This is a genomic window from Denitratisoma sp., from assembly GCA_032027165.1.
Taxonomy (GTDB): Bacteria; Pseudomonadota; Gammaproteobacteria; order Burkholderiales; family Rhodocyclaceae; genus Desulfobacillus.
Genome location: JAVSMO010000001.1, coordinates 570865 through 624858, shown reverse-complemented (window position 1 = coordinate 624858; position 53994 = coordinate 570865). Strand labels below are relative to the sequence as shown.

Below are 53994 nucleotides of genomic sequence, written 5' to 3'. Positions count from 1 at the left end.
GGCGCAGGCGATGCACGGGTCGAAGGAGTGCACCGTGCGCAGCACCTCGAGCGGACGCTCGGGATCGGCGATCGGGTTGTCGGCGATCGACGCCTCGTACGGCCCCGGCTCGTCCTTGTCGTTCCGCGGGCAGGCGTTCCAGGTCGAGGGCACCACGCACTGGTAGTTCTTGATCTTGCCGTTGTCGATGACGACCCAGTGCGACAGCGCGCCGCGCGGCGCCTCGTGGTAGCCCTGGCCCATGATCTCGCCCTTCGGGAAGACCGGCTTGTTGAAGGTCGTCAGGTCGCCCTTGGCCATGTTGTTGAGCAGCGCGGTCCACTGGTCGGCCAGCATATCCACCTGCACCGCGCAGGACACCGCGCGGGCGGCATGGCGGCCGATGGTGGAGTGCATGGCGTCGAGGCCGACCTTGGTCTTGGCCAGCGCCGAGACGGTGTCGAGCGCCGCCGTGGCGTACTTCTTGGTCGGCTCGTGGCCGGCGGCGAGCATGCACAGCACGCGCGCGAGCGGCCCGACCTGGGCCGGCTTGCCGTAGAAGGTCGGCGACTTCAGCCAGGAGTACTTGCCGTCTTCCTTGAAGTCGGTGTACTGCGGCTTGGTCTCGCCCTTGTAGGGATGCAGCGGCTTGGAGCCCTCGTACCAGGAATGCTTGGCGCTCTCCTCGACGCCCTTGACCCAGAACTCGTCGTTGAAGGTCTTGATGGGCTTGAACGAACCGAGGTCCTTGTTGGCGATGTAGCCGCCGGGCAGGGCGAACTGGGTGCCCTTGGTGTCCATCGGGATGTCCGGCACCGCGAGGTAGTTGGTGACGCCGGCGCCGTACTTGGTCCAGTCGGCGTAGAAGGCACCCACCGCGGCGACGTCGATGAGGTAGACGTTCTTGACGAAGTCCGCCAGCTCGTCGATGTAGCCCTTGATGGCGAGCAGGCGCTCGACGCCCAGCGTCGAGTAGCTGTCGGTGGACAGGGCGTTGGAGACGCCGCCGACGGCGACGTTCTGGATGTGCGGCGTCTTGCTGCCGAGGATGGAGACGATCTTGTTGGCCTTGCGCTGCACGTCGAGCGCCTGCAGGTAGTGCGCCACGGCGAGCAGGTTCACCTCCGGCGGCAGCTTCATCGCCGGGTGGCCCCAGTAGCCGTTGGTGAAGATGCCGAGCTGGCCGCCGTCGACGAAGCCCTTCAGGCGCTCCTTGACGGCGCGCATCTCGAACTTGCCGTTGCCCTGCCAGGTCGAGAGGCTCTCGGCCAGGCGCGAGGTGGCGTCCGGATCGGCCTTCAGCGCCGAGGTGACGTCCACCCAGTCGAGCGCGGAGAGGTGGTAGAAATGCACGATGTGGTCGTGCACCGCGTGCGCCAGGATGATCAAGTTGCGGATGTACTGGGCGTTGAGCGGCACCTCCAGTTGCAGGGCGTTCTCCACCGCGCGCACCGAGGTGATGGCGTGCACCGTGGTGCACACGCCGCAGATGCGCTGGGTGATGGCCCAGGCGTCGCGCGGGTCGCGCCCGAGCAGGATGAGCTCCACGCCGCGCCACATCTGGCCGGAGGACCAGGCCTTCTTGACCTTGCCGCCATCCACCTCGCAGTCGATGCGCAGATGTCCTTCGATTCGGGTGATCGGATCGATCGTTATGCGTTGTCCCATTCTTGACTCCTTTGATTAGCGCGTAACCGGCTGCGCGGCGGGCAGCACGGGGTAGTTTCTGACGATGACGATGTAGGCCAGGATCTCGAAGGCGATCAGGCCGACGGTGACCATGAGCTCGGCGAGCGACGGGAAGTAGTGCCAGCCCTCGCCCGTCATGTAGCCGACGAGGAAGCCATTGATGCGCAGCAGGAAGCCGCCCAGCATCAGCAGCACCGCGGAGATGAACAGCTTCGCCGCGCTGCGGCGCGCGGATTCGGAAGCCAGCAGCGCGAGCGGCACGACGAAGCAGGCCATCTCGACCCAGAACCAGAAGGCCTGCCAGGTGGCGGCAAAGGCCGTGCCGAGCGCGCCGCGCAGGACCAGGTCGGCGACGCGCACGACGACGTAGGCGGCGAGCAGCCCGAACATGACCTTCGACAGCGGCGTCAGCACCGGCGTCTCCAGCTGGCGCTTGAAGCCGGTCGAGGACAGCGTCGCCTCGAAGATCACCACGGCGAAGCCGAGCAGGATGGCCGTCATCAGGTAGATCACCGGCAGCAGCCAGCCGGACTGCCAGAGCGGATGGATCTGCTCGCCGAAGATCACCAGCAGCGAGCCCAGCGAGGACTGGTGCATCGAGGGCAGCAGCACGCCCAGGGCGATGAAGAAGAACAGCACCTTGTTCAGCTTCTGCCTGACGTCCTTCATGCCCCACTTCTCGAGGAAGGCCGGCGAGAACTCGATCCACATCACCACGATGTAGGCCGAAATGCACACCGCCACTTCGAACATCACCGAGTTCACCTGGGCGTAGCCGGGCCAGAAGATGTGCCAGAAGTTCCACCAGCGGCCGAGGTCGAAGATCACCGAGGCGCCGGCCAGGGTGTAGCCGAACAGGCTGGCCAGCAGGGCCGGCCGCACCAGCGGGTGGTACTGCCCCTTGTTGAAGATGTAGACCAGCAGCGCCATGGCGTAGCCGCCGCAGGCGAAGGCCGAGCCGACCACCACGTCGTAGGCGATCCAGATGCCCCAGGGATAGCCGTCGTTGAGGTTGGTCACCGCGCCGAGGCCGTAGAACAGGCGGTAGAGCAGGATGACGCCGGCGATCGCCGCCAGCACGCCGAGCAGCAGCGTGAAGGGCGTAAGCAGGCTGCCGCCGAGCGGGCGCGGCGCGTGTGCGTGCGAATGATCAGCCATTCTGGCCTCCCTCCCCGTCCTCGGGCTTGACGTTGCGCTTGGCGATGAAAGTCAGTGCCCCCAGCACGGCGATCGGCGCGATGAGGCCGCCGTAGAGCGTGTGCTGCAGGGTCTCGGACGTCGCCGCATCGGAGCGCGGCGGCAGGTCCGGATAGCCCAGCTTCTGGAAGGAGACGCCGGAGAGCATGAGCATCTGCGTGCCGCCGAATTCCTTCTCGCCGTAGATGTGCTGCAGGTACTGGCCCGCCACGCCGGGGTAGCGCTGGGCGCCGTCGTCCTTCCAGCCCTGCCGGCGCTGCGCGCCCTTGCCTTCGGGGGCGCCCTGCAGGGCCTTCTCCTCGGACGCGCGCAGGTGGCCGCGCGGAAACTCGGTTTTCTCGCCGGGCTTCAGGGCCAGGCGCCGCTGCGCCTCCTCGCGCAGGACCGAGACCTTGCCGTAGAGCGTGGCGCCGGTCGGGCAGACCTCGGCACAGGCGGCGTACTTGCCGTCCTTGTGGCGGTGGATGCACAGCTGGCACTTGCTGATCTGCGGCGTCGGCGAATCGTAGGTGAAGCGCGGCACGCCGAAAGGGCAGGCGGCGACGCAGTAGCGGCAGCCGATGCAGGCATCCTTGTCGTAGGTCACCACCCCGGTCTTCGCGTCCTTCTGCATGGCCGAGACCGGGCAGGCCGAGACGCACGAAGGATCGACGCAGTGCATGCACGACTTCTTGATGAAGGCGAAGCCGTTTTCTTCGCGGTCCTTCGCTTCCATCTTGCCGTTGCGGTAGGCCTTGATGACGTTGAGCGTCTTGCCGGAGATGTCGAGCGGCGTGTCCCAATACTGGTCCGCCGTCGAGAACTCCATCGGCATGCCGTTGGCCTCCTTGCAGGCGGCCACGCAGGCCTTGCAGCCGACGCAGAGGACGGAATCGAAGAGCAGCCCGACCGCCTCGGGCGGCATGGGACGGGTTTCGCGCGCCTGCGCCGGACAGCTGGCCGCCCCCGCTGCGAGGGCGGTGCCGCCGGCGAGCGACGCCTTGAAGAATGTGCGCCTGTCCATGGTCACTCGCCTTTCCGCTGTGCCTGGGCCTCGTCCTGCTTGCCGAGGTTCTTCGCCAGCATGGCGGCGCCGCCGGCCGCCGCGCCGGCGATGGCCGCCAGGGCCGCGGCCGCGGCGAAACTGGACTTGCCCTGCTGCTCGACCACGCCCGGATAGGAGGCGGGCGGGCTCATGCCCTTCAGCTGCGCGGTCATGTGGATCGGCTTGGTGAAGCCGACGCCCTTCTCCGAGCAGCCGATGCAGGGATGGCCGCAGGCCACCGGCCAGTTCGACTCGCCGACGTCGCCGAAGCCGATGGTCGAGCAGTTGGCATAGGTCTCCGGGCCCTTGCAGCCGAGCTTGTAGAGGCAGTAGCCCTTGCGGTGGCCTTCGTCGCCGAACTCGTGGGCGAAGCGGCCGGCGTCGAAGTGGGCGCGGCGCTCGCAGTGCTCGTGGATGATGCGGCCGTAGGCGAACTTGGGACGGCCGAGGTGATCGATGTCGGGCAGCTTGCCGAAGGTGAGGAAATGCACCACCGTGGCGAGGAAGTTGTAGGGGTTGGGCGGGCAGCCCGGGATGGTCACCACCGGCTTGCCGAGCACGTCGGCCACGCCCGAAGAGCCGGTCGGGTTCGGTTCGGTGGAGGGCATGCCGCCCCAGGAGGCGCAGGATCCGATGGCGATCACCGCGGCGGCGTCGGCCGCGCACTCCTTCAGCATGTCGATGGCCTTGTGGCCGCCGATCTTGCAGTAGATGCCGTCCTTCGCGACGGGGATGGCGCCCTCGACCACCAGGACATATTTGCCCTTGTTGGCCTTCATGGCGGACTTGCGCGCCGCCTCGGCCTGGTGGCCGGCGGCCGCCATCAGGGTCTCGTGATAGTCGAGCGAGATGACGTCGAGGATGAGTTTCTCCAGCGTCGGGTGCTCGGCGCGCAGCAGCGATTCCGAGCAGCCGGTGCATTCCTGGAAGTGCAGCCAGATCACCGAAGGCCGCTTGGCCTTCTCGACGGCCTTGGCGATGGCCGCCTCGGCGCCGGCCGGCAGGCCCAGCGTCGTCGCGGTGGCTGCGCAGAACTGCATGAACTCCCGCCGGTTGATGCCGAGCCGGCTGGCCACCGTGCCGGCGGCTTCCGCTGTTTCTTCGATGTAGGTTTCGCTCATGTCCTGATTCCTCTTGTTAGCCCAGTCCTCACCTCCGGTAGCTGCCGGAGGCCCTCCGCTGCATTCGGGCGCCGGCCGCTGGAAGTCTTGTTGGCAAGCGCTTCGGTTCATGGATTACAAGTTTCATGCCCGCCCGAAGAAGGATTTATATTTACTAATAATCAATGCCATGCATGACTGCGCCGGCACCGGAAGGCTGGCGCGAATACGACACCTGACCGCTCGGCTTGTCTGACCGGAAAGCAACTTGCCACTGCGATTTGCGTGCTTATCTTTATGTTTCAATTATTTACGTTATACAGGTCGGATGGGCGGGAAACGGGCCGCGGTCTCGTCCGGCCTCGCGGCCCGGACGGTATCCACGACGCGACGAGCGGCATGCGAGCGTGAATTAGTGCGCTGGCACGGCCGCCGGGCTTATGACATCCTTGGCCCATGAAATTGAATGGCATGCTCTCGCCCGGCGGCAACGCGGAGGCGCTCGACCCCGAGCGCTTCCAGGCGTGGCTCGCCACCCTGCCCTTCGAGCGGCCCGGCGTCGCCGCGCAGGCGCTGATGAATGAACTGCAGCGCTTTCGCGGCACCAACAGCCGGAGCACGCGGCTCAGGCTGTTCGAGGCCTCGCTGGATACCGTCCGCCGCCTCGTGCGCGAAGTGGAAAAGCTGCTGGCCGCCAGCCCGCTGCCCCTGGAGCAGGAGGTGCAACTGGTGTTTCTCGCCACCAACGCCCTGCTCAAGACGCTCGCCGCCTGCTACGCCGGCATCGCCGACGAGATCAATCAGAAGTGGATCGGCCTCGGCCTGGCCAAGCCCCTGCGCCTGGCCACCCTGCGCGCCATGGAGTTCCAGGCGCAGCGCCTCGACCTCGCCTATCGCGTCTACGCGCGCGGCTCCAAGTCGGCCTGGTCGGAACTGCACCGGCTCTACCGCATCGCCCGCAGCGGCGGCTTTGCCACCCACAAGCCGCCAGGCACCGGCGCCAGCCCCGAGCAGGTTTACGTGAATGCCCTGCTGCTCGACTTCGCCGAGCCGACCAAGCTCGCGCCGGGCGAGCTGGAGCGCGTGCGCTTCTATGTCGAACGCCACGCCAAATTCGTCCAGCTCGAGGAAATCGCCGCCGCAGAAAAGGCCAACGAATCGTTCGATGCCTGCTTCCTCATCAAGCCCAGAGATTCCCGCGCCGGCCGCTCGCTGGTGCGCGTCGGCAACACGCCCGTCGAGTCGGGCGACCTCGTCCTGCGCTGCAGCCGCCTGCTGACCAAGCTGCAGGGGCAGATCGGCGGCATCGAGAAGGGCATCGAGCCGGCCAGGCTCGGCCTGCCGCTGGCGGCGCGCCAGCCGCAGTACGTGGCGCTGATGCGCAACCTGCACCGGCTGTGGAGCGCGCCGCCGATGCGCCGCTTCAGCCGGCAGAAGTTCAAGCCGCGCGTGGACCTCGTCATCGGCTTCGATGCGCTGTGGACCTACCTCGCCGGCCCGGCCAACCGCCGCCGCACCGACGAGCTGCCGGTGAAGATCGACACCAGCGAATGGGCCATCGGCAACGAAAGCCCGGGCGGCTTTTCCCTGCAGTACATCGCCGGCAACGCCGCGCCGGTGCGCGTCGGCGAGGTCGTCGGCCTGCGCCCGCGCGACCAGAGCGTGGTGCATATCTGCCTGACGCGGCGCGTCGTCACCGGCGACCTGCAGAGCCTGGAACTCGGCCTGCAGAACCTGGCGCCGGGCGGCATGCCGACCATGGTCTCCACGGAGAGCATCGACAAGGATGGCCGCAGGCAGGTCAAGGCGGTGCGCGTCATCGTCCTGTCCAAGCTGCCTTCGGCCGGCGACGGTCCCGCCCTCATCGCGCCGGCGCAGACCATCCAGCCCGGCGTCTCGGTCTACCTGCAGCGGCGCAGCGGACCGCTGCGCCTGTGGGTCAGCAAGCCGATCGAGCAATGCCCGGGCTGCGAGGTCTTCGCCCTGATTCCCTTCACCCCTGCGGGTCAGGCACGAACCCAGCCGGGAACGGCTGCGGGTGCGCATAGCGCGGCGCTCGCGGGATGATGCCGCGCGCCACCAGGTTCGCGCGCGAGTCGTAGTAGATCGTCAGCACTTCCGCCGGCGCCTCGCTGGCGCGGCGGAAATCCGTGTACTGCGTCGGATCGTTCAGGCGCTCGCCATGGCCGGTGCCCAGCCGGGCCTCCTCCTGCATTGCCCGTCCCCTGCCCGCCGCATCCGGCGCCTGCTTCGACAGCGCGTCGTACGGCGCCGGCGCGGGCCGCGGCGCCACGTATTCGCGGAACACCGCCACGCCGATGACGCCGACGTTGTCCGGCCGCCCGGTGCGCGCGGCATAGGCATCCGGCAGCGCCGTGAAGTAGAATGCAGCCACGTCGTCGAGGCTCTTGCGCCAGCCGCGGATCTCGGCAGACTGCCACGGGCCCAGCACATAGCCCGATTGCCGCGCCGCCGCCGTTTCGCCGGTGACCGCGTTCACCCCGTCCACAGAGAGCACTGCGAGAAGTCGGCCGCCGCCGCGGTTGGCCAGCCGTATCGCGTAGCGCTCGCCGGGGGTGCCGGCGATGTAAATGCGCCCGTCGTGGCGCCAGGTTTCCAGTTTCCGGCCCGTGGCAGTGCTGACGACTTCCACCTCGGCCAGGCGGCCGGCATCCGCCACCGACGCGCAGCCGGCGAGCCACAGTGCGGCGCAGATTGCAATGAATGAACGCATGACGATCTCCTTGTAATGGGTTGCGTCCACTCAAACGCCGCGCGGCCGGAAGCGGGGTTGCATTGTTCGAAATTTTTTTGCGCACGAATCCGGGGCCGGCGACCGATGACCACCGAAACTGAACAGCTGCAGGAAGTCTTCATCGGCAGGCAGCCGGTCCTCGACCGCCAGCAGGCCACGATGGGCTATGAACTGCTGTTCCGCCCGGGCCCGCAGAATCGCGCCGACATCGACTCCCCGACGCGGGCCACCGCCGACGTGGTGTGCTCGGCGTTTGCCGAACTCGGCCTCTCGGCGGCCCTGACCTCCCAGCAGGCCTTCATCAACGTCGGCGAGGATTTCCTGCTCGACGATGCCGTCGAGCTGCTGCCGCCGCAGCAGGTGGTGCTGGAGATCGAGTCGGTGCACGACTTCAGCGCTCCGCTCCTGCGTCGCTGCCGCGAACTCGGCGGCAAGGGCTACAGCTTCTGCCTGCACTGGTCGGGCGAGGCCGGCGAGGGGCTGGCGCCGCTGCTCGACATGCTGAGCTACGCCAAGATCGACGCCAATCCGGCAATGCCGGCCACCTTCAAGGCACTGTCGACGGCGCTGCGCGGCAGCCGCGTCAGGATGATCGCCGGCCGCGTCGAGACGGCCGAGGACTGGCAGTACTGCGCCAGGCTCGGCTTCGACCTGTTTCAGGGCTACTACTTCGCCCGGCCGGTCGTCATCGAGGGCCGCAAGCTCGACCCCTCGACGCAGGGCCTCATCGCCATCATCAACCTGCTCGGCGGCGAGGACGCCGACCTCGCCGCCGTCGAAGCCGCCTTCAAGGGCGAACCGGCGCTGCTGGCGAACCTGCTGCGGCTCACCAACTCGGTCGGCGTCGGCGGCGCGCTCAGTTCCCGCATCACCTCGGTCCGCAACGCCATCGCGGTGCTCGGCCAGCGCCAGCTGCTGCGCTGGCTGCAGCTGCTGCTCTTCTCGCGCCCGGGCACGCCCATCGGCCGCAATCCGCTGATGCTGCTCGCCGCCCTGCGCGGCCGCCTGATGGAACTCGTGGCGGAAAAACTCCACCCGACGCGCCGGGACCTGCAGGACCTTGCCTTCATCACCGGCCTGATGTCGCTGATACCGGCGGCGCTGGGCCTGCCCATGACGGAGGTCCTCGCCCACATCGCCGTCGCGCCCGACGCGCGGCGGGCGCTCTCCCGCCGCGAAGGCGAACTGGGGCAGCTGCTCGAGCTGATCGAGCGCTACGACGACAACGACATGAACGCCACCGCCGGCCTGCTCGGGCGGCGGGGAAACCTGAACCTGAGCAGCCTCGGCGCCCTGCTCGCCGAAGCCATCGCCTGGGTGCAGCAGCTCACCGCCGGCGGGGAGTGACGCCTCGATGCGGCACCTGCCGGCGCTGGCGGCCCTCCTCCTGCTGGCGCTGCGTGCGGCCGCAGCCCCGCCTGCGATCGCCCTCGACGTCGGCCATTCCCATGCCCGGCCCGGCGCCACGAGCGCGCGCGGCGTTGCCGAATTCGACTTCAATCTGAAGCTCGCGCAGGCCATCGCCGCCGAACTGGAAAAGGCCGGCGTCGCGGTGCGCCTGATCGGCGCCGACGGACTCGCCGACGACCTGCGCGCCCGCGCGCCGCAGGCGGCCGGCACGCAGCTGCTGCTGTCCATCCACCACGACTCCGTCCAGCCGAAATACCTCCGCCGCTGGGAGCACGACGGCGCGACGCGGCCCTACAGCGACCGCTTCCGCGGCCATTCCCTCTTCATCTCCAGCCGCAACCCGCAGGAGGCGCGCAGCCTGCATTGCGCCGCCCGCATCGGCCGCGCCCTGCGACGCGCCGGCTTCGTCCCCACCCGCCACCACGCCGAGCCGATCGAGGGCGAGGCGCGGCCCTGGGCCGACTACACCGCCGGCGCGCACTACTACGACAACCTGGTCGTCCTGAAGACCGCCACGGTGCCGGCCGTGCTGTTCGAGGCCGGCGTCATCGTCCACCGGAAAGAGGAAAAGCTGCTGGCGCAGGACGGCCGCCGCACGCGCATGGCGCGGGCGGTGGCGCGCGGCATCCGCGATTGCCTGCCCTGAATCCTGGAAGCGTGTCTTCCCCCACCCGGCAACTTGTGCTACGGTGATGCAGGATTCCAAAATAAAAAACTGCCAGGGGGAGGTACTTCGATGGAACCATGCTATTCCTGCGGCGAACAGATACGCCTGGGCGACGTCGTCGGCGTCGGATACGTGATGTTCGGCAAGATCGTGTACATGATCGGCCACGGTGTCAGCAGCGATGCCTTCCGGACCGAGGAATGGGATCACCTCGGCGGCGGCTACGTGATCCAGACGCCCGAGGGGGCGCTGTTCCACTGCGCGCACGAGGCGGAAATGGCCCTGCTCGACAGGGCGAACTGACTACCTGACTAGCGCAGGTCTTCCGGCAGCAGGTAATCCGGATAGGCCTTCCTGAATTCCGCCAGGGCCTCGGCGGCCTCCCCTTCCTTTCCCTGCCGCTTCAGGCGGCGAATCTCCTCCAGCCATTGCTCCGGCGTGCGCGGCGCGGCGGCGCCGGCCGCCTCCTTGCGCAGCGGCGCCGACCTGGCGCGCATCTCGGCGGCATCGGCGGCAGGCGCGGCCTGCTGCCGCATTTCCGGCGCCGCTGTCGCCGGGGCGGCGGGCGGCGCCTCGGCGGGCTTCGGCACGGCAACCGGCGCAGGAGCGGCAGGCGGACGCTCCACCTCGCGCGGCGCCGGCGCCTGCTTCAATGCGGTAGCCGGCGGCGGCGCCGGCTTGGCGGCAAGGTCGGCCGCATCGGATTTTTCCGGCACGGCGGCAGCCGGCGCGCGCTGCACTGCCGGCGGCTCGCTCAGCGCCCGCTCCTCCTCCTGCTGCACCATCAGGGTCAGCGTCACCGTCACGACGACCGAGGCGGCGATGCTCATCGGCAGCGTCCAGGATTGCCACCAGGCGCGGCGGCGCGGCGGCGCGGCCGAAACCGCGGCGCGCGAGGCGGCGAGGATGGCCGCATCCAGCGCCGCCGCCGGCTCGGCGCCGCCGGCCTCGCGGTAGAGGCGGGACAGCTGTTCGTCGCGGATGTCGTCGCTCATTTCAGATCCTTCAGTGCGGAGCGCAGCTTGTTCACGGCATAGCGCAGGCGGCTCTTCGCCGTCTCGCGGTTCGTGCCGGTGGCGGCGGCGATCTCCTCCAGCGTCAGCTCGCCCTCCTCGCTGAGCAGGAAGGTCTCGCGCTGCGCGGCGGGCAGCGCCCCGATGTGCCGCACCAGTTCCTGCGCCAGCGCCTTGCGCTCGAACATGGCCTCCGGCTGCGCCGACGCCGCCGCCGGCAGCGCGGCGACCCGGTCGGCATCCTCCGGATCGTCGTCGTAGCTGACGATCTCGGCGCGGCCCTGCGCGCGGTAATGGTCGATCAGCCGGTTGTGGGCGATGCGGAACAGCCAGGTGGAGAACTTTGCCGCCGCCTCGTAGCCCTTGCGCGCATTCACCACCTTGAGCCAGACGTCCTGGAACAGCTCGTCGGCGTGGGCGGCGGCGCCGCACTGGCGCAGCAAATAGCGGTACAGGCGGCTGCGCCAGCGCCGGTAGAGCGCCTCGAACGCGGCGGCGTCGCCGTCGCGGTAGGCCAGCATCAGCGCCTCGTCGCTCATCCCCTCGTACATATCCGCAGTCTATGTGGGTTTAAACGTCGGCGGCAAGATGGCGGGGTTATCATGCGCCTGAGAACAACTTGACGCAGCGCAAAGTATTCGCAATCCCTGCGGCATAGATTGGAACAAACAACCCACCCGAAAGCCATCATGGAAGCCATGGAGTACATCGAGAACCGCACCTTCGACGAGATCCAGGTCGGCGACAGCGCCACCTTGGTGCGCACCCTCAAGCCGGAGGACATCCAGCTCTTCGCCATCATGTCGGGCGACGTCAATCCCGCCCACGTCGACCCCGAGTACGCCAAGAGCAGCATGTTCCAGGAGGTGATCGCCCACGGCATGTGGGGCGGCGCGCTGATCTCCACCGTGCTCGGCACGCAGTTCCCCGGCCCCGGCACCATCTACATCGACCAGACGCTGCACTTCTCGCGCCCGGTCGGCCTCGGCGACACCATCACCGTGACGCTGACGGCGACGCGCAAGTTCGACCACAACCACCACATCCTCTTCGACTGCGTGTGCACCAACCAGGACGGCCAGACGGTGATCCGAGGCACGGCCGAGGTGCTGGCGCCGACCGAGAAGATCAAGCGCGCGCGCATCGAGCTGCCGGAAGTCACCCTCCTCGACCGCGAGGCGCGCTACCAGCACCTGCTCGCCCGCACCAAGGGGCTCGCCGCGATCCCCATGGCCGTGGTGCACCCCTGCGACCGCGAATCCCTGCTCGGCGTGGTCGAGGCCACCCAGGCCGGCCTCATCGTGCCGACCCTGGTCGGCCCGGAAGCGAAGATCCGCGCGGTGGCCGAGCAGCAGGGCGTCGACCTCGCCGGCATCGCCGTCATCGACGTCGAGCACAGCCACGCCGCGGCCGACCGCGCGGTGGCGCTGGTGCGCGAAGGCCGCGCCGAGGCGCTGATGAAGGGCTCGCTGCACACCGACGAGCTGATGGGCGCGGTGGTCGACGCCACCACCGGCCTGCGCACGGCGCGGCGCATCAGCCACGTCTTCCTCGCCGACGTGCCGACCTACCCGAAGCCGCTGCTCATCACCGACGCGGCGATCAACATCGAGCCCGACCTCGAGTGCAAGGCCGACATCGTGAGGAACGCCATCGACCTGGCGATCGTGCTCGGCATCGTCGAGCCGAAGGTGGCCATCCTTGCCGCCGTCGAGACGGTGACGCCGAAGATGCGCAGCACGATCGACGCCGCCGCGCTGTGCAAGATGGCCGACCGCAACCAGATCGCCGGCGGCGTGCTCGACGGCCCGCTCGCCTTCGACAACGCCATCTCCATCGTCGCCGCCAAGACCAAGGGCATCCTCTCCGCCGTGGCCGGCCGCGCCGACATCCTGGTGGTGCCCGACCTCGAGTCCGGCAACATGCTGGCCAAGCAGCTCGAGTACCTGGCCGAGGCCCTGCTCACCGGCGTGGTGGTCGGCGCGCGCGTGCCCATCGTGCTGACCAGCCGCGCCGACACCGCCGAGACCCGCGCCGCCTCCTGCGCCATCGCCCTGCTCATGGCGCATGCGAAACGCAGGCAGGCGCAGGCGAAATGACCGACGCGATACTGACGATCAACGCCGGCTCCTCGAGCATCAAGTTCGCCCTCTTCGAGCGCGACGATCCCGTGCGGCCGCAGGCGGCGCTGCGCGGCGAGCTCGACGGCATCGGCGCGCAGCCGCGGCTGAAGGCCAGGGATGCCGGCGGCGCCGTGCTGGCGGAACTGACTTTCGCCGAGCTCGCCGGCCTGCCCGCCGACGAGCAGCACCGCCGCAGCCTCGACTTCCTGGTGCGCTGGCTCGACGAGCACGACGACGCCTGGCGGGTCGCCGCCGTCGGGCATCGCGTCGTGCACGGCGCCGACCGCTACGCCGCGCCGGTGGTGCTCTCGCCCGCCGACGTCGAGGCGCTGGCCGGCTTCGTCCCGCTGGCGCCGCTGCACCAACCCTACAACGTCGCCGGCATCCGCGCCCTCGCGGCGCTGCTGCCCGGCGTGCCGCAGGTGGCCTGCTTCGACACCGCCTTCCACACGACGCAGCCCGAGCGGGCGCGCCGCTTCGCCCTGCCGCGCCGCCTGTCGGAGGCCGGCGTCAAGCGCTACGGCTTCCACGGCCTCTCCTACGAATACGTCGCCCGCGTGCTGCCGCAGCACCTCGGGGCGAAGGCCGACGGCCGCGTCGTCGTCGCGCACCTCGGCAACGGCGCCTCGATGTGCGCGATGCACGGACGGAAGAGCGTCGCCACGACGATGGGCTTCACCGCCCTCGACGGCCTCATGATGGGCACGCGCTGCGGCGCCATCGACCCCGGCGTGCTGCTGCACCTGATGGAATTCCACCATATGGACGCCGCCGCCCTGACGAAGCTGCTCTACAAGGAATCCGGCCTGCTCGGCGTCTCCGGCATCAGCCAGGACATGCGCGCGCTCCTCGACAGCCCCGCCCCCGAGGCGGCCGAGGCGGTCGACCTCTTCTGCTACCGCATCGGGCGCGAGCTGGGCTCGCTGGCGGCGGCGCTCGGCGGCCTCGACGCGCTGGTGTTCACCGCCGGCATCGGCGAGCACGCCGCGCCGGTGCGCGAGCGGATCTGCCGCCAGGCCGGCTGGCTCGGCGTGCAGCTGGACGACGAAGCCAACGCCCGCCACGACGCGCGCATCGGCGCGAAAGGCAGCCCGGTCGACGTCCTCGTCCTGCCCACCAACGAGGAATGGATGATCGCGCAGCACGCGGCGGCGCTGGTGCAGTGAACATGGCGCACGACCACGCCCATCACCACCACGACCACGCGCACGGCCACGCCGCCTACCTGCCGCTGGCGCTCGGCGTCACGCTGCTCTACGCCGCGGTGGAGGCCGGCGCCGGCTGGTGGGCCGGTTCGCTGGCGCTGCTCTCGGACGCCGGCCACATGCTCACCGATGCGCTGGCCCTGGCGCTGGCGGCGGCCGCCGCCTGGGCGGCGCGGCGCCCGCCGACGCACCGCCTCAGCTTCGGCCTGCAGCGCATCGAGATCCTCGCCGCGCTGGGCAATGCCGGCTTCATGCTGGCGGTGATCCTCGGCATCGCCTGGAGCGCGGTCGACCGCCTGCTGCATCCCGTCCCCGTGCAGGGCATGGTGGTGACGGCCGTCGCCGTCGTCGGCCTGCTGGTCAACGTCGGCGTCGCCTGGCTGCTGGCGCACGGCGAGGAAACCCTGAACACGCGCGCCGCCCTGCTCCACGTGCTGGGCGACCTGCTCGGCTCGGTGGCGGCGCTGGCCTCCGGCCTGGTCATCCAGTTCACCGGCTGGACGCCGGCCGACCCGCTGCTCTCGCTGTTCATCTGCGCGCTGATCCTCTACTCCACCCTGCGCCTGGCGCGCGAGGCGGTGCATGCCCTGCTCGAAGGCGTGCCGCCGGGACTGACTTTGCCGGAAGTCGGCCGCCGCATGGCCGCCGTCGACGGCGTCGTCTCGGTGCACGACCTGCATATATGGTCGCTCTCCTCGCGCCGGGCCGCGCTCTCCGCGCATGTGGTGGTGCGCGACCTGGAAGCCTGGCCGCGCATCCTCGCCGCGCTGACGGAACTGCTCAACGCGGATTTTGAAATCGGGCACGCCACCCTCCAGCCCGAGCTTTTCCAGCCCGCCCTGTACGCCATCGACGAACCGGCAAAACCCCGTTTTCAGGGGTAGAACCGCCCGGAAACCCGCGCCAGTCCTTGTGTGCGGTGCGACATACTATATCTAGTGGGCATTTCTCATTGATTACACAAGAGAATTCAGTAAGGTATTGTTTTTACGTAAATATATTTTTTTAAAAACCTGTTCACATGACCGGATCGAAGCAGTATATTGATCCCCGGTCAGAATCAACCCGAACTACGGAGAAAAAAACAGATGAGCACAACTCTGTCTTCAAACAATCCTGAGACAAAGCTCCGCGACGACAACACCCTACCTGCAGAACAAGAGATTTCCGGCGAAGTCCTGCTCGAGAAATACGCCAAAGGCAACGAACAGAACGTGCATGACGTGCGCGCCCGCGTGGCGCGCGCGCTGGCCGCCATCGAGGCGGAAGACAAACGCGCCCACTGGGAGAAGCTCTTCCTCGAAGCGCAGGAGAACGGTTTCGTGCCGGCCGGCCGCATCAATTCCGCCGCCGGCACCGACCTGCAGGCGACGCTGATCAACTGCTTCGTGCAGCCGGTCGGCGACTCCATCTCCGAGGTCGTCGACGGCCGTCCCGGCATCTACACCGCGCTCTCCCAGGCGGCGGAGACCATGCGCCGCGGCGGCGGCGTCGGCTACGACTTCTCCTCGATCCGCCCGGTCGGCGCCTTCGTCAAGGGCACGCATTCGCGCGCCTCCGGCCCGGTGTCCTACATGCGCGTCTTCGACCGCTCCTGCGAGACGGTGGAATCCGCCGGCGCGCGCCGCGGCGCCCAGATGGGCGTGCTGCGCTGCGACCATCCGGACATCGAGATGTTCATCCATGCCAAGGACCAGGGCGACCTCACCAACTTCAACATCTCCATCGGCGTCACCGACGCCTTCATGCAGGCGGTGGAGAACGACGGCGACGTCGAACTGGCGCACAAGGCCGAGCCCTCCGCCGACTTCAAGGCGGCCGGCGCCTACCAGCGCGAGGACGGCAGCTGGGTCTACCGCAAGGTGCGCGCGCGCGAGCTGTGGGACCAGATCATGCGCTCGACCTACGACCACGCCGAGCCGGGCATCCTGTTCCTCGACCGCATCAACCGCGACAACAACCTGAACTACTGCGAGACCATCGAGGCCACCAACCCCTGCGCCGAGCAGCCGCTGCCGCCCTACGGCTGCTGCTGCCTGGGCTCGATCAACCTCACCCGCTTCGTCAGGCACTCGTTCACCAAGAAGGCCGAGTTCGACTACGCCGGCTTCGGCCGCGTCGTGGAACTCTCCACGCGCATGCTCGACAACGTGCTCGACGCCACCCACTGGCCGCTGCCGCAGCAGCAGCAGGAAGCCAACGCCAAGCGCCGCATCGGCCTCGGCTTCACCGGCCTGGGCGACGCGCTGATCATGCTCGGCCTGCGCTACGACACGCAGGAAGCCCGCGCCAAGGCCACCGAGATCTCGGCCTTCATGCGCGACCGCGCCTACCTCGCCTCGGTCGAACTGGCCAAGGAGCGCGGCGCCTTCCCGCTCTTCAACGCCGACCTGTATCTCTCCGGCGGCAACTTCGCTTCCCGCCTGCCGGCCGAGATCAAGGATCAGATCCGCAAGCACGGCATCCGCAACTCGCACCTGCTGTCGATCGCGCCGACCGGCACCATCTCGCTGGCCTTCGCCGACAACGCCTCGAACGGCATCGAGCCGCCCTTCTCGTGGACCTACACCCGCAAGAAGCGCATGACCGACGGCACGCACAAGCAGTACTCGGTCGAGGACTACGCCTGGCGCCTGTACAAGTACCTCGGCGGCGACATGAACAAGCTGCCGCCCTACTTCGTCACCGCGCTGGAAATCTCCGCGCAGGCGCACGAGGAAATGGTCGCCGCGGTCGCCCCCTACATCGACACCAGCATCTCCAAGACGGTGAACGTGCCGGAGGACTACCCCTACGCCGACTTCGAGCACCTCTACCTGGCGGCCTGGAAGTCCGGCCTCAAGGGGCTCGCCACCTACCGGCCCAACAAGGTACTCGGCGCGGTGCTCTCCGTCGACGGCGGCGCCAGCACCGAGAAGAAGCAGCCGCAGGACGTGAAGATCGGCGACGCCAACCGCCGCCTCGCCATCAAGAGCCTGCCGGCCCCGGTGCTCGCCAGCCTGCGCTGGCCCGGCCGTCCGCGCATGACCGACGGCAACTCGGCGTGGACCTACATGATCGAGACGCCGGCCGGCGAGTTCGCCCTCTTCGTCGGCCACATCGAGCAGAACGCCAAGCCGGTGCCCTTCGAAGTGTGGGTGAACGGCTCCGAGCAGCCGCGCGGCCTCGGCGCCGTCGCCAAGACGCTGTCGATGGACATGCGCGCGCAGGACCGCGCCTGGCTCAAGCTCAAGCTCGACACCCTCGCCCGCACCCGCGGCGAAGAGATGTTCGACATGCCCTTCCCGCCGCACGGCGAGAACAAGCGCATGCCCGGCGTCGTCGCCGCCGTGGCGCAGGTGGTGCGCTACCGCGTCGAGCAGCTCTGCGGCAACCTCGACGAGAAGGTGCCGACCCCGGTGCTCGACTCCATGTTCAGCCTGCAGGAGCCGAAGACCGGCACCGACGGCACGCTGTCGTGGACGGTGGACATCCAGAACCCCGCCTCGGGCGAGGACTTCGTGCTCGGCCTCAAGGAGATCACCCTGCCCGACGGCGTGACGCGGCCCTACTCGATGTGGCTCTCGGGCAACTACCCACGCGCGCTCGACGGCCTCTCGCACATCCTCTCGCTCGACATGCGCGTGATGGACCCGGCCTGGATCGGCATGAAGCTCCGGAAGCTCCTCAACTACCCCGAGCCGCTCGGCGACTTCATGGCCTTCGTGCCCGGCACGCGCAAGCAGCAGAACTGGCCCTCGACCGTGGCCTACATGGCGCGCCTCATCATGCACCGCTACGCCATGCTCGGCATCCTCGACGAGAACGGCTACCCGACGCGCGAGATGGGCATCCTCGAAGCCCCGCGCGAAGCCAGCGCGCCGAAGATCATGCAGGGCGCCCTGTGCAAGGAGTGCGGCAACTACACCGTGATCAAGAAAGACGGCTGCGACTTCTGCAGCGCCTGCGGCGCGGTGGGGGCTTGCGGGTGATGTAGTGATTGATCGCCGAAATGGCAAAAAAACAAAGCCCCATCGGGAGACCGGTGGGGCTTTTTTATTTCGAGGATTTCGCCCCACCCTCAGCCGTGGTGGAATTTTTCCCGTCATTTAGGAAATCCATTTCATATTGGGAGTCTTAAGTTCTTGCTAGCATTTGTCCCGGCCCGCTCCGGCTCCGCGCATCGTTTATGGTCGGCGGCCTGCCTACTCGATATACCGAAATGCCCCCTACTTTATTTTCTGCAGCAGCCGCCAACTTGCTTGCGTCCATCGTCGCAAACTTCTCTGGGAGTTCCAAATGACTACTCAACTTATCCGCGCCTACGAAACCATTGACCAGACCACACTCGAAGACTTTTACATGGCAGTCGCCAAAAGTATCGAAAAGTCTCTAATCCAAGCAGGTGCGACACCCGGGACTGATTACACTTTTCTAGATCTCTACAAACTTGCTCAACCCTTCGTCCTTGAGACATTTAAAAAGGAAGGCGCCCTTTCTGTTCCCGCATCCTGGGCATAACCCTCCTATGCCGCCGTCCACCAACCCGGCAGTCACCCGGACCTGTGGCTTTTTCTGCGGAGATTTTTTCTAGAGGGCGCTATGCAACAATTTAAGAAAACTGCGTGGTGGAGTAGTGCCAATAATTGGGATGGTTGGGTTTCTGGAGTGAATGGCGGAAAGTGGTCGTTTGAGATTGTTGAGATTCCTGACTTTTACCACCCCAACGACACAGTCCCTGTTGCGCGAGGTACAGATTATGAGAGTGAAGATGAGGCATTTAAGGCAATGTCTAGTGTCCTTGGGAAAAGAGGACACTGGGTTGCGTATGAATGAGTAAATTTGAGGGTCGAAAGATGTCAGGCTTGATTAAACTCTTAGCGTAGGCAAACAAAGTCCTGAAGCGTGGTGGCGACCTCATGAATACCGAAAAAATCAAAGTCCGCGTCACCCAATTCCCCGACATCATAGAGGTAACCGTGAAGGCTCCGAAGAATATCGAATTCGATTTGCTCAACAATGCGAAGGATTCCTTGCGTCAGGCCATCGAATTAATCGCAACGAAGGAGATCGGCTCTGATCACGCCCGCCTTAAGCACTCGATTACAGCGTCCGCCCATTGCATTGAGCTTCTGCTAAAGGAGCGTCTTCGCCAAGTCAGTCCTGCATTCGTGTGGGAGAACGTCGATAAGTATCCGAGCCTGGAGGCAAGGACGGTGACAGTCGACACAGCCATCTCAAGACTGAGGTCCATTGGCAACGTTCAGTTCTCGGCAAATGACGAGCGAAACTTGAAGTCCCTGCGAACAACGCGCAACGCCATCGAGCACTATGAGTGGCGGGCGTCAGAAAAGGAGGCCAAGATTATCATTGGGCATGCCTTAAGCTTTGCTATTGACTTTGCCCATGGCGAACTACAGGTTAATCTCTCCGACGAGTTTAAGTCAGAAGGCATTTGGACAATGCTCCTTAATGAACTGTGGGAGTTTGCTAAGGCGCATGGTGCAAGGCTTGAAGCCAGGTTGCGGGCCAAGGGAGATTATCCGACCCGCTGCGACAAGTGCGATGAGCATACGGTGCCAATGCGTGGTGGTAGCTGCGAGCTGTGTGGCCATTGGCAGGCCATTGAAGAATGACGCCAACCCACGGCCGAGAGGAACGCTCCGCCAGCAAGCTTCGCTTGCCGTCTACGCACGCGCCCCACACCTTTAACGCTGGATCTCATCAAAGAGGGGTTGCTGATGTTCTGCAGGCAGTGTGGAACTGAGCTTTCGTCAGATGACAAGTTCTGCTTCAAGTGTGGTACTTCGACCAGCGCGGTTGACTCTGTTAGCTCCCCGACCGTTCGGTCAGCCGGCGAAGCCAGCCTGCTCTCGTTCGGACCGCCAGAGAATCGCTGGTGGCTTCCATTCGTGGGCAGGCGCGCCTTCCCCAAGGGTTTTGAGTGGATGGGGGAACGGAACACGTTGTTCCTGTGCCATAGTCACCTTGTGCTGATCCAAGGAGATGAGAAGCGGAGTGCGGCGCTCGACGTGATCGGGGCAATGGGCCTCGTTGGCGGCTTGGTCGGCGCGGTTCGGGGAATGAAGGACTCTTTCCTCAATAGGAAGTTCGAACTTTCAAGTGAGCAGGCGCAGCGTCTATATGACGATCAGCTCTTGGTCTGGTGCAAGAAGAGCGATGCCCAGATTTGGAGGTACCACGAGAAGCCATGGATGCTAATCCGGTCCACATCCGAACAACTGTACTGCCCTTTCAACTCGAAGGGCGGTGTGCTTCATGCATGCGCGGTTCTTTGGTGCACAGCTGAATACACTGGACACGGTAAAGGCGATATAGAAGGCTTTGGCGTCCGGATTGTGGATGTCGGTCACGACATACCGGAGAAGAAGGTCCCTGAGGTGATGGCCGCTTCGCGTTCTACGTTGCCAGAGTGACGCAGATGAAGCACAAAAGAAAGTAACTAAAGGGGTCGAGGTCGATTAAATTTGCAAGGCGTAAGCAACGTCACAAAGCGAGGTAGCCGTCAGATGAACACTGAAAAAATCAAAGTCCGCGTCACGCAATCCGGCCAGACCATGGACGTCGTCGTTTTCAACAAGCGGGCGACCGGCATCACGGTGGTGATCGGCGAAGGCCAGCACAGCATGAAGTGCGAGCTGTCGCCGACGCGCAATGGGCTGGCCTACGCCGGCAGCGTGATGGGGCGCGAGATCGTCTACGAGCGCAGTCGCGAGCAGGTGCAGGCCGACATCGACCGCCTCAACCCGGCCGTGCGCGAATACCGGCGCTGACGGCGCCGTCCTGCGCAGACTGACTTTTCCTGCACCATTGACCGGGATAGAATCGGCTCTCCGACAGGATAAAACCACGCCATGAAACCCTCCGAGTCCCTGCGCAAGCACCGCGACGCCGTCCTGGCACTGGCCGCCAGCATCGGGGCCGGGAACGTCCGCGTCTTCGGATCGGTCCTGCACGGCCAGGATAAGGACGGAAGCGACCTCGATCTGCTGGTGGACGTCCCCAAGGGCACCACGCTGCTCGACATGGCTCGGCTCCAGTCGGCCATCGAGAAGGAACTGGGCGTGCCGGTGGATGTGCTGACGGCGGGCGATCTTCCCCCTAAATTCCGCCAGGTCGTGCTGCAGGAAGCCAGGCCGCTATGAGCAATCCGATGCGCGATGCGGACTACCTCGACCATATTCAGGACGCCATCGCAAAGGTTTTCCGGTACACGAAGGGCAAGAGCGAAAGCAATTTCCTAGGCGACGAACTCATTCAGGACGGCGTGATCAGGAACCTGGAGATCGTCGGCGAGGCAGTTTCCAAATTGACGCCGGAATTGAAGGCCAGACATGCCGACGTGCCATGGGGCGACATCTCGGGCATGCGGAATCGGCTGATCCACGGCTACGTCACAGTCAACCTGGAAATCGTCTGGAGCACTGTCGTAAAAGTCTTGCCCGAGTTTCAAAGCAAGGTAACCGCCATACAGCGGCAGCTGGGCCAATCAAGCTCGTAGCACGCAACGACGGACAACGCCGTCCCGCGCAGACTGACTTTCAGGTCGGAAAGCTGCCAGCCTTAGCGAGGAGTATGATTTCCCCATGAGCCCGACCGTATTTCGCGCAGGCGGCTATCGTTTCTACTTCTTCTCGCGCGAAGAGCCCAGGATGCACATTCACGTCATGGGCCCGAACGGAGAGGCAAAGTTCTGGATTGAGCCGGTCGTCGAACTGGCGCAGAATTACGGCCTGTCGCAGAGGGAGATCGGCGAAACGCTTCGCCTGGTTCAGGAGCACGAACATGACATCCGCAGCGCTTGGCAAGGACATTTCGGCGGTTGAGGTCACCAACGTCTCGAAGCACGGCTTCTGGCTGCTGCTCGGCGAGAAGGAGGTGTTTCTGCCCTTCGAGCAGTTTCCGTGGTTTCGCGACGCCCCGATCGGCAAGCTGGTGAATGTCCAGCTCCCCACCAGCCACCACCTTTACTGGCCGGACCTCGACGTCGACCTGGCCGTCGAATCCCTCTTCCATCCCGAACAATTTCCACTGGTTAGCCGCCATTAATACGCCGTCCCGCAGCGACTGACTTTTCACCCCGGCAAAGCCCGGCTTTAACCGGGCCCCTTCAGCGCCACAGGAGGCAGACGAATGGCAATCGGCTGGCTGACGATCCTCAAGAGCGTCCCCTGGACCGAGGTCATCCGGAATGCGCCGAAGGTCGCCGAGGGCGCGAGGAAGCTGTGGAATGCGGTGGGCAAGCAGCGCGCGGCGGACGAGGCTGCGGCAGGCGCACAACCGGCCGCCTCGCATGAACCGCTCACCCTGGAGGCGCTGGAAGCGCGCGTCGCCGCATTGGAGGCCGCGGTGTCCGACCTGAACCAGCAGATGCTCGCCTCCTCCGAACTCATCAAGGAACTCGCCGAGCAGAACGCGCAGCTCATCAAGCGCATCGAGGCCAACCGGAAGCGCACGTTCTGGCTGGGCGCGGCTACACTGGCGCTGGCGATTGTCGTATTCTCCGCAGTACCCTTTTGAACGGGAAACCCGATGAAAAAACTGGTCGTGAAGATAAATGCCGAACTCGAAGTGCCCGATGACTGGGAGATCGCCCGGCATCCTTCGGGAATCACCGTCCTCAAGATCGGCGACACCTACGTCGACTTCGACCTGGCGCCCCTGGCGACGACCTCCGGCGACCCCGAAGCCGAATGGTCGGACATCAACGTCGAGGTCGTCGAACAGGTGCTGGATGCCGTCACCGGCCTCGACGCGGACCTGGAATTCATCACGCATCACTGATGCGCCTGGACAAGTGGCTCTGGGCCGCGCGCTTCTTCAAGACCCGCAGCCAGGCGGCCGCGGCGGCGGACGGCGGCAAGGTGAAGCTGAACGGAGCCGCCGCCAAGCCGGCGCGGGAGCTGAAGCCGGGCGACCGTCTGCACATCCGCACCGAGGGCGAGGACTGGGAGGTGGACGTGCTGGGCTTCAACGCCCAGCGCCGCCCCGCCGCCGAGGCCCGGCTGCTCTACCGGGAAACGCCGGAGGGCGCACGCAAGCGCGCCGAGGCGGCGGAACTGCGCCGGCTCTCTCCGCTGCCGCAGGCCGACGCGAAGGGCCGCCCGACCAAGCGCGACCGCCGGCAGCTGAACCGGTTGCGCGGCGGCCTGTAGCCGCAGGGGCGGGCGCAGAGGCACAATATCGCCGTGGCGCAGGGACTGACTTTTGCGGAGGGCATGAGGAACATGAGGACATGAGCAAAGGGACGGCCGATCTCCATCCGACGCTGGCGGGCGCGACGATCACCCTGCGGCCGCTGCGCGCCGACGACCTAGAGCCGCTGCATGCGGCGGCCTCCGACCCGCTGATCTGGGCGCAGCACCCGGACCCGGCGCGCCACCTGCGGCCGGTCTTCGAGAAGAACTTCTTCGCCGGCGCGCTGGCCGGCGGCGCCTACACGGTCGTCGAGAACGCCACGGGCCGGATCATCGGCTCGACGCGCTATTACGACTGGGACCCGGACAAGGGGGAAATCGCCATCGGCTACACCTTCCTCGCCCGCAGCCACTGGGGCGGCGCCACCAACGGCGAAATGAAGCGGCTGATGCTGGACAACGCCTTCCGCCGGGCCAGGGTCGTCCGCTTCGACATCGGCAGGGACAACTGGCGCTCGCGCAAGGCCGTCGAGAAGATCGGCGCGAGCTTCTCGCACGAGGGGCGCAAGGAGTTCAACGGCGTCGCGCTCGACTACGTCTTCTACACCATCGAGGCCTCGCAATGGCCGTGCGCGTAGTCAGGCTCGGCACGCCGCGGGCGAAGGACGAGGGCCTGCGCATCGGCACGGTGCGGCGGCCGCCGCGCGGCGTGCCGAAGTCGGAATTCGCCAGCGGCGACTGGTACGACGTGTGGTTTCCCAACCTGTCGCCGGGCGCGGAGACGGTGAAGTTCGCGCAGTCGGCGCAGACGCCGGCGCAATGGGCGGCCTTCGCGAAGAAGTATCGCGCCGAGATGGCGGCGCCGGATGCGGCGCGTACCCTCGACCTCCTCGCCGCCCTGTCGCACACGGCGAACTTCTCGGTCGGCTGCTATTGCGAGGACGAGGCGCACTGCCACCGCTCGGTGCTGCGCGCACTGCTCGCCGAGCGCGGCGCGAAGTTCGCCTAGAGCCTGTTCAACGCAGCGCCGCCGCGCTGTTGTCTTGCAGCCAGGCGCTGACCAGCGGCCACAGGATCCTCTCCTGGCTGCGCCGGAAAAAGCCGAAATGCCCGATGCGCTCGAGGCCGAACTGCCGCGGGCTGAGTTCGCGGTAGTCGACCGGCGCGCCGGTGTAGGCGCCGTGCAGCAGCCGCGAGCCGGACTCGTGCAGCAGCTCGTCGTCGGTGAAGGTCAATCCCAGCACCGGGTAGCGGGCGCGGGCGTAGGCCTCGCGCGCGCCGGGCTCGCCGCTCAGGATGTAGTCGGGCGTCAGGCACCAGCGCCGCCACTGGTAGAAGGCGCGGCGCGGAATGTCGCCGAGCAGGCCGATGCGGTTGCCCGGGAAGTAGCCGAAGGTCGGGCACAGCGTCGGCCCCAGCACGTACCACAGGAGCGGCGCCGAGCGCCGGACCTTGGGCTGGTTGTGGCGCGCCGCGCCGCTGCCGACCGCGACGTTGACGAGGCCGCTGAGGCGGTCGATCGACGGCAGCAGGGGCGTCGCCTGGCCGCCGAGGCTGTGCCCCAGCGCGAAGAGCGGCGCGCCGTCCAGCGTGTCGGCTGCGTGCCGCACCACCGCATCGTAATCGCGCACGATCCAGTCGGTGATGTCGGCGGTGCAGCGCCGCATCGGACCCCGCCAGGATTCGCCGATGCCGCGGTAGTCGAAGGTCCACACGCGGAAGCCCTGCTGCGCCAGGTAGGCGGCGAAGTCGGCATAGAACGCTTGCGGCACGGCCATCGCCGGGGCGATCACCAGGCCGGCGCGCGGCGGCTGGGACGGCACGGGCGGCTCGTGGCAATACACGGCGAGCGGCGGGCCGTCGTGGGTTTCCAGGTCGAGGCGGGTCGGGGTCATGGTCGGCCTTTCAGGCAGTGCGTTCGGGGTCGACGGCCAGGCTGCGCCAGGCGGCCTGGCTCAGTTCGCGGATGGCGGCGCGCGGCTCGATGTCGATGCGCCCGCCCAGCCACTGCCGCGAATATTCCTGCGCCGGGCCCATCAGCAGCGGCGCGTAGAGCCCGGCCGGCAGGCGGCGCAGCACCCCCTGCTTGAACCAGGGCTTGAGCCGCTCGAACAGGATCTTGAAGTGTTCGGCGGTGCGCTGCCGGATGGCCTCGTCGTAGGCCTGGCCGACCGCCTGGCGCCGCGCGAACAGGAAGCGCGCCAGCTCGGGCTTCTCGGCGATCCAGCCGATGTGCGCCGCGATCAGGCCGTGGATCAGGCGTTCGGCGCTCGGTTTTCCCTCGGCGCCGGCGATCAGCCGCGCCCAGTAGTCGTCGATGCCGTAGGCGAACAGCGCGGCGGCGATGCCCTCCTTGGTGCCGAAATGGTGGTAGATGCTGCCGACCGAGGACTGGCTGCGCTGGCGGATGTCCTCGATCGTCGTCGCCTCGATGCCCTTCTCGGAAAACACCGCGAGCGCGGCCAGCAGGATCGCCGACTTGCGGTCGGGCGAGGTTTCGAGGTCGATGAGGGGCGGGGGTGCCGGCATGGCTAGAACATTATTCTAGAATATTATTCTAGTCAAGCCGCTGGCGTATCATCGCCGTGTCGCACCGACTGACTTTTCTCCCATGAAGCCCACCGACCCCAGCCGCCTCGACCGCGTCGTCCTCGAAGCCCGCCGTGCGGCGGAGCGGCGCGAGCAGGGTTACCGCGAGCAGGCGCTGAAGATCTATCCGTGGATCTGCGGCCGCTGCGCGCGCGAGTTCACCCGCGCCAACCTGCGCGAGCTGACGGTGCACCACCGCGACCACGACCACGACAACAACCCGCCCGACGGCAGCAACTGGGAGCTGCTCTGCCTTTACTGCCACGACAACGAGCACCAGCGGCGTCTGGAAGCGGGCAGCAGCGACGGCAAGGCGGGCGGCAGCATCGCCACCCACTCGCCGTTCGCCGACCTGAAAGCCCTGCTGGAAGGAAAGAAGGAGAAATAGGCCGCTGCGGCCGGGCGATCAGCGCACGTCCTTGCCGTGCGGATCGCGCGGCCGCGGCGGTTCGCGTGTGTCCTTGCCGTGCGGGTCGCGCGACCGCGGCGGTTCGCGCCATTCCTTGCCTCGCGGCGCCCACTGGCCCGGACGCTCGCGCCAGCCCTTGCCCTGCGGCTCCCAGCGGTGCGGCTCCCAGTAGTGGCCCGGACGCGGCGCTTCCCAGCGGCCTGGCACCCAGTGATGGGCACGGCCGCTCCAGCCCCAGTAGCCGCCGATCCAGACGTAGCCCGGATAGGGCGCGACGCCGATGACTTCGACGCGCGGCGGCGGCGGCGCGACCATCACCGGTTCGTAGTAAACATAGCCGTTCGATGCCGGCGCGACGGCGCAGCCGGACAGGGTGAGGGAGGACACCGCTGCTGCGATCAGGGCGATGCGGGTCGATCTGCTGGTGTTCATGTGCGTTCTCCTTTCGGCGCACGCCGGAATCGGCGCAATGCGCATGCCCCATTTAACGCCCATCCGGCGCTGGAGGCGACAGGCGTTTTGTAAAGTTTGTAAGGGATTGTGTCCGGCCGGCGGCGCTAGTGCGCCGGCCAGAACGGCGTGGCGATGCCCTCGCCGAGGTCGGCCTCGACGAAGCGGCGGCGCAGTTCGAGCAGCTGCGCGATGAGCTGCGGTTCGGCGCGCGCATAGGCGTCGGCGTCGGGCACGCGCTTCACCACCACGCCGAGCAGCTCGGTGATGGCGTTGCCGATGGAGTTCTGGCTGATGGTGACGATCAGCTTGCCTTCGTCGTTGCGGTAGATGAGCTGCTTGAAGGCGGGTTGCCAGCGGATGGCGTTGGCGTAGCGCGCGTCCTTGATGCAGCGCTCGCGCACCATCTTCGCCGTCTTCAGGAAATCATTGTCGAAGAGCAGGCGCTCCTCGACCAGCGCCGGGAAATGCAGGTCCGGCAGCATCGGCGCGTTGCGCGTCGACACCTGGCTGAAGAAGGTCCGGTAGAAATCGAGGAAGCCCTGCAGCAGCATGTCGTATTCGTGCCAGAAGCGCACCTCGCCGAGGCCGGCGGCGCCGCCCTTCACCTCCCAGCTCGGCAGGCCCTGCGGATAGCCGGTCAGCGCCAGCCGGCACTCGCCGCGCTCGCACGGCGCCAGCAGCTTCAAATCCAGGCCGGCGAAGAAGGCGCGGTAGGCCTCGCGCATGTGCGCCTGGAACAGCGAGTGCTGGCCGCCGTCGGTAAGGTTGGGATTGTCCGGATCGGCGTGGGCCGCCGCCGCGAGGTCGTCCTTGTCGAAGACGATGAAGTGGTTGTGCAGCATGCGGATCGAGGGCACGCCGGGCGCGGTGAGCGGCCAGGTGGCGTCGAGGCTGGCCTCGCCGGCCAGCACGAGGTGGCGCGCCGGGTCGGGATAGCACTCGAGCATGAACTCGATGGCGATGCGGTTCATGCGGTTCCAGACGTGACGCACCGGCTCCGGCACCTGGGTGCGGCGCACCGGGCGGCCGAGCGGGTCGAGGATGCGCTGCGAGGTGTTGTAGATGATCGAGCCGTCGAAGAGGTTGGAGTGGCCGATCGCCTTGCGGTAGAAGAGCAGCCCCTCCGGGTTGTCGAGCAGGCCGTTGTTGTGCACCAGGTCGGCGAGGTTCTCGGCGGAGTTGAAGAACTCGTTGGGCTTCATGCCCTCGGGCACCTCGAGCGGGATGGGCCGGTAGGGCGTGACGATTTCGCGCGGGGCGGATTGCATGGAAAGTCAGTCTGCGCGGGACGGCGCGTCGACGATGCGGTCGAAGTAGCGGGCGCGGTAGAGCAGGCGCTTGCGCGTCTCGGAATCGCTGAAGGCGGCGCGGTCGTGCAGGACGTTGTTGCAGACCAGGCCCATGCCCGGCTCGAGGCGGCCGCGGAAGACGTACGGGCCGGCGTCGTCGGCGAGGAGGCGTTCCAGCGCGGCGACGGCGGCGCGGGTGAGGTCGTCGGCCTTCCACTCGATGCTGACGGTGCGCGCCGTGTAGCGCATGTGCAGGTGGCCGTCGGGATAGACGGCGAACACCGGCCCCGGCTGCGCGGCGCGGGCGACGGCGCCGTCCTCCAGCCGCGGCGGGATGGTCATGGCGTCCGGCGCCATCAGGGCGCGGATGAAATCGGGGTTCTCGTCGCGCAGCAGGATGTAGGCGATCTCGTGGTCCATCAGGCGGTTCTCGCCGCCGGATTCGGCGCTCTGCACGCAGTGCAGGATGAGGCCGTGGATCTGCCGATCGAGCGCGTTGTAGTAGCCGTCGGTGTGCCACTTGATGCCGCGGTCGGTGTAGGGGATGAACTCGGTCCGCGTGCCGGCCGGCGCCACCGCCAGCGGCGAGATGCCGTCGTCGTCGGCGAGCAGGTTGGCGTCGAGGTTCTCCAGGCCGAGCTGGCGGCCGAGCAGGCGCGGGATGTCCTTGTCGGGATCGTTGCCGGTGCTCGAGGCATACAGCGCCATGTTGGCGACGCCGCAGCGCGCCAGCAGCGCCCCGCGCTCGGCAAAAGTCAGTCGGCGCGGATCGGCGACCTCGACCAGCAGGTCCTCGAGGCGGCGCGGGTGGGCGGCCAGCTTGGCTCCGCGCCAGGCGGCGTAGGCCGTGGCGTTGTCGGGATCGAAATGAGCGGGAACGATCATTCGCCGGACAGGCCTTCGCGCGCGCGGCGGGCGGGCTTCTCCCCGCCGCCGAAGAGACCGTCGAGGGTCTTCCTGATCGCCTGCACGCCTTCCGGCGCCTCGATCTCCATGACCTGGTCGTACACCCAGTTCTTGTCCTTCTCCGGCATGCCCTCGCGCACGCGCGCGGCGTAGGCGCGGCGGAAGCCGAAGTCGGGGCCCTTCTCGTCGCAGCCGTACTCGGCGTAGTCGGCGCCGGCGGCGTTGAAGACCTCGAGGAAGTGCCGGCGGCAGGCGCCCGGCTCGGTCGCGGCCAGCAGCATGTCGGCGTTGTCCTCGATGGCCTCGGCCATGCGCTTCGCCAGCGCGGTGGTGAACTCGCCGCGCGGTTCCGGCCCCAGCTTTTCGAAGGCGACGCGGTCGGCGTAATGCGCATGGAAGGCCATCGTCTCGACGACGTAGTCGAAATACGGCCGGCCGAGGTCGATGTCGAACCTGGCCTCGCGCATGCGCTTGATCGATTCGATCGCCAGCTTCCACGACAGCATGGCGACGACGCTGGCAAGCTCCGCCGGCGCACGCGCCCGCCCGCCGGCGTGAAACCGGCTGCGGATGCGAATGGCCATCAGTGCTCGCCCTTGGTGCGGCGGATGCCGGCGAGGCGGTTGCCCTGCTTCTGCGGGCCGCCGCGCGGGAAGATTTCGTGCAGGTAGTGGTTGCTGCCCTTCTCCGCCCCCCACTTTTCGGTGAAGTGGGCGATCATCGCGCGCACCTGCGGCTGCACGCGGTGCTCGTTGTGGTAATCGCGAATGAACCGGATGATCTGCCAGTGCTCGTCGGTAAGGTCGAGGCCTTCCTCCTTCGCCAGGGCGCGGGCGAAGTCCTCCGACCAGTCGTCGAGGTTGATCAGGTAGCCTTCCGGGTCGACCGGGATCTCCCGGCCTCCGACGGTCATCCAGCGCGCCGTGGTGTCGCGATACGCATCTCCCATCCTGCTTCTCCTTTGGTTGTGGTCGACATTGTCCGGGTCGTCTTGTTCTGCTTTATGGAGGAAGGGCTGCCGTCTCTTTAATAGCCGCCCTTGCCGAAGGGCTTGGGCAGGCCGGCGACCTTCACCGCCTGCTTGGCCGGGCCGTCCTTCGGGAAGAGGTCGTACATCACCTTCGAGTCGGCCTCCGGCATCAGCTCCGCCATGTCCTTCATGAAGTTGCGGAAGTTCGGCGTGTGGCCGTCCTCGCGATATTTGTCGCGCATGTAGTTGATGATCTTCCAGTGATCGTCGGTCAGCGCGATGCCCTCGGCCGCGGCGATGACCTGCACCGCCTCCTCGCTGAAATCCGGTTCCAGCAGGTAGCCGTCGGCATCGACTTCCTTCTCTTCGCCATTGATGGTGTAGCTCATGGTCCTCTCCAGGTTGGTTGAATTATTTCTTGCGCAGGTAGAACTCGAAGGCGCCGCGCGCGATCTCGACGCGGTCGACCAGTTCCAGGGCGGTGTTCCTGACCCAGGCGTCGACGTCGGCCGGGGTGCCGGGGCAGTTGCTCACCAGCATCAGCAATTCGCCGGACTGCATGCCGTCGAGCAGCTTCTTCGCCTCGAGGATGGGCCCGGGGCAGCTCGTGCCGCGCATGTCGAGCGTGACGTTGGCCTTCGGCGCCGCCTTGCGGCCGCTGCCGCGGGTGACCAGGTAGGCGGTGCGGCCGTCGTCCATCTTGTCCTTCACCGCGACCTCGTTGCCGGTCTGGCGCGACCAGGCGAACAGGTCGTCGGAGGTGCCGGGGCAGTCGGAGACCAGCAGCAGGGACTGGCCGGGCTCCATGTCGTCGACGATCTTCTTGGCGCCGATCAGCGGCGCCGGACAGGACAGGCCGCTCATGTCCAGGGTGACTGTGGGTTTGCTCATTTCTCCTCCAGATTGCTCAAGATGTTCGTTTTATTCGTCGGCGCCGACGGCGACCACCGACTTGTGCGGCACGAAGATGCCGCAGCCGAGCTTGCGTCCCTCGCCCAGGCCGCGCGCCTGCACGGCCAGCGACTGCGCCGGCGTCAGGCCGTGCAGCAGCAGGCTGAAGCCGCGCAGCTCGCCGCCGGGCGTGTCCATGACGTGCGCCTTGCCGGAAATCATCCGCTCCGGCAGGCCCGCCGCGCGCAGCTCCGCCGCCGCCAGGCCGAGGAATTCGGCCTCGTCGGCGCTGCCGGTGCTGACGAAATGCGAATGCACCGTGGCGTAGGGCATCAGCTCGCGCACGCGGCCCGGGCCGATCTCCAGGCCGCTGCCCAGCGCCAGCCGGTTGCCGGAGAGGGCCAGCGCCTGCTCGGCGCGTTCCGCCGGGAGCCGCAGCATCAGGCGCGCGCGGCGGCCGAGAAACAGGCTGTCGTCGGCCGTGGCGGTGCCGTGCAGGGGATGCACGCCGGCGAGGGCGTCTTCTTCCAGCCAGTCGAGCGTGTCGGCCAGGGCGCGGTACAGCGCGTAGCCGTAGTCGCGCGGCAGGCACTCGCAACGAACCTCGAAGCTGACGTCAATGACGGTCATGACTGCTTGTCGGCCCAGTCCTGCATGGCTTTTGCCCAGCGGGCGGCCGTCTGAGCGTCTATATCGAATATGGTGAAGCGCTTTTTCTCGCGGATGCGCAGGCGAAGCATGGGCGTGCCGCCGGCCAGGTACTCGACCTGCTGCAGTTCGATCTCCTGCCCCCAGATCGGGGCGGTGAACTTGTCCAGCGTGGTGATTTGTTCCTTGTCGTCCATCGTGTCCCACCTGACGGCTTTGCCTGGTTATGCGGCGGCCCGACGCCGCATCAACAAGGCAAAGGCGTCGGCCATATATAAGTGTTTGGCGAAATATGCCTTTCGCCACCCTCTCCGCCTATCACCGGCATGGCGTGCCGCGGCATACCCCTTTCGGGTAGGTCCGTCCTACCCCCACGGGAGGGGAGCGATACCCTGCGGGAGGTATAGGAGATCGCAGTGCAGCATGCGTAACATCAGCGCCAACTTATAGACAGTCTGACCCCAGCAGCACCGTATATAAACCTTAGCACCGGAGACAAATCATGGCTAAGAAACAGCACGACACGCCCAATCTCGACCAGCTGGAATCGGGCCCCTGGCCCAGCTTCGTCACCGGCCTCAAGCGCCTGGCGAAGGACAAGGATGGCATGACCGACCTGCTCGGCCACCTCGAGCACTCCTACCAGACGCGCAAGGGTTACTGGAAGGGCGGCACGGTCGGCGTCTTCGGCTATGGCGGCGGCGTCATTCCCCGCTTCACCGAGATCAAGGACGACAAGGAGCAGCCGGTCTTCAAGGACGCAGCCGAATTCCACACGCTGCGCATCATGCCGCCGGCCGGCATGCACTATAACACCGACATCCTGCGCAAATTCTGCGACATCTGGGACAAGCACGGCTCCGGCCTGATCGCCTTCCACGGCCAGTCCGGCGACATCATGTTCCAGGGCTGCACCACCGAGAACGTGCAGAAGGCCTTCGACGAGATCAACGAACTGGGCTTCGACCTGGGCGGCGCCGGCCCCGCCGTGCGCACCTCGATGGCCTGCGTCGGCCACGCCCGCTGCGAGCAGTCCTGCTACGACGAGGGCAAGGGCCTGCGCACCATCGTCAATAGCTTCCTCGACGACATCCACCGCCCGGCCCTGCCCTACAAGTTCAAGTTCAAGTTCTCCGGCTGCCCGAACGACTGCATGAACTCCATCCAGCGCTCGGACATGGCCATCATCGGCACCTGGCGCGACAACATCCAGACCGACGAGGCCCTGGCCAAGAAGTGGTTCGCCAAGCACGGCATGAACGAGCTGGTGAACGACGTCGTCGGCATGTGCCCGACGCGCGCCATCCAGCTGAAGGAGATCAAGGCCGTCTCCAAGGACGCCACCGTCTCCAGCGTCGCCGTCAATGACACCCAGGCACTGGAAATCAACAACAAGGACTGCGTGCGCTGCATGCACTGCATCAACGTCATGACCGGCGCCCTCGCCCCGGGCAAGGACCGCGGCGCCACCATCCTGGTCGGCGGCAAGCGCACCCTGAAGATCGGCGACCTGATGGGCACCGTCGTCGTGCCGTTCATGAAGCTGAAGACCGACGAGGATTACGAGAAGCTTCTCGACCTGGCCAAGCGCACCGTCGATTTCTTCGCCGAGAACGCGCTGGAGCACGAGCGCACCGGCGAGATGATTGAGCGCATCGGCCTGGTGAACTTCCTCGAGGGCATCGAGGTCGAGGTCGACCCGAGCATGATCTCGAACCCGCGCACCAACCCCTACGTCCGCATGGACGACTGGGACGAGGAAGTGGCCCGGGTCAAGGCCAAGCAGGCGGCTGCCTGATCGACGAACGAAAACTGACGGAGACACACCATGTCACAACCTCAATTGCGCAAGCCCGTCGAGTGCGGCGTGCCGGACCACATGCAGTACCTGCACCCGACCCTGCGGAAGAACTACGGCAACTGGAAGTACCATGACCGGCCCCGGCCCGGCGTGCTGCACCACGTCTCGCATTCCGGCGAGGAAGTCTGGTCGGTGCGCGCCGGCACGCAGCGCCAGATGGACGTCTACACCATCCGCAAGCTGTGCGACATCGCCGACAAGTACGCCGAAGGCCATGTCCGCTTCACCATCCGCAGCAACATCGAGTTCATGGTCGCCGACGAGAAGAAGGTGGCCCCGCTGATCGCCGAGCTGGAGAAGAGCGGCTTCCCGGTCGGCGGCACCGGCAATTCGGTGTCGATGATCGCCCACACCCAGGGCTGGCTGCACTGCGACATCCCCGGCACCGACGCCTCCGGCGTGGTGAAGTCCCTGATGGACGAGCTCTACGAGGAATTCATCCACGAGGAAATGCCGAACCGCGTGCGCCTGTCCACCTCCTGCTGCGAGATCAACTGCGGCGGCCAGGCCGACCTGGCCATCGTCATCCAGCACACCAAGCCGCCGAAGATCAACCACGACCTCGTCGCCAACGTCTGCGAGCGCCCGTCCGTCGTCGCGCGCTGCCCGGTGGCGGCCATCCGCCCGGCCATGGTAAACGGCAAGCCCTCGCTGGAAGTCGACGAGAAGAAATGCGTCTGCTGCGGCGCCTGCTTCCCGCCCTGCCCGCCCATGCAGATCAACGATCCCGAGCACTCCAAGCTGGCGATCTGGGTCGGCGGCAAGAACTCCAACGCCCGCATCAAGCCGCAGTTCATGAAGATGGTCGCGGCCGGCCTGCCCAACAACGCCCCGCGCTGGCCCGAAGTCGCCGCCGTGGTGAAGAAGATCCTGCGCGTGTACAAGGAAGATGCCCGCCCGTGGGAGCGCATGGCCGACTGGATCGAGCGCATCGGCTGGCCGCGCTTCTTCGAGAAGACCGGCCTGCCCTTCACGAAGTACCTGATCGACGACTGGCGCGGCTCGCGTTCGAACCTGAACGCCTCCACCCATATCCGCTTCTGACCGGGTGAATCCATGAAGATCGGCATCCTGATCAACGAAGGCCCCTACACGCACCAGGCCACGGACAGCGCCTACCTGTTCGCCCGCGCCGCCATCGAGAAGGGACACCAGGTCAGCCGGGTGTTCTTCTACCACGACGGCGTGAACAACTCGACGCGCCTGACCGAGCCGCCGCAGGACGACCGCCACATCGTTAACCGCTGGGCCAAGCTGGCCCAGGATCACGGCATCGACCTGGTGGTGTGCGTGGCCGCCGCCCTGCGCCGCGGCATCAAGGACGAGAACCTGGCGCCCGGCTTCCGCATCTCGGGGCTGGGGCAGCTGATCGAAGCCGGCATCCAGGCCGAACGCCTGGTCACCTTCGGCGATTAAGGCAAGGCTCAGGGAGAAATCGCGATGAGCGAAGGACAAATCAAGAAATTCATGTACGTGAACCGCAAGGCGCCGCACGGCACGATCTACGCGCTGGAGTCGCTGGAGGTGGTGCTGATCGCCGCCGCCTTCGACCAGGACGTCAGCCTGGCCTTCATGGACGACGGCGTGTACCAGCTGAAGAAGGGCTGGAACACCAAGGGCATCGAGGTGAAGAGCTTCCAGCCGACCTACCGCGCGCTGGACGACTACGACATCAACAAGCTCTACGTCGAGAAGGAGGCCCTCGAAGCGCGCGGCCTGACGGAAGAGGACATGTGCGTGCCCGTCGAGGTGCTCTCGCGCGCCGAAATTGGCAAGCTGATGGAAACCCAGGACGTGGTCCTGAGCTTCTGAAGGGGAAAAAGAGATGCTGCACATCGTGAACAAGTCGCCCCTGGACCGCAACTCCCTGGACACCTGCCTCGCCACGGCGCAGCCGGGCGGCGCCCTGCTGCTCATCGAGGACGGCGTCTACGCCGCGACGAACGGCAATGCCGCCGCCGGCAAGCTCAAGCAGGCCATGGGCCAGATGAAGGTCTATGCATTGCAACCCGATCTGGAGGCGCGCGGCATGGCCGATCGCGTCCTGGAAGGCGTCAACCTGGTCGATTACGGCGGCTTCGTCGATCTCGTGACGGAACACGCCACCTGCCAATCCTGGCTGTAAGCGATTTTTGGTTTTTTAAGGAGATACACCATGGCAATCGAAGTGAATGGCAAGACCTACGAGACCGACGAGGAAGGCTACCTGACCGACATCAACGAGTGGAACGAGGATGTCGCCAAGATTCTCGCCGAGCAGGAAAACATCAACATGAGCGAGCAGCACTGGGAAGTCATCAACTTCCTGCGCGAGTACTACAACGAGTTCCAGATCGCCCCGGCCGTGCGCGTGCTGACCAAGGCCATCGGCAAGAAGCTGGGGCCGGAGAAGGGCAACAGCCAGTACCTGTACGAGCTGTTCCCCTACGGCCCGGGCAAGCAGGCGTGCAAGATCGCCGGCCTGCCGAAGCCGACCGGCTGCATCTGATTCGCCGAAACTCGCCAAGAGCCCGTCATTCCCGCGAACGCGGGAATCCAGGTTGAGTTCTGGGTCCCCGCCTGCGCGGGGACGACATGGCATGGCCCACAACGCCCGGACAGCCCCTAGCCCATGAGCGCAGCCACGATCTTCTTCGCCGTCCTCTTCTACGCCGCCACGGCGATCCTCGTCGCCGGCCTGGCGTACAAGATCGCCGACTATTTCCGCACGCCGGCGCCGCTGAAGATCCCCACCACCCCGGCGCCGACCACCACCGGCGGCGTGGTGCTGCGCATGCTGCGCGAGGTGGCGCTGTTCGAGAGCCTGTTCAAGTCCAACCTGTGGATCTGGGCCTTCGGCATCCTCTTCCACGGCGCGCTGCTGCTGGTGCTGATGCGCCACCTGCGCTACTTCACCGAGCCGGTGTGGTTCTGGGTCGGCTGGGTGCAGCCCTTCGGCCTCTACGCCGGCTTCGCCATGGTGGCGGGCCTGCTCGGCCTGTGGGGCCGGCGCTTCGTCGTCGAGCGCATCCGCTACATCTCGACGCCGTCCGACCACCTGATGCTGGCCCTGCTCGCCGGCATCGGCCTCTCGGGCCTGGCCATGAAGTTCCTCATGCACACCGACATCGTCGCCGTGAAGGCCTTCTTCCTCGGCCTGATGCGCTTCGACGTGCAGCCGCTGCCCTCGCATCCGGGCCTCTACATCCACCTGACGCTGGTGGCGCTGCTGATGATCGTTTTCCCATTCAGCAAGCTGCTGCATGCGCCGGGCGTGTTCTTCAGCCCGTCGCGCAACCAGGCCGACGATCCGCGCGAGAAGCGCCACCTGGCGCCCTGGGCCGCCGAACTCGAGAAGAACTGAGACCGCCATGGCCGCTGCAGAATTCACGACCCCCGAACTCAAGGACTACCCCGCCATCCCCGCGCTGCAGCGCGACGCCATGGCGGAGAGCAAGCCCTACGTCGCCAGCGACAAGATCAACACGGCCATCGGCTTCCCCGGCGAGCTGGTGCCTGACTGGGAGGCCAAGGCCATCGGCCGCCTCGGCGAGCTGCTGAAGAAGTACCGCTCGCTCAAGGTCTACCTCGACGCCTGCGTGCATTGCGGCGCCTGCACCGACAAGTGCCACTATTTCCTCGGCACCGGCGACCCGAAGAACATGCCGGTGGCGCGCCAGGACCTGCTGCGCGGCGTCTATCGCCGCCACTTCACCCTGGCCGGCAAGCTGTTCCCGAAGCTGGTCGGCGCCACCGACCTGACGCGCGAAGTGCTCGACGACTGGTACAAGTACTACCACCAGTGTTCCGAGTGCCGCCGCTGCTCGGTGTTCTGCCCCTACGGCATCGACACCGCCGAGATCACCATGGCCGGCCGCGAGATCCTCGATTCGGTGGGCTACGGCCAGAAGTACTCGAACGAGATCATCGGCAAGGTGCACAAGATCGGCAACAACCTCGGCCTGCCCGGCCCGGCGCTGGAAGACACCCTGCAGGGCGTCGAGGAGGACGTCAAGGAAGACACCGGCATCGACGTCAAGTACCCGATGGACGTCAAGGGCGCCGAGGTCCTGCTGATCACGCCCTCGGCCGACTTCTTCGCCGAGCCGCACATCGACAGCCTGATCGGCTACGGCAAGGTCTTCCACGCCGCCGGCATTTCCTGGACGCTGTCCTCGAAGGCCTCGGAAGCCGGCAACTTCGGCATGTTCATCGGCAACTACGACCAGCTGCGGACGATCGCCCTGCGCATCCGCGAGGCGGCCCTCGAATTGGGCGTCAAGCGCATCGTCGTCGGCGAGTGCGGCCACGCCTGGCGCGTCGCCTACAGCTTCTGGAACACCCTGACCGGCATCGGCGCCGGCGCCAACGATCCCTTCGCGGTACAGCTGCAGAGCCAGCTCGACCACCGCTACAAGCAGCCCTCGCACATCTGCGAGGTGACCTGGGACCTGATCCAGCGCGGCGCCCTGAAGTTCGACAAGGAAGCCAACGACCACCGCATCATCACCTTCCACGACTCCTGCAACGTGGCGCGCGCCTCGCGCATGGGCGATGCGCCCGGCGGCCAGTTCGAGATCCCGCGCTCGATCATCCGGGCCGTGGCGAACCACTATTTCGAGATGGCGCCCGGCACCACGCACGAGGCGACCTTCTGCTGCGGCGGCGGCGGCGGCGTGCTCACCGACGAATTGCTCGAGCTGCGCGTCAAGGGCTCGATGCCCCGCATGGGCGCGCTCAAGCAGGTGGTGGACCAGCATGGCGTGAATTTCATGGCGACCATCTGCGCCATCTGCAAGGCGCAGTTCACCAAGGTCCTGCCCTACTACAAGTTCAACCGCGGCATGGTCGGCGGCGTGCACCAGCTCGTCAGCACGGCCATCCGGCTCGGCAGCAACGATTAAGCATTACAAGGAGACAAAGATGTCGGCCACCAACGAGAAATCCGGTACGCAGCAACTGACATTCCGTCGCTACAAGGACGGCGACAGCAAGCACGTGCCCTGGAACAAGCAGATCTTCCAGGCCAGCCACACCTACAAGTGCCCGACCTACATCCAGTCGACGCCGCCCTGCCAGGGCAGCTGCCCCTCCGGCGAGGACATCCGCGGCTACCTGAACATCGTGCGCGGCGTCGAGAAGCCGCCGGTCGGCGCCGACGGCAAGCCTGTGATGCCGGTCTACGAGTACGCCTGGCGCCGCCTGACGGAAGCCAACCCCTTCCCCTCGGTGATGGGACGCGTCTGCCCGGCGCCGTGCGAGACCGGCTGCAACCGCAACGCCCTGGAGGACCACGTCGGCATCAACTCCGTCGAGCACTTCCTCGGCGAGTACGCCATCAAGAACAACCTCAAGTTCGCCGCGCCCGAAACGAAGACCGGCAAGAAGGTGGCGGTCATCGGCGGCGGACCGGCCGGCCTCTCCTGCGCCTACCAGCTGGCGCGCATGGGCCATGAAGTCACCATCTTCGACGAGCACGAGTTCCTCGGCGGCATGATGCGCTACGGCATCCCCGGCTTCCGCACCCCGCGCGACGTCCTCGACGCCGAGATCCAGCGCATCCTCGACCTCGGCGTGAAAGCGAAACTGAAGACCCGCATCGGCACAGACGTCAAGATGGAGGACATCCGCAAGCAGTTCGACGCGGTGTTCCTCGGCCTCGGCGCCCAGGGCGGCCGCGCCCTGCCCTGCGACGGCAACGACGCCCCCAACGTGGTCACCGCGACCTCCTTCCTGCGCGCCTTCAACGACGGCCGCATGAAGTACGTCGGCAAGCGCGTGGTGGTGGTCGGCGGCGGCGACACCTCGATCGACGTCGCCACCGTGGCGCGCCGCCTCGGCGCCATCGACAGCCCGAAGCCGACCGACCGGCCGGAAGACGTCATCGGCGGCCGCGCCGCCCACGACGTCGCCGAGATTTCCGCCCGCCAGGGCGCCGAGGTCGTGCTGACCTCGGTCTTCCCGGTGGACAAGATGCAGGCCAACAAGCACGAGATCGAGCAGGCCAAGGCGGAAGGCATCGACATCCGCGGCGGCTGGGCGCCGGTCGGCGTGGTGCGCGGCGCCGACGGCCGCGCCACGGCGCTGCGCGTGGCGCAGTGCGAGGCCAAGTTCGTCGGCCCGAAGCTCGAGATCAAGATGATCGAAGGCTCCGAACAGGACATCCCGGCCGACCTGATCGTCTCGGCCATCGGCCAGGCGGTCGACTTCACCGGCCTCGAGGAGTTCGACTCCGGCAAGGGCAACGTGGCCGCCGACAAGAACTACCAGGTGCAGGGCAAGCCGGGCGTGTTCACGGGCGGCGACGTCATCCGCCCGCACCTCCTGACCACCGCCATCGGCCACGGCTGGATCGCCGCCGAGGGCATCGACCGCTTCCTGCGCGGCGAGGAGCAGGACAAGCGCGCCAAGATCGACGTGCACTACTGGGACATGCAGCGCAAGCTGCTGGAGAAGGGCAAGCAGCCGCAGCCGGCCACCGAGCCGCTGCGCGGCACCGACGCCTCGAACGTCGCCGTGCACAACTACGACAACCGCTCCGACCGCTACGTCATCACGCACAAGGAGCTGTTCCTCGGCCATTTCGGCTACACGCCGCGCAACATCCGCAACGTCATCACGCTGAACAAGGAGCAGGCCCTCGGCAACTTCCAGGAGCGCCTGGATCCGCTCGACGAGAAGCAGGCGATCGCCGAGGCCAAGCGCTGCATGAGCTGCGGCCAGTGCTTCGAGTGCGACAACTGCGTGGTGTACTGCCCGCAGACCGCCGTCTATCGCGTCAAGAAGACCGAAGCGACCACCGGCCGCTACGTGGCGACCGACTACACGAAGTGCATCGGCTGCCACATCTGCCACGACGTCTGCCCGACCGGCTACATCCAGATGGGACTGGGCGAATGAAAACCCTGGCGATCGCCGTGCTGTGGGGACTGACTTTTGCCGCGGCGCACGCGGCGGAGCCCGGCCGCACGCCGCTGCCGGCCATCGCCATCGAGAAGCCCGGCCAGTGCGTCGAGCCGAAGGACGTCATCCGGCGAGACCACATGAAGCTGCTCAAGCACCAGCGCGACAAGACCATGCACGAGGGCATCCGCACGAAGAAGCACAGCCTCAACGAGTGCATCGCCTGCCACGCCAGCCAGAAGACCGGCAGCGTCACCGGCGAGGGCGGCTTCTGCCAGAGCTGCCACGACTACGCGGCGGTGAAGCTCGACTGCTGGGACTGCCACCAGCCGAAACCCGGCCAGAAGGCCGCCACGGGAGCCCGGCCATGAGCGACAACAACAGCACCAGCCGCCGCGGCTTCCTCGCCACCTCCGCCGCCGCCCTGGCGGGACTGACTTTGGCCCCCGGCATCCGCCTCGTCGAGATCGCCGCCGCCAAGCCGGAGAACGAGCCGGTCACGTCGAAAGTCCGCTGGGGCATGCTCATCGACACCACCCGCTGCCAGACCGGCTGCACGGAGTGCGTTTCCGCCTGCGGCAAGGAAAACGGCCTCGGCGAGGTGACCAAGCCGCGCACCGACGCGCAGTGGATCCGCAAGATCGACCTGAAGGACCTGAAGAGCGGCCGCGCCCTCTCGCTGCCGATGATGTGCCAGCACTGCGCCCACCCGCCCTGCGTGGACGTCTGCCCGACCGGCGCCTCGTTCAAGCGCGCCGACGGCATCGTGCTGGTCGACCGCCACATCTGCATCGGCTGCCGCTACTGCATGATGGCCTGCCCGTACAAGGCGCGCTCCTTCGTGCACGAGCCGCACACCGACCAGAACCCGGAAGTGCCGCGCGGCCAGGGCTGCGTCGAGAGCTGCACCCTGTGCGTGCACCGCGTCGACCGCGGCGGCACGCCGGCCTGCGTCGAGGCCTGCGCCGCCGCCGGCCACAACGCCATGCTGTTCGGCGACCTGAACGACCCCGAGAGCGCGATCTCCAAGCGCGTCCGCGAGGTGAAAACCACCCAGGTGCGCGCCGACCTCAAGCTCGACCTCGGCGTCCGCTACGAAGGGATTTGAAGATGGCGACTGCCTCCTACGTCGAAACCCAAAGCCGCCCCGCCGCCTTCTGGGGCCTGCTGGCCGCGGGCGGCCTGTTCATGCTGGCGGCCTTCGCCGCCTTCCTGCATTTCGAGCACAGCGGCCACGTCGTCACCGGCATGGACAACCAGATCGTCTGGGGCATCCCGCACGTCTTTGCCGTGTTCCTCATCGTCGCCGCCTCCGGCGTGCTCAACGTCGCCTCGATCGGCTCGGTGTTCGGCAAGCCGATGTACAAGGCGCGCGCGCCGCTCTCAGGCCTGCTGGCCCTGGCCATGATGGCCGGCGGCCTCGCCGTGCTGGCGGCCGACCTCGGCCGCCCCGACCGCCTCATCGTGGCGATGACGCACTTCAACTTCAAGTCGATCTTCGCCCTCAACATGATGTTCTACTCGGGCTTCTTCGCCATCGTCGCCGCCTACCTGGTGACGATGATGGACCGCAGCCTGAACGGCTACTCGAAGATCGTCGGCTTCCTCGCCTTCTTCTGGCGCCTGGCGCTGACCACCGCCACCGGCTCGATCTTCGGCTTCCTCATCGCCCGCACCGCCTACGGCTCGGCCCTGATGGCGCCGATGTTCATCATCTACTCCTTCGCCTACGGCCTGGCGGCCTTCCTCATCGTGCAGGGCTCGATGTACGCCTGGAACAAGCTGCAGCTCGACGCGCGCATCCTCGCCCGCATGAAGAACCTGCTCGCCGTCTTCGTCGGCGCGGCGCTCTACTTCACTGCCGTAATGCACCTGACCGGCCTGTACTTCGCCAAGCAGACCGATTACGAACGCTTCCTCCTGTCAGACGGCGGCATCTACACCGCCGTCTTCTGGCTCGGCCAGGTGGTGGTCGGCGGCATCCTGCCGCTGGCGCTGATCTTCGCGCCCGGCGCCACGCAGACGCGCGTTATCGCCGCCTCGGTGCTGGTGGTGCTGGGCGGCCTCGCCCAGATGTTCGTCACCATCGTCGGCGGCCAGGCCTTCCCGCTGGAGATCTTCCCGGGCTACGCCGTCAGCAGCACCTACCAGGACGGCATCGTGAACCCCTATTCGCCGGTGCTCGGCGAGTTCGCCCTCGGCTTCGGCGGCATCGCCCTGGCCTTCCTCATCACCGTCGTCGCGGTGCGCGTGCTGCGCTTCCTGCCGCAGGACGACTTCGCCGCGCTGAAGGCGTCGGACGACTGAGCGCGGCGCGCTCAGTCCGGCTACACTCTGCCGGATGCACCGCTTCCTCATTTCCGCCGCGCACAAGTCCTCCGGCAAGACGACGCTCAGCCTGGGGCTGGCAGCGGCCCTGCGCGGCCGCGGCCTCACCGTGCAGACCTTCAAGAAGGGGCCGGACTACATCGACCCGATCTGGCTCGGGCTCGCCGGCGGCCGCCCCTGCCGCAACCTGGATTTCTACCTGCAGCCCTACGCCGAGATCCTCGACAGCTTCGCCCGCCACGGCGCGCATGCCGACGTCGCCCTCGTCGAGGGCAACAAGGGCCTCTACGACGGACTCGACCTGGCCGGCAGCAACAGCAACGCCGCGCTGGCGGAACTGCTCGGCCTGCCGGTGGTGCTGGTGCTCGACGCGCGCGGCATGACGCGCGGCATCGCCCCGCTGATCCTCGGCTACCAGGCCTTCGACCGCAACATCCGCATCGCCGGCGTCATCCTCAACCGCCTCGGCGGCACGCGCCACGAGGCCAAGCTTCGTTCAGTCATCGAGCACTACACCGACGTGCCGGTGCTCGGCGCCGTGCTGGAGAACCCCGAACTGGCCATCGTCGAGCGCCACCTCGGCCTGATGCCGGCCAACGAGGCCGCCGCCGCCGAGGCGCGCATCGCCGCCATCGCCAAAATCGTTTCGGAGCAGGTGGACATCGACCGCCTGCTGCAGGTGACCGCCACCGACAAGCCGCTCAAGCCCGCCATGGTGGCGGCCGTTCCGGCTGAACAGCCCACCGTGCGCGTGGGCATCGCCCGCGACCCGGCCTTCGGCTTCTACTACGCCGACGACCTCGACGCCCTGAAGCAGGCCGGCGCCGAGCTGGTGTTCTTCAGCCCCATCGCCGACAAGGCCTTGCCCGAGGTGGACGCCCTCTTCCTCGGCGGCGGCTTCCCGGAGTGCTTCATGCGCGAGCTGGAGGCGAACAAGGGCATGCGCGAATCGATACGCGCCGCCATCGAGGCGGGACTCCCCGCCTACGCCGAGTGCGGCGGCCTGATGGTCCTCGCCCGCAGCCTCGCCTGGCGCGGCGAGAAGCGCGAGATGGCCGGGGTGATCGCCGCCGACGTCGTCATGCACGAGAAGCCGGTCGGGCGCGGCTACGTGCGGCTGGCGCCCACCGCCGCCCATCCCTGGCTGCACGAAAACAGCCATCCGGACGAGATCCCGGCGCACGAGTTCCACTACTCCAGCCTGGAGAACCTCGACCCGGCCACCTGCTTCGCCTACGAGGTGAAGCGCGGCCACGGCGCCGACGGCGCCCACGACGGCATCGTCCACAAGAACCTGCTGGCCTCCTACACGCACCTCAGGAGCGCCGGCAGCTGCAACTGGGCCGCCCGCTTCGTCGGCTTCGCCCGGCAGTGTCTGGAAACCGCTTCCCACCCCAACCCCTGAATAGGACAAGACCGACCATGTTTACCCTGACCCCCGCCGCCGCCACCCGCATCCTCGACTCTGCCCAGCAGAGCGACGCCGTCGGCATGGCCCTGCGCGTCGCCGCCAAGCTCGAGGAAGACGGCCAGATCGCCTTCGGCATCGGCTTCGACGACGAGCGCGAGCACGACCTTTCCTACGAATGCGAGGGCCTCACCGTCCTCATCGCCCCGCCCAGCCGCGACCTGCTGGAAGGCATGCTGCTCGACTTCGTCGAGGTCGAGCCGGGCGAGTGGCAGTTCGTCTTCATGCAGACCCAGGCGCCGGGCGGCAGCTGCCCGCCCTCCAGCTGCGGCGGCTGCGGCAGCCGGGGCGGTTGCGGATCAGCAAGCTGAGCCGTAGCGACAGGTATAATGCCGGCCAACCTGCAATGAATGCGGCCGCGCACTGAAGCGGCCACCATCACGTCGAAGCCATGGATTTCCTGCCGATCTTCCTGAACATCAAGGGCGCCCGCTGCCTCGTCGTCGGCGGCGGCACCGTCGCCGCACGCAAGTCCGGCCTGCTGCTCGGCTGCGGCGCCCGCGTCGCCGTCGTCGCCCCGGAACTGGGCGAGGCCCTTGCCGGAGAAAAGGCCGCCGGCCGCATCGAGCACATCGCGGCGCGCTTCGAGGAAACCCACCTCGCCGGCGCGGCGGTGGTGATCGCCGCCACCGACGACCATGCGGTAAACGAAGCCGTCTCGCGCGCTGCGAAGGCGCGCGACCTGCCGGTGAACGTCGTCGACTCGCCCGAGCTGTGCAGCTTCATCTTTCCGTCCATCGTCGACCGCTCGCCGATGATCGTGGCGGTGTCGACCGGCGGCGCCTCGCCGGTGCTGGCGCGCCTGATGCGGGCGAAACTGGAAACCCTGCTGCCGGCCACCTACGGCCGCCTGGCGCAACTGGCCAACGGCCTGCGCGACCGCGTCAAGCAGCATTTCGCCAACCCGGCGCAACGGCGCATCTTCTGGGAGAAAATGCTCGGCGGGACTTTCGCCGACCTGGTGCTGGCCGGCAAGGGCAAGGAAGCGGAGCAGTATTTCGAGCAGCAGCTCGGGGCCACGCAGGACGCGCCGCCGCGCGGCGAGGTCTATCTCGTCGGCGCCGGCCCCGGCAACCCGGATCTCCTCACCTTCCGCGCGCTGAAGCTGATGCAGCAGGCCGACGTGGTGGTGCACGACAACCTGGTCTCGCCCGCCATCGTCGAACTGTGCCGGCGCGACGCCAGCCGCATCTATGTCGGCAAGCAGCGCAACGACCACACCCTGCGCCAGGAGGAGATCAACGCCCTGCTGGTGAAGCTGGCCAAGGAAGGCAAGCGCGTGCTGCGCCTGAAGGGCGGCGACCCCTTCATCTTCGGCCGCGGCGGCGAGGAGATCGAGACGCTCACCGCCAACGGCATCTCCTTCGAGGTGGTGCCCGGCATCACCGCGGCGGCCGGCGTCGCCTCGTACTCAGGCATTCCGCTCACCCACCGCGACTATGCCCACGCCTGCGTCTTCGTCACCGGCCACCTCAAGGACGGCACGATGGACCTCGACTGGACCGGCCTGGCGCGGCCGCAGCAGACCGTCGTCTTCTACATGGGCCTGCACGGCCTGCCGGTGCTGTGCAAGGAACTGGTGGCCCACGGCCTGCCGGACAGCACCCCGGCCGCCATCGTGCAGCAGGGCACCACCAACCGCCAGCGCGTCCTGATCGGCACGCTGGCCAGCCTGCCGCAACTGGCGCAGGACGCCCAGCTCAAGCCGCCGACCCTCATCATCGTCGGCGAGGTGGTCCGGCTGCACGACAAGCTGAAGTGGTTCGACCCCGCCGGCGCGCCCGACGTCGGCAGCTGGAAGAAGGACGACAAGGCCTCCGCCTGACCGGAGGCCGGCCGGGCCCGCCCCGGCCGCTTCGCCTACTCTCCCCCGCCGCCCGGATGAACCGGGCCGCCCGCGCAGGCCGACAGCAGGATGGCCACCGTTACCATGAGCAAGGCAATGGCAAGGGAGCGAAAGGTGTCGGAATGAAGGACTTCGACGAGTTTGTTCTTCATGGCTTCCTCCTTGTCGTGGGTGAGGCGATTTCAGTATAGACCCTGCCGACAAAACAAAAGGCGCGGGAGCCTTCGCCCTCGCGCCTTTCGCACTTCCCTCAAACCCCGGGCATCCCCGCCGCCGCCTGCCCGGCCGCCATGCTTACAGGCGCTGCGCGGATCGGGGGATCCCGGTTAGTTCCTGCCCGCGTTCCCTGAGCCGGGAGGGGCAGGCAATCGCACTTGCTGGAACGAATCGTAGGCGGCCCGGGCAGAAAAGTCCGTGAATTGCGTCACGCAATGGCGGGCTTCCGGAAAATTTTCCCTCACCGCTCCCGCCCGGCCTCGTGCCAGGCCTTCTGCACGGGGGAAAGCAGGTACTCGAGCACGCTGCGCCGGCCGAGGAGGATCTCCGCCGTGGCCTGCATGCCGGCGGCGAGCGGCAGACGTTCGTTGTCCTGTTCAAGCTGCATCGCCTTCAGGGCCACCAGCGCGCGGTAGGTCAGCGGTGCGGTCTTCGCACCCTTCTCCGCCACACCGCCGTTTTGCTGCCCCTGCGTGTTGCCGTCGGCCGCGTCCGCGCTGACGTGCTCCACCGTGCCTTCCACCATGCCGTACTTCTGGAAGGGAAAGGCGGCGAGCTTCACCTTCACCGGCTGGCCCTGGCGCACGAAGCCGATGTCCTGGTTCGACACCCACACCTCGGCACGCAGCAGGTCGTCCTTCGGTACCAGCGTCAGCAGCACCGTTCCCGGCTGCACCACCGTGCCGGCGGTGTGCGTGGCGATGTCCTTCACCACGCCGGCCTGCGAGGCCTTTAGCTCCAATAGTCCTTCGCGATGCGTCTGCTTGGCCCGCTCCTGCTCGAGCTTGTCCACCTGCCCCTGCACCTCGTTGCGCTCGGCGAAGAGCTGGCGGCGGTGGTCGGCGTCGATCTGGGCGAGGCGCTTCTCCGACTGCGCCGTCGAGGCGCGCGCCGACGCGATGACGTGCTCCTGCGTGGCGAACTCCTGTTCCTTCTCGATGCGCTCGCGTTTCTTGTCCGAGGCCATCAGCGGACCGGCGAAGCCATCCTTCGACAGCTTCTCGAAGGCGGCATCCTGGGCGCGATAGTGCGGCAGCGTCTCGGCGAGCTTGGCCCTGACCTGCTGCGCGGCGGCCATCTCGCGGCGCGCCTTCTCCAGCTTCGCCCGCTCTTCGGCCAGGGCCGCCTCCAGCGCGGCGCGGTTGGCCTTGAGCTGCGCCTCGACCTCGCGCACCAGCCCCGCCGGCGCGCCCGCCTCCGGCCTGAACTCCGCCTGTCCCAGTTCGGCATCGATGCGGGCAAGCGTCAGGCGCTTGCGGTAAAAGTCAGCCTCCAGGGCACGGCGATCCGCCGCCGAGAGCTGGGTGTCCATGCGCATCAGCACCTGGCCCTCCGCCACCTGCTGGCCCTCGCGCACCAAAATTTCTTTCACGATGCCGCCTTCTGCCGGCTGCACGATCTTGAGAAAGCTGTGCGGCACCAGCTTGCCCTCGGCCACGGCAACGATATCGAGCTGCCCGACCACGGCCCACACCAGCAGCCCGGCCAGCAGGCCGACAAGGACATGGATCACCCGCCGCCCCAGCGGTGAGGGCGGCGATTCCTGCAGACGGACCAGCGGCGGGGAGAATTCCGCCGGGTCCACCTGCGGCAGCGACAGCTTGCCGATCAGCGGGCTCATCTCCAGGCGATCCTGTCGATGCCTTCCTGCAGGCCGCGGAAGCCGCGCAGAGAGTGCCCGGAGCCGGGATCCAACGTGATCGGGTCGATCCCGCCCCACGCGGGCGCCCGTCCGCCGCCGCCCAGGCCCGTCAGCTCCCGCAGGTCGACGCCCTGCATCGGCCTCTCCCAGGCGGACCTGCCATCACTCTCGCCCAGCAGCCGCGCCAGAGAGCGTTCCATCTCTGCCCAGCGGCGGTAGAAATCGTCTTCCCGGCGAATGCCATTGCCCCGGGCCTCGTCCGAGGCCGGGTCCCGATAGCGGCCGGCCACCCCGAGTTCGAGGCAGGCCGGGCCAACGCGTTCCGCCCTCCCCCAATTCCTGATCCAATCGTCGTACGAACGATCCCGGTCGACGCCGCCAAGCCTGTCCTCATCGCGGCGTCCGCCCGCCGACCCGGGATGCCCCGGCCCAGTGCCCGGTCCGTCGTTCCAGTTGTCGCCGTGCCCGGGCAGCGGCGGATCATCGCCGTTGCCGACGCCTTCGTTGCCCGTCGGAACGTGCGTGCTGTGTCCCAAGGCGATCCTGAAAACATCCGATGCCGTCGAACACTCGCCGTGGCCATCGCTTGCCACGACCCTAACTTCGATGCTGCCTCGCCCGCCGCCGGGAGCGGTGCCGCTGAAAGTCTGCGTAGCGGCATCGAATTTGAGCCAGTTCGGCAGCGGCTTGCCGTTGGCCAGGGTGGCGGTATAGCCCAGCGCATCGTTGCGATCACGGTCGCCGAAGCTGCCGGCCGGGATCTGCCAGGAAAAAGCCGCGCCCCGTGCCAGCTGCACATCCGCAAGCCTTCTCAGGAGGACCGGCTCGTCGTTCGAGCCATGCACGGTTATGGCAAGGTCGCCACTGCTCCGGCCCGTGCCGTCGCTGGCAAGATAGGTGAAACGTTCGACAGCGGTTTCGCCTGCTCCCAGTCTCTGCACTGCCGGCGAGAAATTGTCGAGCCAGTAGGCGTAGTTGCCGTCTGGCATGATGCCAAGCAGGCCATACTCGCCGCGCCGGATGCCGGGATCCGCAACCGAGAGGCCGCCGTCTTCCGGGTCATGGTCGTTGGCGAGCACGTTGCCCCATGCAAGCTGCCTGCGGTCTTCCGTTACCTCGGCGTTGTCCGCGGCGGTCACAGGGGGCAAGTCGTTAGCCATTACTTCCAAAGAAAAGATTTGGTTCGCTTCGGCGCCAGCAACATCCGTCGCGGTAACGCGCACTGAGAAGCTGCCGGCCACCGTAGGCGTACCGCTGAAAGTGCCCGTGGCAGCGTCAAAGCCGAGCCACTCGGGCAGCGTACTGCCATCGGCAAGGCTGGCCGAGTAGGACAGTACGTCACCGTCATCGACGTCGCTGAAAGCCTCTTCCCCGATGGCAAAGGCAAAGGCCTCGCCCTCGATGAACTGCCGGTCGGGAACGATCGAAGCGGCTTCCGGCGCATCGTTGGTATTGACGACTTCGATGCGCAGCGACTCCGCCACGGACGCGCCGTACTCATCGGCGGCACGGACAACGACGTCGAGCGAGCCGACGTCGGAGTTTTCCGGCACGCCGGAGAAGGAGCGCGTGGCCGGGTCGAAGGCGAGCCACGATGGCAGTGCGCGGCCATCGGCCAGCATCGCACCGTATTCGAGCATTCCTCCCTCCGGATCGACAAAGGCACCCGCCGGCACGGCATACGCGAAGACGGCGTCCTCCTGCGCCGTCTGCGCCTCGAGCGGCTGACTGGCCACCGGCGCGGCATTCATCAGCGCGGCCGCCGTGATCGCGGCGCCGTCGGCAAAGCGCAGCTGCCACAGCGCGGCCTGCTGGCGCGGCCAGTCGCGGATGCGCACGGCGTCGCCGGCGCCGTATTCGATGAGCAGATCCTCGCCCTCGCGCCGCCAGGCGAGGTCCGCCGCGGCAATGCCGGCACCGAAGGCGAGAATGCCGCCTTCGTCCGTGCCGCCGTTCGTCTCGTCGATCAGGTCGGCGCCATCGCCGCGGTTGAAGACATACTGGTCCCTTCCGCCGCCGCCCTCCAGCACGTCATCGCCCGCGCCGCCGGCCAGGGTATCGTTGCCTTCGTGGCCGTAGAGACGGTCCAGCTCGCTGGTGCCGGAAAGGACGTCGGCGGCGGCGCTGCCGGCGATGTCGAAGCCGCGGGCCATCAGTTCCGCCCAGCTGAGCTCCTCGCCCCCGGCGAAGCGGAAGCGCTCGATGCCGGCGCCGGCTTCGGCCCGCGCCGGATCGAAGGCGTCTAGATGCAACTCGTCGCCGTTGCCGCCGATGCGGATCAGCAGCGAGCCGAGCCCCAGGCTCAGCATGTCCGGCGTGATGCCGGCGCCGAACTCGACGGTGTCGATGCCCGCCTCGTCCTGCGCCTCGAAGACTCGATCGATGCCGTCGCCGAGGCCGATGCGATAGGTGTCCGAACCGGCGTCGCCGACGAGACGATCGTTCCCCGTTCCGCCGTCCAGCACATCGTCGCCGGCGCCGGCCCGGATGACGTCATCGCCGCCAAGGCCCAGCAGCGCCTCCGCCTGGTCGCTGCCCGCCAGCTCCTCGCTTTCCTCGGTCCCCATGACGACCTGCAGGTTCGGCACAGGCGGCGCCAGGGCGATCATTTCCCTCATCGACAGTTCCATGCCGTCGGCGAAACGGAAGACTTCGACACCCGCGCCGATGGCATCGTCAACATTCGGCACCACGACGCGCAGGAAGACCGCACCGTTCATCGATATATCGAGGGTTCTCCGCGGCGGTTCGGACGGAACGTCCGGCTCGAACGGATCCACGCGCTGCCACGTTCCCCACGAGCAAGCCAGGTCCTGCAGTTCGACGTCCGGCGCGAATTCGACCGTGTCCTGCTCGATGACCCCGTTGGCGTACAGCGGCTCGAGCGCCGCATAGTCGTCGGCGGCTGCGGGAGGCAACACCGTCAGCGGTTCGACGTACGAGGGCTCGAGGCCCCAGTAGTCACCGTCCACGTCCTGTGCGGCATATTCGAGAGCTTCCTCGCGCGTATCGAAAAAGCGGGCGGCTTCCCAGCCCCATTCCAGGAAACCAAGCGCCCAGCGACCGCCGAACTCATGGCGAATCTCCCAATCGTCGATGCCCAGCGCCTCATAGAAGCGGCGCGTGAAATCATCTGAATTCTGGCCGTGGCTCCAGACGATGTCGGTGCCGCCTTCATCCGCCGAGACCAGAAAGCGTGTCGCCCAGCCGCGTCCCTCCAGGTAATCGCTGCCGGCGCCGCCCGCCATCACCTCGCCGCTGAGCAGGATGTCATCGCCCGCACCGCCGTAGAGAAAACCGCCATAGTTCACGAGATCGTTTCCGCCACCCGCGTCCACCACGTCGCCGCCGTCAATCCTGTTGTCGCCGTCGCCGCCCCGCACGATCTGCACGTTTTGCGTCGTCGTCAGGTAGGAGGCGTTCGCATAACTCCAGCGCGGATTCAGCGTCGTATAGTAGGGAATGCCGTGATAGACGTCCGGCTCGGCATCGACGATCCGCCCCATGGCACGCCCCTGGACGTAATCCAGCGTACGGACGGTCGAGCTCCAGCCGACGACCTCCTGAGAGTAGGTTCCCCCGTAGATCGGACCCGATCCACCGTTCGAGGTACTCAGGATTCTCGGTCCGGTCCAGGTCGTCGTCCAGGCCAGTTCCACGTAACGGCTGTCCTGGCGGAAACTTGTCGTCCGGTAGGCCGTACTTGAACCGATGACGCTATCGTTGCTATCGACGACATTCACCCGGTAGACGGCGCTGTACTCGGAAATTCCGGCCGAGCTCACGTAAGTCCAGTCGTTCATGCTCCTGGTCGTAGTGCTCGTAGAAGTAGCGCCCGTACTCCACCACTGGTAAGTCGTGGTGTCGGTCTGGGTGCCTTCGGTAAAACTGGCCTCGGCCGTGCTGAACCGGACCCGTTTGTAGCTACCATCTGCCTGCACCTGGTAGCCCTGCGCCAGCAGCGAGGAGAGAAAGCCGCTGCGCTGGTTCGCCAAGTATTCCTCGCGCTGCAACGCCAGCCAGTTCTCCCTGAGCACGTGCGATGCCTGGATCAAGGCAGCGGTATCGCTCTCGCCGCCCGCGCTGTCGAATACGCGCCATGGCGTGGCCGTCGCGAAGTAATCGACGATGCGGGCATGGCCTGCGTCGCCGCGCACGGCCAACAGCAGGTCGTCGCCGTCCCGCACGGCGTCGATGTCGGCGAAGGCCAGCCCGCCGTCGAGCCGAATAGCGTTCTCGCCCGAATCGACGATGCGGTCGCGTCCCATGCCGAAGCCGACCCGGTAGCTGTCCCGGCCCTCGCCGCCCTGCAGTTCGTCGTTGCCGCCGGCCCCGTCGAGCGTATCCTCGCCGCCGTGACCGAGCAGGACGTCGGCGTAGGGCGTGCCGACGAGCACATTGTCGCCCTCGCCGCCTTCGACCAGCGAGACCAGGGCCGCCATTTCCGCCTCGCCCACCGCACCGTCGTCGAACTCGATGCGCTCGACGCGGTTGCCCGGATCGGCATACCAGCCGGCCATCGTCACGCTGCCCAAGTCGTCGGCAAGCTGCGCAATGAGGTCATCTCCCCGGCGTTCGATCCGCACCTCGGCCTGCGTGATGCCCCCGATGAAGCGCAGCGTGTCGGTCCCGCCGTCCTCGACGATAAGGTCGTCGCCGTCGCCAAGCTCGTAGGTGTACAGGTCGTCGCCTGCGCCCCCGGCCAAGCTATCGTTGCCCGCACCGCCGTGCAAGCTGTCCGCCCCGTCCCAGCCTCCCAGCGTATCGTCGCCGCCGTAGCCCTGCAGCACGTCTTCCCCTTCGCTGCCCAGCGCCTGCACGGCATTGCGGTAGGCGCTATTGAGGAACTGCTGCCTCGTCAGGATTTCGCCATCGGCTGAGACGTAGCTCAGATCGAGCGCGGCAATATCGCCCTGGATGAGTATCCCCTCGTTCTCGCCCTCGAAGCCCAGCGTGGTCCACGTCTGCCCGCCCACATTGCTGAGGGTGGCCTGCAGGGCATAGGAGTCGACATCCGCAGCGAAGGCAATGCGGTCGCCCGCCCCGGCGTCCAGCACGGCGTCTTCGAGATCGACGACGAAGGTGTCGGCGCCCGCGCCGCCTTCCATGACGTCGGCGCCGGCGCCGCCGTCGAGCCAATCGTCGCCATCGCCGCCGCCCAGTCCGTCGTTGCCGGCCCCGCCCAGGAGCGTGTCCGCGCCCGCCTCGCCGTAGAGCAGATCGTCGCCGTCCTCGCCCTCCAGCCGATCGTCGCCCGCGTCGCCGTGCAACTCGTCCTTGTCCGCCCCGCCGTAGAGAAAGTCGTTGCCGCCGTAGCCGCGCAGGTAGTCCTCGCCGGCGCCGCCGTCGAGGACGTCGGTGCCGTGGTATTCGGCGGCGACATCGTCGGCATCCCCCGCCAGCGTGTCGTTGCCCGCACCGCCGAAAAGCATGTCGGCGCCGCCCGCGCCGACCAGCAAGTCATCGCCATCGCCGCCGTCGAGCGTGTCGTCGCCGTGCTTCGCCGCCGGCAACGAGGCGTCGTCGCCCATCAGCGTGTCGTTGCCCTCGCCGCCGGAGAGCACGTCGTTGCCACCCTGGCCGTACAGACTGTCGTTGCCGGCACCGCCGTCGAGTTCGTCGTCGCCGTGGTAGCGGACATCCAGCCGGCTGTGGTCGGCGTCCCCCGCCAGTACGTCATCCCCCTCTCCGCCGAACAACAGGTCCGCGCCGCCGTCGCCCCTCAGGTAGTCGTCGCCCGCGCCGCCTTCCAGCACGTCGCGGCCATGGGCTTCCGGATAGGGGTAGAACCAGAGCATGCCGGACTCCTGCAGCATGTCCCCTCCCAGACCGTCGCCGAAAATCGTGTCCCGCCCCTCTCCGCCGTCGACATAATCCCCCTCCGAGCCGCCCACCAGGAGATCGGCATCGTCGCCGCCCAGGATGGCATCCTCGCCCAGCCCGCCATAAACCACGTCCTCGCCCGCGCCGGCATCGATCGCATCGCCTTCGTCGCCCTCGACGACGCCATGACCGAAGTCCGACCAGACGGCCGTCCACGGATCGACGCCGGCGAGCGGCGGCAGGCTCACGGTGTTGCCGCTGAAGACCAGCCCGCCGAAGCTGCCCATGGCAAAGCGGTAGTGGTCGTCGGGGGTCTTGATGGCGTAGCTGAGGTTGCCTCCGCCCAGGATGTAGTCGCGTCCCTCGCCGCCGGCAATCGCATCCGCCCCGACGCCGCCGTCGAGGAAGTCGTCCCCGTCCCCGCCGTCGAGGAGATCGTCATCCGCCCCGCCCTGCAGCGCATCGTTCCCCGCC

General features: G+C 67.0%; 58 protein-coding genes (1 of these 58 only partly in view). 37 read left to right on the top strand and 21 right to left on the bottom strand.

What is annotated here, in order from left to right:
* The 4 genes in view from ROZ00_03005 to ROZ00_02990 are tightly spaced (at most 15 nt apart) and all read right to left on the bottom strand, a layout consistent with a single transcriptional unit that may run on beyond the window.
* Window positions 1-1647: the 5' portion of a nickel-dependent hydrogenase large subunit gene (locus tag ROZ00_03005; protein ID MDT3735175.1), read on the bottom strand. Its footprint begins 54 nt before the window's first position; only the first 1647 of its 1701 coding nucleotides appear in the window; the start codon lies at window positions 1645-1647; the stop codon falls past the left edge of the window.
* A 15-nt stretch (window positions 1648-1662) separates the two neighbouring features.
* On the bottom strand, window positions 1663-2826 hold the full coding sequence (gene hybB / locus ROZ00_03000) for a Ni/Fe-hydrogenase cytochrome b subunit (protein ID MDT3735174.1): 1164 nt from the start codon (window positions 2824-2826) through the stop codon (window positions 1663-1665).
* Entirely contained in the window at window positions 2819-3868 is a 1050-nt protein-coding gene (gene hybA, locus ROZ00_02995; protein MDT3735173.1) for a hydrogenase 2 operon protein HybA, read from the bottom strand. The genes hybB and hybA overlap by 8 nt, the downstream gene beginning before the upstream one ends.
* A 2-nt stretch (window positions 3869-3870) precedes the next feature.
* Complete coding sequence (locus ROZ00_02990; GenBank protein ID MDT3735172.1) at window positions 3871-5010, bottom strand: hydrogenase small subunit; 1140 nt, start codon at window positions 5008-5010, stop codon at window positions 3871-3873.
* A 435-nt stretch (window positions 5011-5445) separates the two neighbouring features.
* On the opposite strand from ROZ00_02990, the gene ROZ00_02985 reads away from it, so the two are divergent.
* Window positions 5446-7056, top strand: a complete 1611-nt coding sequence (locus tag ROZ00_02985) for a hypothetical protein (protein ID MDT3735171.1) — start codon at window positions 5446-5448, stop codon at window positions 7054-7056.
* Here ROZ00_02985 and ROZ00_02980 read toward each other — a convergent pair.
* Window positions 6983-7723 (bottom strand): hypothetical protein, encoded by a 741-nt coding sequence (locus tag ROZ00_02980; protein MDT3735170.1) that lies wholly within the window; start codon window positions 7721-7723, stop codon window positions 6983-6985. The two genes, ROZ00_02985 and ROZ00_02980, sit on opposite strands and share 74 nt — an antisense overlap.
* Before the next feature lie 105 nt (window positions 7724-7828).
* On the opposite strand from ROZ00_02980, the gene ROZ00_02975 reads away from it, so the two are divergent.
* The 3 genes from ROZ00_02975 (at window position 7829) to ROZ00_02965 (ending at window position 10124) form a co-directional block, all read left to right on the top strand.
* A complete protein-coding gene (locus tag ROZ00_02975) occupies window positions 7829-9091 on the top strand; it encodes an EAL domain-containing protein (protein MDT3735169.1) in 1263 nt (420 codons plus the stop codon).
* Between the two features lie 7 nt (window positions 9092-9098).
* Window positions 9099-9800, top strand: a complete 702-nt coding sequence (locus tag ROZ00_02970; protein ID MDT3735168.1) for an N-acetylmuramoyl-L-alanine amidase — start codon at window positions 9099-9101, stop codon at window positions 9798-9800.
* Between the two features lie 90 nt (window positions 9801-9890).
* Entirely contained in the window at window positions 9891-10124 is a 234-nt protein-coding gene (locus ROZ00_02965) for a hypothetical protein (protein MDT3735167.1), read from the top strand.
* An 8-nt stretch (window positions 10125-10132) separates the two neighbouring features.
* Here the strand turns inward: ROZ00_02965 and ROZ00_02960 are convergent, their stop codons facing one another.
* Both ROZ00_02960 and ROZ00_02955 read right to left on the bottom strand, forming a co-directional pair.
* A complete protein-coding gene (locus ROZ00_02960; protein MDT3735166.1) occupies window positions 10133-10816 on the bottom strand; it encodes a hypothetical protein in 684 nt (227 codons plus the stop codon).
* Window positions 10813-11373: an RNA polymerase sigma factor gene (locus ROZ00_02955; protein ID MDT3735165.1), complete on the bottom strand. Its 561-nt coding sequence runs from the start codon at window positions 11371-11373 to the stop codon at window positions 10813-10815. The genes ROZ00_02960 and ROZ00_02955 overlap by 4 nt, the downstream gene beginning before the upstream one ends.
* 120 nt (window positions 11374-11493) lie before the next feature.
* Between ROZ00_02955 and ROZ00_02950 the strand changes: the two genes are divergently transcribed.
* The 17 genes from ROZ00_02950 to ROZ00_02870 all read left to right on the top strand — a co-directional run bounded on the left by ROZ00_02950 (window position 11494) and on the right by ROZ00_02870 (window position 24308).
* Window positions 11494-12933, top strand: coding sequence for a bifunctional enoyl-CoA hydratase/phosphate acetyltransferase (locus ROZ00_02950; GenBank protein ID MDT3735164.1), 1440 nt, complete (start codon window positions 11494-11496; stop codon window positions 12931-12933).
* Window positions 12930-14123: an acetate/propionate family kinase gene (locus tag ROZ00_02945; protein MDT3735163.1), complete on the top strand. Its 1194-nt coding sequence runs from the start codon at window positions 12930-12932 to the stop codon at window positions 14121-14123. The genes ROZ00_02950 and ROZ00_02945 overlap by 4 nt, the downstream gene beginning before the upstream one ends.
* The gene (locus tag ROZ00_02940) at window positions 14084-15046 is read left to right on the top strand and encodes a cation diffusion facilitator family transporter (GenBank protein MDT3735162.1); all 963 of its coding nucleotides are present in this window, start codon (window positions 14084-14086) and stop codon (window positions 15044-15046) included. Before ROZ00_02945 ends, ROZ00_02940 begins: the two co-directional genes overlap by 40 nt.
* A 204-nt stretch (window positions 15047-15250) precedes the next feature.
* A complete protein-coding gene (locus ROZ00_02935; GenBank protein MDT3735161.1) occupies window positions 15251-18133 on the top strand; it encodes an adenosylcobalamin-dependent ribonucleoside-diphosphate reductase in 2883 nt (960 codons plus the stop codon).
* Between the two features lie 307 nt (window positions 18134-18440).
* Window positions 18441-18662, top strand: coding sequence for a hypothetical protein (locus ROZ00_02930; GenBank protein MDT3735160.1), 222 nt, complete (start codon window positions 18441-18443; stop codon window positions 18660-18662).
* Between the two features lie 398 nt (window positions 18663-19060).
* Complete coding sequence (locus ROZ00_02925; protein MDT3735159.1) at window positions 19061-19777, top strand: hypothetical protein; 717 nt, start codon at window positions 19061-19063, stop codon at window positions 19775-19777.
* A 276-nt stretch (window positions 19778-20053) separates the two neighbouring features.
* A complete protein-coding gene (locus tag ROZ00_02920; GenBank protein MDT3735158.1) occupies window positions 20054-20578 on the top strand; it encodes a hypothetical protein in 525 nt (174 codons plus the stop codon).
* 93 nt (window positions 20579-20671) lie between these two features.
* Complete coding sequence (locus ROZ00_02915; GenBank protein MDT3735157.1) at window positions 20672-20935, top strand: hypothetical protein; 264 nt, start codon at window positions 20672-20674, stop codon at window positions 20933-20935.
* Between the two features lie 81 nt (window positions 20936-21016).
* Window positions 21017-21307, top strand: coding sequence for a nucleotidyltransferase domain-containing protein (locus tag ROZ00_02910; protein MDT3735156.1), 291 nt, complete (start codon window positions 21017-21019; stop codon window positions 21305-21307).
* Window positions 21304-21663: a DUF86 domain-containing protein gene (locus ROZ00_02905; GenBank protein MDT3735155.1), complete on the top strand. Its 360-nt coding sequence runs from the start codon at window positions 21304-21306 to the stop codon at window positions 21661-21663. Before ROZ00_02910 ends, ROZ00_02905 begins: the two co-directional genes overlap by 4 nt.
* 85 nt (window positions 21664-21748) lie before the next feature.
* On the top strand, window positions 21749-21988 hold the full coding sequence (locus tag ROZ00_02900) for a DUF4160 domain-containing protein (GenBank protein ID MDT3735154.1): 240 nt from the start codon (window positions 21749-21751) through the stop codon (window positions 21986-21988).
* The gene (locus ROZ00_02895) at window positions 21948-22211 is read left to right on the top strand and encodes a DUF2442 domain-containing protein (protein MDT3735153.1); all 264 of its coding nucleotides are present in this window, start codon (window positions 21948-21950) and stop codon (window positions 22209-22211) included. Before ROZ00_02900 ends, ROZ00_02895 begins: the two co-directional genes overlap by 41 nt.
* Before the next feature lie 84 nt (window positions 22212-22295).
* On the top strand, window positions 22296-22682 hold the full coding sequence (locus tag ROZ00_02890) for a hypothetical protein (protein ID MDT3735152.1): 387 nt from the start codon (window positions 22296-22298) through the stop codon (window positions 22680-22682).
* Window positions 22683-22694: 12 nt separating this feature from the next.
* Complete coding sequence (locus tag ROZ00_02885; GenBank protein MDT3735151.1) at window positions 22695-22946, top strand: hypothetical protein; 252 nt, start codon at window positions 22695-22697, stop codon at window positions 22944-22946.
* Window positions 22946-23317 carry an RNA-binding S4 domain-containing protein gene (locus ROZ00_02880; protein ID MDT3735150.1) on the top strand — a complete coding sequence of 124 codons (372 nt, stop codon included), beginning with the start codon at window positions 22946-22948 and terminating at the stop codon, window positions 23315-23317. Before ROZ00_02885 ends, ROZ00_02880 begins: the two co-directional genes overlap by 1 nt.
* A gap of 80 nt (window positions 23318-23397) precedes the next feature.
* Window positions 23398-23937, top strand: coding sequence for a GNAT family N-acetyltransferase (locus ROZ00_02875; protein ID MDT3735149.1), 540 nt, complete (start codon window positions 23398-23400; stop codon window positions 23935-23937).
* Entirely contained in the window at window positions 23922-24308 is a 387-nt protein-coding gene (locus tag ROZ00_02870; GenBank protein ID MDT3735148.1) for a DUF488 family protein, read from the top strand. The genes ROZ00_02875 and ROZ00_02870 overlap by 16 nt, the downstream gene beginning before the upstream one ends.
* A gap of 7 nt (window positions 24309-24315) precedes the next feature.
* On the opposite strand, the gene ROZ00_02865 is transcribed toward ROZ00_02870, so the two are convergent.
* Together ROZ00_02865 and ROZ00_02860 are read right to left on the bottom strand one after the other, a co-directional pair.
* A complete protein-coding gene (locus ROZ00_02865) occupies window positions 24316-25194 on the bottom strand; it encodes an alpha/beta fold hydrolase (protein MDT3735147.1) in 879 nt (292 codons plus the stop codon).
* Between the two features lie 10 nt (window positions 25195-25204).
* Window positions 25205-25828 carry a TetR/AcrR family transcriptional regulator gene (locus ROZ00_02860; GenBank protein MDT3735146.1) on the bottom strand — a complete coding sequence of 208 codons (624 nt, stop codon included), beginning with the start codon at window positions 25826-25828 and terminating at the stop codon, window positions 25205-25207.
* Window positions 25829-25910: 82 nt separating this feature from the next.
* Between ROZ00_02860 and ROZ00_02855 the strand changes: the two genes are divergently transcribed.
* On the top strand, window positions 25911-26276 hold the full coding sequence (locus ROZ00_02855; protein ID MDT3735145.1) for a YajD family HNH nuclease: 366 nt from the start codon (window positions 25911-25913) through the stop codon (window positions 26274-26276).
* 18 nt (window positions 26277-26294) lie between these two features.
* Here the strand turns inward: ROZ00_02855 and ROZ00_02850 are convergent, their stop codons facing one another.
* From ROZ00_02850 to ROZ00_02810, 9 genes are all read right to left on the bottom strand, one after another.
* Window positions 26295-26729 (bottom strand): YXWGXW repeat-containing protein, encoded by a 435-nt coding sequence (locus ROZ00_02850; GenBank protein ID MDT3735144.1) that lies wholly within the window; start codon window positions 26727-26729, stop codon window positions 26295-26297.
* A gap of 125 nt (window positions 26730-26854) precedes the next feature.
* Window positions 26855-28018 carry a hypothetical protein gene (locus ROZ00_02845; protein ID MDT3735143.1) on the bottom strand — a complete coding sequence of 388 codons (1164 nt, stop codon included), beginning with the start codon at window positions 28016-28018 and terminating at the stop codon, window positions 26855-26857.
* 6 nt (window positions 28019-28024) lie between these two features.
* Window positions 28025-28924, bottom strand: coding sequence for a TauD/TfdA family dioxygenase (locus ROZ00_02840; protein MDT3735142.1), 900 nt, complete (start codon window positions 28922-28924; stop codon window positions 28025-28027).
* Window positions 28921-29529, bottom strand: a complete 609-nt coding sequence (locus ROZ00_02835) for a hypothetical protein (GenBank protein ID MDT3735141.1) — start codon at window positions 29527-29529, stop codon at window positions 28921-28923. The genes ROZ00_02840 and ROZ00_02835 overlap by 4 nt, the downstream gene beginning before the upstream one ends.
* Window positions 29529-29894, bottom strand: a complete 366-nt coding sequence (locus ROZ00_02830) for a TusE/DsrC/DsvC family sulfur relay protein (protein ID MDT3735140.1) — start codon at window positions 29892-29894, stop codon at window positions 29529-29531. Before ROZ00_02830 ends, ROZ00_02835 begins: the two co-directional genes overlap by 1 nt.
* A gap of 77 nt (window positions 29895-29971) precedes the next feature.
* Complete coding sequence (locus ROZ00_02825) at window positions 29972-30304, bottom strand: TusE/DsrC/DsvC family sulfur relay protein (protein MDT3735139.1); 333 nt, start codon at window positions 30302-30304, stop codon at window positions 29972-29974.
* A gap of 22 nt (window positions 30305-30326) precedes the next feature.
* Entirely contained in the window at window positions 30327-30806 is a 480-nt protein-coding gene (locus tag ROZ00_02820) for a sulfurtransferase TusA family protein (protein MDT3735138.1), read from the bottom strand.
* A gap of 30 nt (window positions 30807-30836) precedes the next feature.
* On the bottom strand, window positions 30837-31436 hold the full coding sequence (gene cas6, locus ROZ00_02815; GenBank protein ID MDT3735137.1) for a type I-MYXAN CRISPR-associated protein Cas6/Cmx6: 600 nt from the start codon (window positions 31434-31436) through the stop codon (window positions 30837-30839).
* The gene (locus ROZ00_02810) at window positions 31433-31651 is read right to left on the bottom strand and encodes a hypothetical protein (protein ID MDT3735136.1); all 219 of its coding nucleotides are present in this window, start codon (window positions 31649-31651) and stop codon (window positions 31433-31435) included. The genes cas6 and ROZ00_02810 overlap by 4 nt, the downstream gene beginning before the upstream one ends.
* Before the next feature lie 305 nt (window positions 31652-31956).
* Between ROZ00_02810 and dsrA the strand changes: the two genes are divergently transcribed.
* The 15 genes from dsrA to cysG all read left to right on the top strand — a co-directional run bounded on the left by dsrA (window position 31957) and on the right by cysG (window position 45818).
* The gene (gene dsrA / locus ROZ00_02805) at window positions 31957-33252 is read left to right on the top strand and encodes a dissimilatory-type sulfite reductase subunit alpha (protein MDT3735135.1); all 1296 of its coding nucleotides are present in this window, start codon (window positions 31957-31959) and stop codon (window positions 33250-33252) included.
* Window positions 33253-33282: 30 nt separating this feature from the next.
* The gene (dsrB, locus tag ROZ00_02800) at window positions 33283-34359 is read left to right on the top strand and encodes a dissimilatory-type sulfite reductase subunit beta (GenBank protein MDT3735134.1); all 1077 of its coding nucleotides are present in this window, start codon (window positions 33283-33285) and stop codon (window positions 34357-34359) included.
* Window positions 34360-34371: 12 nt separating this feature from the next.
* Window positions 34372-34731: a sulfurtransferase complex subunit TusD gene (gene tusD, locus ROZ00_02795; protein ID MDT3735133.1), complete on the top strand. Its 360-nt coding sequence runs from the start codon at window positions 34372-34374 to the stop codon at window positions 34729-34731.
* 24 nt (window positions 34732-34755) lie between these two features.
* Window positions 34756-35127, top strand: coding sequence for a sulfurtransferase complex subunit TusC (gene tusC / locus ROZ00_02790; protein ID MDT3735132.1), 372 nt, complete (start codon window positions 34756-34758; stop codon window positions 35125-35127).
* A gap of 13 nt (window positions 35128-35140) precedes the next feature.
* Complete coding sequence (gene tusB / locus ROZ00_02785) at window positions 35141-35440, top strand: sulfurtransferase complex subunit TusB (GenBank protein ID MDT3735131.1); 300 nt, start codon at window positions 35141-35143, stop codon at window positions 35438-35440.
* Between the two features lie 30 nt (window positions 35441-35470).
* Window positions 35471-35803, top strand: a complete 333-nt coding sequence (locus ROZ00_02780) for a TusE/DsrC/DsvC family sulfur relay protein (GenBank protein MDT3735130.1) — start codon at window positions 35471-35473, stop codon at window positions 35801-35803.
* A gap of 123 nt (window positions 35804-35926) precedes the next feature.
* A complete protein-coding gene (locus tag ROZ00_02775; GenBank protein ID MDT3735129.1) occupies window positions 35927-36658 on the top strand; it encodes a respiratory nitrate reductase subunit gamma in 732 nt (243 codons plus the stop codon).
* A gap of 7 nt (window positions 36659-36665) precedes the next feature.
* Window positions 36666-38198 carry a (Fe-S)-binding protein gene (locus ROZ00_02770; GenBank protein MDT3735128.1) on the top strand — a complete coding sequence of 511 codons (1533 nt, stop codon included), beginning with the start codon at window positions 36666-36668 and terminating at the stop codon, window positions 38196-38198.
* 19 nt (window positions 38199-38217) lie between these two features.
* The gene (locus ROZ00_02765; protein MDT3735127.1) at window positions 38218-40194 is read left to right on the top strand and encodes an NAD(P)-binding protein; all 1977 of its coding nucleotides are present in this window, start codon (window positions 38218-38220) and stop codon (window positions 40192-40194) included.
* Entirely contained in the window at window positions 40191-40568 is a 378-nt protein-coding gene (locus tag ROZ00_02760) for a hypothetical protein (GenBank protein MDT3735126.1), read from the top strand. The genes ROZ00_02765 and ROZ00_02760 overlap by 4 nt, the downstream gene beginning before the upstream one ends.
* On the top strand, window positions 40565-41305 hold the full coding sequence (locus ROZ00_02755) for a 4Fe-4S dicluster domain-containing protein (GenBank protein ID MDT3735125.1): 741 nt from the start codon (window positions 40565-40567) through the stop codon (window positions 41303-41305). The genes ROZ00_02760 and ROZ00_02755 overlap by 4 nt, the downstream gene beginning before the upstream one ends.
* Before the next feature lie 2 nt (window positions 41306-41307).
* On the top strand, window positions 41308-42504 hold the full coding sequence (gene nrfD / locus ROZ00_02750; protein MDT3735124.1) for an NrfD/PsrC family molybdoenzyme membrane anchor subunit: 1197 nt from the start codon (window positions 41308-41310) through the stop codon (window positions 42502-42504).
* Window positions 42505-42538: 34 nt separating this feature from the next.
* Window positions 42539-43930, top strand: coding sequence for a cobyrinate a,c-diamide synthase (locus ROZ00_02745; GenBank protein ID MDT3735123.1), 1392 nt, complete (start codon window positions 42539-42541; stop codon window positions 43928-43930).
* Window positions 43931-43947: 17 nt separating this feature from the next.
* Window positions 43948-44304, top strand: a complete 357-nt coding sequence (locus tag ROZ00_02740) for an iron-sulfur cluster assembly accessory protein (GenBank protein ID MDT3735122.1) — start codon at window positions 43948-43950, stop codon at window positions 44302-44304.
* An 80-nt stretch (window positions 44305-44384) separates the two neighbouring features.
* The gene (cysG, locus tag ROZ00_02735) at window positions 44385-45818 is read left to right on the top strand and encodes a siroheme synthase CysG (GenBank protein MDT3735121.1); all 1434 of its coding nucleotides are present in this window, start codon (window positions 44385-44387) and stop codon (window positions 45816-45818) included.
* A gap of 35 nt (window positions 45819-45853) precedes the next feature.
* On the opposite strand, the gene ROZ00_02730 is transcribed toward cysG, so the two are convergent.
* The 3 genes from ROZ00_02730 to ROZ00_02720 form a co-directional block, all read right to left on the bottom strand.
* Window positions 45854-45991 carry a hypothetical protein gene (locus tag ROZ00_02730; protein ID MDT3735120.1) on the bottom strand — a complete coding sequence of 46 codons (138 nt, stop codon included), beginning with the start codon at window positions 45989-45991 and terminating at the stop codon, window positions 45854-45856.
* A 305-nt stretch (window positions 45992-46296) separates the two neighbouring features.
* The gene (locus ROZ00_02725) at window positions 46297-47676 is read right to left on the bottom strand and encodes an HlyD family type I secretion periplasmic adaptor subunit (protein ID MDT3735119.1); all 1380 of its coding nucleotides are present in this window, start codon (window positions 47674-47676) and stop codon (window positions 46297-46299) included.
* Window positions 47673-53807, bottom strand: a complete 6135-nt coding sequence (locus ROZ00_02720; protein ID MDT3735118.1) for a putative Ig domain-containing protein — start codon at window positions 53805-53807, stop codon at window positions 47673-47675. Before ROZ00_02720 ends, ROZ00_02725 begins: the two co-directional genes overlap by 4 nt.
* Between the last annotated feature and the right edge of the window lie 187 nt (window positions 53808-53994).

Bases quoted from the DNA above. Each gene is read 5' to 3' on its own strand.
- ROZ00_02840 (MDT3735142.1), bottom strand. From the start codon at position 28,924: ATGATCGTTCCCGCTCATTTCGATCCCGACAACGCCACGGCCTACGCC.
- nrfD (MDT3735124.1), top strand. From the start codon at position 41,308: ATGGCGACTGCCTCCTACGTCGAAACCCAAAGCCGCCCCGCCGCCTTC.
- ROZ00_02880 (MDT3735150.1), top strand. From the start codon at position 22,946: ATGCGCCTGGACAAGTGGCTCTGGGCCGCGCGCTTCTTCAAGACCCGC.
- ROZ00_02935 (MDT3735161.1), top strand. From the start codon at position 15,251: ATGAGCACAACTCTGTCTTCAAACAATCCTGAGACAAAGCTCCGCGAC.
- cas6 (MDT3735137.1), bottom strand. From the start codon at position 31,436: ATGACCGTCATTGACGTCAGCTTCGAGGTTCGTTGCGAGTGCCTGCCG.
- ROZ00_02960 (MDT3735166.1), bottom strand. From the start codon at position 10,816: ATGAGCGACGACATCCGCGACGAACAGCTGTCCCGCCTCTACCGCGAG.
- cysG (MDT3735121.1), top strand. From the start codon at position 44,385: ATGGATTTCCTGCCGATCTTCCTGAACATCAAGGGCGCCCGCTGCCTC.
- ROZ00_02730 (MDT3735120.1), bottom strand. From the start codon at position 45,991: ATGAAGAACAAACTCGTCGAAGTCCTTCATTCCGACACCTTTCGCTCC.
- ROZ00_02835 (MDT3735141.1), bottom strand. From the start codon at position 29,529: ATGGCCATTCGCATCCGCAGCCGGTTTCACGCCGGCGGGCGGGCGCGT.
- ROZ00_02945 (MDT3735163.1), top strand. From the start codon at position 12,930: ATGACCGACGCGATACTGACGATCAACGCCGGCTCCTCGAGCATCAAG.
- ROZ00_02780 (MDT3735130.1), top strand. From the start codon at position 35,471: ATGGCAATCGAAGTGAATGGCAAGACCTACGAGACCGACGAGGAAGGC.
- ROZ00_02850 (MDT3735144.1), bottom strand. From the start codon at position 26,729: ATGAACACCAGCAGATCGACCCGCATCGCCCTGATCGCAGCAGCGGTG.
- ROZ00_02905 (MDT3735155.1), top strand. From the start codon at position 21,304: ATGAGCAATCCGATGCGCGATGCGGACTACCTCGACCATATTCAGGAC.
- ROZ00_02940 (MDT3735162.1), top strand. From the start codon at position 14,084: ATGGATGATCGCGCAGCACGCGGCGGCGCTGGTGCAGTGAACATGGCG.
- ROZ00_02810 (MDT3735136.1), bottom strand. From the start codon at position 31,651: ATGGACGACAAGGAACAAATCACCACGCTGGACAAGTTCACCGCCCCG.
- ROZ00_02830 (MDT3735140.1), bottom strand. From the start codon at position 29,894: ATGGGAGATGCGTATCGCGACACCACGGCGCGCTGGATGACCGTCGGA.
- ROZ00_02775 (MDT3735129.1), top strand. From the start codon at position 35,927: ATGAGCGCAGCCACGATCTTCTTCGCCGTCCTCTTCTACGCCGCCACG.
- ROZ00_02720 (MDT3735118.1), bottom strand. From the start codon at position 53,807: ATGGGCAGCTTCGGCGGGCTGGTCTTCAGCGGCAACACCGTGAGCCTG.
- hybB (MDT3735174.1), bottom strand. From the start codon at position 2,826: ATGGCTGATCATTCGCACGCACACGCGCCGCGCCCGCTCGGCGGCAGC.
- tusB (MDT3735131.1), top strand. From the start codon at position 35,141: ATGCTGCACATCGTGAACAAGTCGCCCCTGGACCGCAACTCCCTGGAC.
- tusD (MDT3735133.1), top strand. From the start codon at position 34,372: ATGAAGATCGGCATCCTGATCAACGAAGGCCCCTACACGCACCAGGCC.
- ROZ00_02825 (MDT3735139.1), bottom strand. From the start codon at position 30,304: ATGAGCTACACCATCAATGGCGAAGAGAAGGAAGTCGATGCCGACGGC.
- ROZ00_02875 (MDT3735149.1), top strand. From the start codon at position 23,398: ATGAGCAAAGGGACGGCCGATCTCCATCCGACGCTGGCGGGCGCGACG.
- ROZ00_02955 (MDT3735165.1), bottom strand. From the start codon at position 11,373: ATGAGCGACGAGGCGCTGATGCTGGCCTACCGCGACGGCGACGCCGCC.
- ROZ00_02895 (MDT3735153.1), top strand. From the start codon at position 21,948: ATGACATCCGCAGCGCTTGGCAAGGACATTTCGGCGGTTGAGGTCACC.
- ROZ00_02870 (MDT3735148.1), top strand. From the start codon at position 23,922: ATGGCCGTGCGCGTAGTCAGGCTCGGCACGCCGCGGGCGAAGGACGAG.
- hybA (MDT3735173.1), bottom strand. From the start codon at position 3,868: ATGGACAGGCGCACATTCTTCAAGGCGTCGCTCGCCGGCGGCACCGCC.
- ROZ00_02900 (MDT3735154.1), top strand. From the start codon at position 21,749: ATGAGCCCGACCGTATTTCGCGCAGGCGGCTATCGTTTCTACTTCTTC.
- ROZ00_02985 (MDT3735171.1), top strand. From the start codon at position 5,446: ATGAAATTGAATGGCATGCTCTCGCCCGGCGGCAACGCGGAGGCGCTC.
- ROZ00_02860 (MDT3735146.1), bottom strand. From the start codon at position 25,828: ATGCCGGCACCCCCGCCCCTCATCGACCTCGAAACCTCGCCCGACCGC.
- ROZ00_02740 (MDT3735122.1), top strand. From the start codon at position 43,948: ATGTTTACCCTGACCCCCGCCGCCGCCACCCGCATCCTCGACTCTGCC.
- tusC (MDT3735132.1), top strand. From the start codon at position 34,756: ATGAGCGAAGGACAAATCAAGAAATTCATGTACGTGAACCGCAAGGCG.
- ROZ00_02725 (MDT3735119.1), bottom strand. From the start codon at position 47,676: ATGAGCCCGCTGATCGGCAAGCTGTCGCTGCCGCAGGTGGACCCGGCG.
- ROZ00_02925 (MDT3735159.1), top strand. From the start codon at position 19,061: ATGAATACCGAAAAAATCAAAGTCCGCGTCACCCAATTCCCCGACATC.
- ROZ00_02765 (MDT3735127.1), top strand. From the start codon at position 38,218: ATGTCGGCCACCAACGAGAAATCCGGTACGCAGCAACTGACATTCCGT.
- ROZ00_02930 (MDT3735160.1), top strand. From the start codon at position 18,441: ATGACTACTCAACTTATCCGCGCCTACGAAACCATTGACCAGACCACA.
- ROZ00_02745 (MDT3735123.1), top strand. From the start codon at position 42,539: ATGCACCGCTTCCTCATTTCCGCCGCGCACAAGTCCTCCGGCAAGACG.
- ROZ00_02820 (MDT3735138.1), bottom strand. From the start codon at position 30,806: ATGAGCAAACCCACAGTCACCCTGGACATGAGCGGCCTGTCCTGTCCG.
- ROZ00_02885 (MDT3735151.1), top strand. From the start codon at position 22,695: ATGAAAAAACTGGTCGTGAAGATAAATGCCGAACTCGAAGTGCCCGAT.
- ROZ00_02890 (MDT3735152.1), top strand. From the start codon at position 22,296: ATGGCAATCGGCTGGCTGACGATCCTCAAGAGCGTCCCCTGGACCGAG.
- dsrB (MDT3735134.1), top strand. From the start codon at position 33,283: ATGTCACAACCTCAATTGCGCAAGCCCGTCGAGTGCGGCGTGCCGGAC.
- ROZ00_02915 (MDT3735157.1), top strand. From the start codon at position 20,672: ATGAACACTGAAAAAATCAAAGTCCGCGTCACGCAATCCGGCCAGACC.
- ROZ00_02855 (MDT3735145.1), top strand. From the start codon at position 25,911: ATGAAGCCCACCGACCCCAGCCGCCTCGACCGCGTCGTCCTCGAAGCC.
- ROZ00_02910 (MDT3735156.1), top strand. From the start codon at position 21,017: ATGAAACCCTCCGAGTCCCTGCGCAAGCACCGCGACGCCGTCCTGGCA.
- ROZ00_02975 (MDT3735169.1), top strand. From the start codon at position 7,829: ATGACCACCGAAACTGAACAGCTGCAGGAAGTCTTCATCGGCAGGCAG.
- ROZ00_02760 (MDT3735126.1), top strand. From the start codon at position 40,191: ATGAAAACCCTGGCGATCGCCGTGCTGTGGGGACTGACTTTTGCCGCG.
- ROZ00_02990 (MDT3735172.1), bottom strand. From the start codon at position 5,010: ATGAGCGAAACCTACATCGAAGAAACAGCGGAAGCCGCCGGCACGGTG.
- ROZ00_02770 (MDT3735128.1), top strand. From the start codon at position 36,666: ATGGCCGCTGCAGAATTCACGACCCCCGAACTCAAGGACTACCCCGCC.
- ROZ00_02980 (MDT3735170.1), bottom strand. From the start codon at position 7,723: ATGCGTTCATTCATTGCAATCTGCGCCGCACTGTGGCTCGCCGGCTGC.
- ROZ00_02865 (MDT3735147.1), bottom strand. From the start codon at position 25,194: ATGACCCCGACCCGCCTCGACCTGGAAACCCACGACGGCCCGCCGCTC.
- ROZ00_02970 (MDT3735168.1), top strand. From the start codon at position 9,099: ATGCGGCACCTGCCGGCGCTGGCGGCCCTCCTCCTGCTGGCGCTGCGT.
- ROZ00_02755 (MDT3735125.1), top strand. From the start codon at position 40,565: ATGAGCGACAACAACAGCACCAGCCGCCGCGGCTTCCTCGCCACCTCC.
- ROZ00_02845 (MDT3735143.1), bottom strand. From the start codon at position 28,018: ATGCAATCCGCCCCGCGCGAAATCGTCACGCCCTACCGGCCCATCCCG.
- dsrA (MDT3735135.1), top strand. From the start codon at position 31,957: ATGGCTAAGAAACAGCACGACACGCCCAATCTCGACCAGCTGGAATCG.
- ROZ00_02965 (MDT3735167.1), top strand. From the start codon at position 9,891: ATGGAACCATGCTATTCCTGCGGCGAACAGATACGCCTGGGCGACGTC.